Here is a 57671-nt window from a genome sequence, read left to right on the forward strand (position 1 = left end):
GCCGGCTTCCAGCCGAGCTCGCGCTCAAGCTTACGGGCGTCGATCGCATAACGGCGGTCGTGACCGGGACGATCCTTCACATACGTGATCTGGTCGCGGTACGAGGCACCCGCTTTCGGACGCAATTGATCGAGCAGGTCGCACAGCGTGTGCACGACGTCGAGGTTCTTCTTTTCGTTCCAGCCACCGATGTTGTACGTCTCACCCGGCGTACCGCGCGCGAGTACTTCGCGGATCGCGCTGCAATGGTCGCCGACATACAACCAATCGCGCACGTTCTGACCGTCGCCATAAACCGGCAGCGCCTTGCCGCCGAGCGCATTGGCGATCATCAGCGGAATCAGCTTCTCGGGGAACTGGTACGGACCGTAGTTGTTCGAGCAGTTCGTGGTGAGCACCGGCAGGCCATACGTGTGATGGTAGGCGCGCACCAGATGGTCAGAACCAGCCTTGGTTGCCGAATAGGGGCTATTCGGCGCGTACGGCGTGGTTTCGGAGAATTGCGGATCGGTAGCGGAGAGCGAGCCGAACACTTCGTCGGTCGAGACGTGCAGGAAACGGAACGCGACCTTGTCGGCCTCGCCGAGCGTATTCCAGTAGCTACGGGTGGCTTCGAGCAACGTGAAGGTGCCGACCACGTTGGTCTGCACGAAATCAGCCGGACCATGGATCGAACGATCCACGTGGCTTTCAGCTGCAAAGTGCAGCACGGCACGCGGCTTGTGCTCGTCGAAGAGCGCGTCGAGCGCGGCACGATCGCAGATATCGGCTCGCACGAACACATGCCGGGGATTGGCCTGCTGCGACTTTAGCGTACCCAGATTGCCGGCGTAGGTCAGTTTGTCTACATTCAGCACCGCTTCGTCCGACGCATCGAGCCAGTCGAGCACGAAATTGGCGCCGATAAAGCCGGCACCGCCCGTTACCAGGATCATGAAATTCCCTTCTAGATGTTGGCGGCAGATCGGAATCGGTTCACCGATCTACGCACCCCGCGTGGTGGAGTCCGAATTTTGTCGACGCCCGGCTCAGCCCCTCGCACAGCGGGCAGGCGCTCAAACGCCAATCTTATAAAACGCTGATTATAAAGCCGCGCGGGGCAAAAACTAGAACCCTAACAACTTGAAACAGCTTGACAAGTTTGGTTTCCGTTCCCTACCGAGGGGGTAGTTTGACGGCGAGCGCCGCCTCCAGAGGGCAACGGCGCAAGGAGGCTGAACCGGCCGCCCACTTAGGCAGGTAGCCACGTTGTGGCGCCGGGGGAGCGGGTCTATCTCGCAAAATAACAGCAGATGGCCACAGCTACCACCAGTTACGCCAATCAAGCCGCCAACATCCACCGCAGCGTATCCATAAACGGAATCGCCTCAACTCTCGGCGCCAACGAGCGCAACTTAGCCGGCGACCCCGCCAGCATCTTCACGTCACTTTGCCGCACGAACGCCGGATTGACGCGTATATCGAGTTCATGCCCCGTCAAATCGCTCGCCGCCGAGAGAATGTCCCGAAGCGTATAAGGCGTGCCAGTACAGACATTAACCGTCTCCGAGGCAGCAGCCTCCGACTCCAGCAACGCCTGATAAGCACTCGCCACATACCTCACGTCGGAAAAATCCCGCGCCCCATCGATATTGCCCAACTCGATCGCAGATTCCCGCTGCGCGAAATGCTCGACGATCTTCGGCACCAGAAAGTTCGACATCTGTCCCCGGCCCGTGTAATTGAAAGGCCGCACGATCAGGATCGGCAGCCGGTCGAACCACGTCCGCACCATCGTTTCCATCGCCGCCTTGCTCGCGGCATAGTGGTTCACAGGCGTGACCGGAAAACTCTCGTCGATGGCGTCGCTAGTTACGTTGCCGTAAACATTCGCGCTGCTCGCGACCAACAGCTTGCGGGGCGTATGACCGACGGCCGCACAGGCCTCCAGCAGGTTCAGCGTGCCGATCACGTTGACGCGGTAAAAGTCGAGCGGATCGTGATGGCCCACAAAGCTGATCGCGGCCAGATGCACGATGTAATCAGGCCGCGCGGTTTCGATCACGCGCCGGCATGCATCGGGCGACGTAATGTCGAGCCTGAGCCGCGTCGGCGTTTCAGGCTCGTTGCGCCCGGCCACCGTTTCGATCACGGTGTGGCCGCTGCCCAGCAGGTTATCGACCAGATAGCGGCCAGTGAAACCACTCGCCCCGGTGACAAGCGTGCGGATAGGTTGCTTCGCATGAGAAGACGGCATGCTTTCTCCGTTCACGAGAGTCATCCTGTTGTGCTGCAATATCGCGCGCCGCTTTAGTAGCGCCGGTTACTAGCGTTGCCTGACGGCGCAAGGCCCGATATCCGTGCTTCAAACGGGCTATTATGTCACGCTAGCCTGCTGCACCGCCCAACGCGCGGCACGACTCGTGCGTCACCGCGTGTATCAAACCGCTCCGACTCCCGATGACACCCTCCACCGCCCCCTCCGACCGTTCCCAGCCGCACCCGCTACCGCTTGCCTTCGGCGACCTGCAGGGCTGCCGCACGTCGTTCCAGCAGTTGCTGGCCAAGGTCGCGCCGGCCGCCGACACGCCCCTATGGTTCGCGGGCGACCTGATCAACCGCGGGTCCGAATCGCTCGCCACGCTGCGCGACATCATCGCGCTGGGGGATCGGGCGGTGCCGGTGCTGGGCAACCACGATCTGCATCTGCTGTCGGTGTCGGCGGGAATTCGCAAGTCGAAAAAAGGCGACACGATCGACGACATTCTCGCCGCGCCGGATGCCGCCGACCTGCTCGAATGGATCCGCCACCGTCCGCTCGCGCATTTCGACAACGGCATGCTGATGGTGCATGCCGGCATATTGCCGCAATGGGACGCCGCCCTGACCATGGAACTCGCCGAGGAATTGCAAAGGGCGCTGCGCGCACCGGACTGGAAGGAAACGCTGGCGGGACTCTACGGCAACGAGCCGAATCGCTGGACACCCGGCATCAAGGGGATCGAGCGGCTGCGCCTGACGTGCAGCGCGTTGACGCGGATCCGCTTCTGCAACGCCACAGGTGCGATGGATTTCAGCAGCAGCGGCGGCCTGAATTCCGCGCCGCCGGGCAGCATGCCGTGGTTTGACGTGCCGTCGCGCAAGACCGCGGATATCACCGTGGTCTTCGGCCATTGGGCCGCGCTTGGCTTGACCTTGCGCGACAACCTGATCGGCTTGGATTCGGGCTGCGTATGGGGCGAGAAGCTCTCCGCCGTGCGTCTTGCGCAAAATCCCGCTGAACGCACGCTGACGCAGGTCGACTGCGAGACTTGCCGCGAGCCTGGCGGCGGTAATTAAGCTGCCCCGTTAAGCCGAACGGCCTTGATCAACCGGTTCGACCAGCGCCGGCGAGGCATCCGCGGCGTTGTGCGGTGCAATTGGCTCCGCAGCCGCTGCACCGGACCTCACCATGCCGCGCTGCATCTCCCGCAACGCCGCCGCAATCACGCCTTCGGCCTCCGCTGCCAGCGTGCGCCGGTCAGCGCCCGGCGCGAGCGGCGCGCCGACATACACATGCGCGGTCAACGGACCGCCGCGCAGAAGCAGATTCAGTGAATCGGCCAGCGTCAGGTCGTCGATATAAGCAGGCGCGGTGGATTGTCGACCGTGCGTATCTTCATACATGATGCACAGCGGCTGCACCGCCGCCGAGGCCGACACCGCCGCCTGGAACATATTCGCGTGGAACGGCAACAGCGCCAGACCATTCGTCGTCGTGCCCTCCGGAAACACGCACATCAGCTCGCCCGCGCTCAGGCGGTCGGACAGTTCATGCATGATCCGCTTTGCGTCGCTGCGCTTCTCGCGCTGGATAAACACCGTATCCAGTTGCTGCGCAAGCCAGCCGATCACCGGCCACTGCCGGATCTCAGCCTTCGAGACAAACGGCGTCGGCCGCCACGCATTGATCACGTAGATGTCGATCCACGAGATGTGATTGGCGACCACCAGCGCGCCGCGGTCGAGCCGCGCGCTGTCGTTATGTACGACCAGCTGCATGCCGCACAACTGCAGCATTTTCAGCGACCATTCGCGGTTGAGCGTGTGCCGCCCATCGGCATCGGCTTTAGGAAAGCGCGTTGCGACAATCCACATGCCGTGCAACAGATGCGCGATGAGACGGGCCTTGCGTAACGCGAGCTTCATTGTCGGAGCTTTCCGTAACTGGGCAATGCCGCGAATATTAACGCTGTTCGAACGCAACGTGACCGGACACGATGGTCGCCCGCACGCGCGCGGGCAATTCGTAGCCGAGGAACGGCGTGTTGTGTCCCTGGCTCCTCAATGCACGCGGCTCGACGCGCCAATAGGCGTTGCGGTCGAACACACAGAGATCGGCGACGGCGCCCACGGCGACGCGTCCGGCGCCATCCAGTTTCAGCACCTCGGCCGGTGCGGTGGTGATGCGGTTCAGCGCCTTGGCCAACGGCACGCCCGCTTCATCGGCCCATTTCACCGTCAGCGACAGGAACAGCTCGAGGCCCGTCGCGCCCGGCGTGGCTTCGGCGAACGGCAGCAGCTTCTCGTCGTCATCGACCGGCGTATGGTCGGAGCAGATCGCGTCGATCGTACCGTCGACGAGGCCCGCGCGGATCGCTTCGCGATCGCGCTGTTGCCGCAGCGGCGGGTCGAGCCGGAACTGCGCGTCGAAGTAGCCGATGTCGAGGTCGATCAGGTGCACATGGTTCACCGTGACGTCGCATGAAACCGGCAAACCTTCGGCCTTCGCCGCACGCATCAACGCGATGCCCGCCGCCGACGACACATGCGACAGATGCACCCGCGTCCCGGTCACGCGAACCAGTTCGAAGATCGTGTGCAGCGCGATCGTTTCGGCCGACACCGGCACGCCCGACAGCCCGAGCCGCGATGCCAGCGCGCCGCTCGCGGCCACGCCGCCTTTGCCGAGATACGCATCCACCGGACGCAGCCACACGGTATAGCCGTAAGTATTCGCGTACTGCAACGCACGCATGAGCACCTGCGTGTCGACCACCGGCACGTCGGCCTGCGAAAAGCCGATACAGCCCGCTTCCGTCAGCTCGACCATCTCGGTGATGACCTGCCCTTTCAGACCGACGGTCAACGCGCCGAGCGGATACACGTGCGCCTGGTTCAGATTGCGCGCGCGGAACTTGAGCATCTCGACGAGGCCCGGTTCATCGAGCGTCGGATCGGTGTCCGGCGGACACACGAGACTCGTCACACCGCCCGCGAGCGCCGCGGCCATTTCGGATTCGAGCGTGGCCTTGTGTTCGTAGCCCGGCTCGCGCAAACGCGCGGACAGGTCGACCAGACCCGGCACGATCGACAAACCCTTGGCGTCGATCGTCCTCTCCGCGTCGAAATCGGCGGGCGCGTTGCCGATGGCGACGATCTTGCCCGCCGCGATAAAAATGTCCTGCTGCTGTTCGGTGCCCGCTGCCGGGTCGATCAGCGTGCCGCCTTGAATATGAATCTTCATGTGCTGCCTTGTATTTAGCCGTGATTGCCCGCGACGATCCCCATCACCGCCATGCGCACCGCGATCCCGAACGTCACCTGGTTCAGAATCACCGATTGCGGACCATCGGCCACCTGCGAATCGATTTCGACGCCGCGATTCATCGGACCCGGATGCATCACGATCGCGTCGGGTTGGGCGAGCGCAAGACGCTCCGGCGTCAAGCCCCAACTCTTGAAGTACTCCTGCGCCGACGGCAGCAACGCGCCGCTCATCCGCTCGTTTTGCAGACGCAGCATGATGATCACGTCCACGTCCTTCAGCCCCTCGTCCAGGTTGTGGAACACGCGCACGCCCATCTGTTCGAGGCCGCCCGGCAGCAGCGTGCGCGGACCGATCGCGCGCACTTCCGGCACGCCGAGCGTGGTCAGCGCATGAATGTCCGAACGCGCCACCCGCGAATGCAGAATGTCGCCGACGATCGCCACGCGCAGGTTCGTGAAATCCTTCTTGTAGTGGCGGATCGTGTACATGTCGAGCAGACCCTGCGTCGGGTGTGCATGACGCCCGTCGCCGGCATTGATCACATGCACGTGCGGCGCACAATGCTGCGCGATCAGGTACGGCGCGCCGCTCGATGCATGGCGCACGACGAACATATCGGCATGCATCGCCGAGAGGTTGTTGATCGTGTCGAGCAGCGACTCGCCTTTGCTTGTCGAGGACGCATTGATGTTCAGATTCAGCACGTCCGCCGAAAGACGCGTCGCGGCGATCTCGAAGGTGGTGCGAGTGCGCGTCGAGTTCTCGAAGAACAGGTTGAACACCGACTTGCCGCGCAGCAGCGGCACCTTCTTCACTTCGCGATCGGTCACGCTGACAAACTGATCGGCGGTATTGAGAATGTGATTGACGATCGCCTTCGGCAAACCTTCGATCGACAACAGATGTTTGAGCTCGCCGTTTTTCGTGAGCTGCGGATTGCCCTTCAGGAAGCCATAACGGAAGCGCTCGGTGGCGCTATCGGCTGAATCCTTGGGCGCCTGGTTGGCGGTGTTCATGGTGTACCTGCTTCTTGCTCAATGCACCCGGCTGCGTTCAATCGACGCGGGCTTCGGTGTGAAAGGTGAAACGCTGATTGCCCTCTGCGCCGCGCGCTTCGCGGGCCAGCACGAGCGTCGCGTCGGCGGGCACCTGAACCACGCCGCCGACAAACCGCGCCGCCACCGGCAGTTCGCGTCCGCCGCGATCGGCCAGCACCGCCAGTTCGACCGATGCCGGGCGGCCGTAGTCGTACAGCTCGTTCAACGCCGCGCGAATCGTGCGGCCGGTGTACAGCACGTCGTCCACCAGCACGATGCGGCGGTTGTCCACGGAGAACGGCAGCGAGGTCGGACTCGCCTGCGAGTGCAGGCCTTTTTTCGCATAGTCGTCGCGATGCAGCGCGACATTCACCACGCCGAAGCTCGACACATTCAGGTCGCGTGCGAGGCGCTCCGCGAGCCACGCGCCGCCGCTGTAGATACCTGCCAGCACGGCGCCCTCGGCTTCGTCCTGGCCGGCGCCGAGCCTGTCACCATAAACCGCGCGAATCTGGTCGAGCAGAGCGCGATAAAGCGCTTCGGCGTCAATGGAACTCATGATCGTCGGACAGTCCGTCTAGATATTGCTGGAGGATGACGCGGGCGGCTTCGGCGTCGAGCATGTCGGCGCGGCCGTTGCCGGCGCGGATTTCCGCCTTCGCTTCAACCGACGAATAGCGCTCGTCGATCCACGTGACCGGCAGATTGAAGCGGCCGTTCAGCTGATTGCCGAAGCGCTTCGCGAGTTGGGTCATTTCATGCGGCGTGCCGTCCGGGTGCATTGGCAAGCCGACCACCAGCGCGTCCGGCTTCCACTCGGCGATCAGCTTGCCGACCGCCTCGAAGCGATACTCGCGGCTGCGGTTCTGCACGATGACGAGCGGCCGCGCGCTGCGGGTGAGCGAATTGCCCACCGCCACGCCGATCCGTTTTTCACCATAGTCGAACGCAAGCAGCGTCGCTTCACGTCCGGCCGGCAGGCTCATGCGTGACCTGCTTCGCCCGACAGCATGGACAGCGAAATGCCGAGCAGCGCGAGCGCCGCTTCGAGACGCTCTTCCGCGGGCACGTCGAAGACGATTTTCGGGTCGGCTTCGACCGTGAGCCAGCCGTTCTTCGAAATCTCTTCTTCGAGCTGACCCGCGCCCCAGCCGGCGTGGCCGAGCGTAAGCAGGAAGCGCTCCGGACCCGTACCGCTCGCGACGGCTTCGAGCACGTCTTTCGAGGTGGTCATTTCGAGCCCGCCCGGCACCGACATGGACGACGTATAAGCATTGCCGTCTTTCGGATCGTGCAGCACGAAGCCGCGTTCGGTTTGCACCGGACCGCCGAAATAGACGGGTACATGAAGAAGGGGTTCGATCTCGAGTTTGAGATCGATGCGACTGAAGAGCGCTTGCAGGTCGATATCGGTCGGCCGGTTGATCACGAGGCCGAGCGCGCCGCGCTCACTGTGATCGCAAAGGTAGACCACCGTTCCTGAAAACGTGGGATCGGCCATGTTCGGCATGGCGATCAGGAACTGGTTGGTCAGATTGATGCGATCGGTACTCTTGGACATAGTTCGGATTTTAGCAAAGACGATGCAGGATGGCGGACGTTGAGCGCGGGACCGCGATGTGCGCGATGAAGTGCGCCGCGAGCCATCGACGGCGAATCAAGTTCCACTCTATCACGCACGCAGGCCTTGGCCACGGTGCAGGTGAGCGGTGTTTTGCGGCACGCACGCTGCGTGCCTCCGGGTTCCATTCTTGCTCCTCGTTCCCGCCGACTGGGAACGCTTGCCGGCGCGCAGGACCTGCTGTCCGTAAAGCTCAGTTGCCGCCCTGCTCAATCGAGCGCGTCAATGCAGCCAGCGCGGCGCTGCTGGCAGTCGGTGTGACGCCCGCAGCCACTTTGTGCAGCATCGCGCGCAACGCTTCGGCGGTCTGCTCGAGCGTGCTCGCGGCCGGCGCGCCGACAATCACATGCGAGCGCACCGCCGGCGTCGATACACCGGCATGCGCGCGACGGCGCCAGGCAAGCCCCAGCGCATCGGCGACCAGCGCCACGTGGCCGAGGCCCAGCGCGCATGCGGCGGCGCCGAGCCGATAGGCGGCGTCGCCCGCCTGCAGCGCTTCACTCGGATCGGCTTTCTCGGGCTGATCGGCCGCGCGGGCATGCTCCGTCAGCGCGGAAATCGAGGCATCCGCCGTCTGCAGGAAATCTTCATAAGCGTTCGCATTGACCGTCAACACGCCCAGTTCGCGCGTCAGCGCGCTGCGGGTTGCGCTGATCGCCTGCGCCTGCACGGCGCCCGCTTCCCAAAGCATTTCGGATGCCTGGGTGCCCGCGATGTGCCAATCGACCGTTAAGCCGAAGTCATGGAGCACGTCGACCTGATCGGCATCTTCCGCCGAAGCGCCGAACAAGGCGTAATCGCGCCACAACAGCGCCAGCGTCGCGCGCACCAGCGAGCGCGGCGCGCGCTCGATGCCGCGCGTGTGATCGGCCAGCACGAGGTTGCAGCGTGCATAGAAACGCCGCGCATCGGTTTCCGCAGTGGCGCGGCCGCCGACCCGCAAGGCCTTGGCGCAGGCTTGGGCGAGGCGCCAGAAATCGTAGGGGTCCGGGCCGGCGAGCTCCGTGAAAACGGCGTCGAGTTCGTCGAGCGCCGCGTTCGTGAACGCCAGTGCGGCACCGCTGTTATCGGGCTGCGAGCGCAACACGGGCAGCAGCGCGCCCTCGTAGCGCGCCCGCAAATGAGCCAGTTGATCGGCGGACTGGGGGCGCAGCGACACCGGTGGCACCGGGCGCGCGCTCAGCGCGAGATCTTCGAACGCGACAGTGGAACCGGGAGTGTGCTCCGACAGATGCGTACAGAGCGCGCGATAGTGATTAAACAGGGTGGGCGAGCAGGACAGCTCGCGCAGATTGTGGCGCTCCAGCGCCGCGCGGAAATCACGCAAGGCCGCGCCGAACACTGGCCGCGCGCCAGTCGCGTCGGTCGGATCGCCCTCGGCCAACGGCGAGAGGCGCAGCAGCGCGTCCGCGAAGCGCTGCGCGCTCAGCCAGCCGGCCTCGCGCAGTGCGTGGGACGCACGCAGCAGCGCCGCCGCGCTTTCGCGATGCTGCTCGAATGCTAATAGCGCCTCGGCCAGTGCAAGCTCCGCGGGACGGACAGCGCCGCCGCGCGGATTCGGCAATGCATCGAAGGAATCGGGTGCAGCGGTTCGAAGAGTCATGGGCAGGCGACAGGAAGCTGACGGGCCGCCGCTCGGCGCCGCACGAGAGACTGATCGGCTAACGTGCGAACTGGCGACAGGACAATGACAGACTACCGCTGCGACGCGGCACAACCAAGGACGTTCCGCGTCGACGCGTTGGGGCAGACTTCCGGGCGCATCAAGCGCGTTCGACCGGCAACGCCGTATGCAAAACACCGCGCCGCGGGCTCGCGGCACGAAGCTTAACCGGCCACCGCCGGTTGCTCCTCAAACCTCTCAGATCTGGACCATTTCGAAGTCTTCCTTGCGCGCTCCGCATTCCGGACAGGTCCAGTTGATGGGAACGTCCTCCCAGCGGGTGCCCGGCGCAATGCCTTCGTCCGGCAAACCGGCTTCTTCGTCGTAAATCCAGCCGCAAATCAGGCACATCCAGCTTTGATATTCCATTCTTGTGTCGCGTCGTAAAGTCCGTGGAAACGGGAGCCATGATGGTACCGTGTTGCCGCCCCAATGCCTAGCAATCAGAAACGCGCAATCGTAGCGTGCGGCGGCCTTCGGCTATGCCAGCTGCGTCGCTTTGCTCCGCACCTGTGGCGTAGCGTCGCCGCTTGCTTTGCGGTTATCCGCTGGTTGAGTGCTGCTTGCTTGCGGCAAGGCGCCGATGAATGCGAAAAAACGCCCCCGCGACGGTTTAGGCCGCATAATTGAGCCGATTGCGCACTCTCTGCGCCAAAAATCAGCTCCTTTTGTAAATTTTCATGCCCAGCGATACGCCTCCGATCGTCCTCACCTTCGGCCTTTCCGATCCCACCGGCGGCTCCGGCCTGCAAGCCGACCTGTTGACCCTTGCCAGCATGGGCTGCCATGGCGTTTCCGTGCTCACGGGTTATACCGTGCGCGACTCGGCAAGCTGCGACGAAGTCACCGGGCTCGACCCTGAAGTGGTCGCGACCCAGGCTCGGATGCTGCTCGAAGACATGCCGATCGCCGCGTTCAAGGTCGGCGCATGCACACGCGCGGAAGTGGTGAGCGCGATTGCCGAGGTGGTCGCCGATTACGACGACATCCCGCTGATCCTCGCCCCCGACTTCACGCTCGACGACGAACACGTGCTCGCCGCCGACGAACTGCGCGAAGCGATCGCCGACCTGCTCGCGCCGCAGACCACCTTGCTGGTCGCCGATTCGGCCACCCTGCTCGCCCTCGCCCAGCCGGACGGCGACGCCGAAGCTCCGAGCCTGGATGCGGCGATCTCGCACCTGCTGTCGCAAGGCTGCGAATACATTCTGTCGACGGAAACCGGCACGCACCGGCTCGTCAATACGCTGTTCAGCGAAGACGGCCAGCTGCGTCAGGATATGTGGGACCGCGGCAGCCATCGGATCATGGGCATCACCGATACGCTCGGCGCCGCGATTGCCGCCTTGCTGGCCAATGGCCAGGAGCCGGCGGAAGCCGTGCGCGAGGCGCAAGAGTATCTGTATCAGGCCATGCGCAATGCGTTCCGGCCGGGAATGGGCGCGTATTTGCCGGACCGGTTCTTCTGGGCGCGCAGCAGCGACGACGAAACGCCGCCGGCGGCCGGCAAGGACGCAGCGCCGGGTGAAGCACGGCATTGAGATTTGATGCGAGGCGTCTGCCGCATGAGCGGCAGGCGCTCTAGCAAGCAAGCGGGTCGGCTTTAGTTTTAGCTTCAGCCAAACACCGCCCATAAAAAAACCCGCATTTCTGCGGGTTTTTTCTTTTGGGAAGCGCGCCTCGCGGCGCACTTCCCCATGTGTTTCCAACTGAGCCTCTAACAAGAGAGGCCCAACCGAAATTACATGTCCATGCCCATGCCGCCCATGCCGCCGGGCATACCGCCGCCCATCGGAGCGTCTTCCTTCGGCAGTTCGCAAACAGCTGCGTCGGTCGTCAGCAGGAGACCTGCAACCGATGCTGCGTTTTGCAGCGCCGTGCGCGTCACCTTCGTCGGATCCACGACACCTGCGTCAACCAGGTCGACGTACTCGCCGGTTGCTGCGTTGTAGCCGTAGTTGCCCGTGCCGGCTGCAACAGCTGCCACCACGACGCTGGCTTCTTCGCCACCGTTCGTGACGATCTGACGCAGCGGCTCTTCCATCGCGCGCAGCACGATCTTGATGCCTGCGTCCTGATCGGCGTTAGCGCCCTTCAGGCCGGCGATTGCCGTACGTGCACGGATCAGTGCGACGCCGCCGCCAGCAACGATGCCTTCTTCCACAGCTGCGCGCGTTGCGTGCAGTGCGTCTTCGACACGTGCCTTCTTTTCCTTCATTTCGACTTCGGTCGCAGCGCCGACCTTGATCACTGCAACACCGCCAGCCAGCTTGGCCACGCGTTCTTGCAGCTTTTCACGGTCGTAGTCCGACGTTGCTTCTTCGATTTGCGTGCGAACCTGCTTCACACGCGCTTCGATCGTTGCACCTTCGCCAGCGCCGTCGATGATCGTCGTGTTTTCCTTGCCCACTTCGATACGCTTCGCTTGACCCAGTTCGGCCAGCGTTGCCTTTTCGAGCGTCAGGCCGGTTTCTTCAGCGATGACTTGACCGCCGGTCAGGATCGCGATGTCTTCCAGCATGGCCTTACGACGATCGCCGAAGCCCGGAGCCTTGACAGCAACCGTCTTCAGGATGCCGCGGATGTTGTTCACAACCAGCGTAGCCAGTGCTTCGCCTTCGACGTCTTCTGCGATGATCAGCAGCGGACGGCCAGCCTTGGCGACCTGTTCCAGTACCGGCAGCAGATCACGGATGTTCGACACCTTCTTGTCGTGCAGCAGCACGAACGGGTTGTCGAGCACGGCAACTTGCTTGTCCGGGTTGTTGATGAAGTACGGCGACAGGTAGCCGCGGTCGAATTGCATACCTTCAACCACGTCCAGCTCGTCTTGCAGCGACTTGCCGTCTTCAACCGTGATGACGCCTTCCTTGCCGACCTTGTCCATCGCTTCAGCGATGCGGTCACCGATCGACGAATCGCTGTTTGCCGAAATCGCGCCAACCTGAGCGATTTCCTTGTTCGTCGTGCACGGCTTGCTGATCTTGCGCAGTTGTTCGATCGCGGCCGTCACAGCCTTGTCGATACCGCGCTTCAGGTCCATCGGGTTCATGCCCGATGCAACGTACTTCATGCCTTCGCGGACGATCGACTGAGCCAGAACCGTTGCGGTCGTGGTGCCGTCGCCTGCGTTGTCGCTGGTCTTGGAAGCGACTTCCTTGACCATTTGCGCGCCCATGTTCTGGAGCTTGTCTTTCAGTTCGATCTCTTTCGCGACCGAAACACCATCCTTCGTGACCGTCGGGCCGCCGAAGCTGCGTTCCAGGACAACGTTGCGACCCTTCGGGCCCAGCGTGACCTTCACAGCGTTCGCGAGGATGTTCACGCCTTCAACCATCTTGGCACGGGCGGAATCACCGAATACGACGTCTTTAGCTGCCATCTTCTAACTCCTTGAATTCTTGGGATATAACCGGGGAAGTAGCGACGTGCGCTTACTTCTGCACCACGGCCATGATGTCTTCTTCGCGCATCACCAGCAGTTCGTTGCCGTCGACCTTGACGGTCTGGCCTGCGTACTTGCCGAACAGGACGCGGTCGCCCACCTTCACGTCGAGCGCGATTTGTGCACCCTTGTCGTCACGCTTGCCCGGGCCAACTGCCAGAATTTCGCCTTGATCCGGCTTTTCTGCTGCGGCTTCGGGGATCACGATGCCCGACGCAGTCTTGGTTTCTTGATCCAGACGTTTGACGATCACGCGATCATGCAAAGGACGAAGGTTCATACATACTCCTCTCTTGATTGAGACTGAAGAACGCTGAGAAAACCCGGCTGGCTAAGCCAACCGGCGATGTTGTTAGCACTCTCGTGCAGCGAGTGCTAATTATATGGACGGGTGGTGACAAATTCAAGACCGTTCGGAGACTGCGGTGTCGAGATTCGCTCAGTTTGAACTCGCCACCTACATCCGGACGTCGCCCAAGGCGAATTTTTCACATAAAAACAATCACTTAGAATGGAAATTTCTGTTCCGCGTTGTCGCGCGTAGAGAACGATATGCCGCTTTTTTTGGCGGCATCCGCCCGAAAAGTTGGCAATCGACCTTCACGCCAGGGTAAACCTTTAACACGTCACGCCCTCAGTCACGCTTGCGGAATTCAAAAAACATGGTGTGACTCGACTGCCTCTCACAGTGGCAACCGAAGAAATCAGTCGAAAAGCCGCGCACCAACCGCTATCGGGTTTCAGTACAACGACGTGTCTATGATCCGTTATGCGACGCACCGGTCCAGATGCTGGTTGCGATCGGCAAATCAACGAAAAGAGGCCAGAAAAATGGCCTGTTCGCGACGCAAACGCACGCACATGACCGATAGAATTTCCTCCTATACGCACGTTACGCACCGTCACGCGCCCGATACCTGTCGGATCGTTTTCTCACATCGGATTTCCGGTTAATTCAGCATGACACGGCTTGCACGGCACTACGTCCCAGAACAACCGCAGCACGTTATCTTGCAGGGGCTCACAGGGCCCGCATTCCTGGACGAAGGAGACTACCTGTACTTCCTCGCCTGCCTGGCAGACGCGGCGCGCGTCGCCGATCTTGCGGTCCACGCGTGGGTACTCATGCCTGACGCGGTACAGTTCCTCGTCACGCCTTCATACGCGTCGAGCGTGGCCATGGCGATGCAGGCGGTCGGCCGTCGCTATGTCGAGACCTTCAACCGCCGCCATGGACGCCGCGGTACGGTGTGGCGTGGCGGGTACCGGTCGACCGTGATTGAGCCCGACCGGTATTTCCTGCTCGCGAGCCAGTTCATCGATCATGCGCCGGTGCGCAACCGCCTTGTGGTCGAGCCGGGGAACTACCCGTGGTCGAGCTACACGCACCACATCGGGCTGCGTGTCGATAGCTTCATCAAGGATCATCCACTCTACCGGGCGCTCGGCAATACGCCGTTCGAGCGCCAACAGGCTTACCGCGATCTGGGCGCACAGCCCCTCGACGAACGCGAGCTCAATAACCTGACGCAGTCGACGCTCGAGGACTGGGTGCTCGGCAGCGCCGCGTATTGCGAATGGGCGGCGCAGACAGCCAACCGACGTTTGATGCCCCTGCTGCTGCGCGACCGGCCGCCCCGGGTTCGCACGACACGCGCCCTCGCACACGTGGGCTAGTCAAAAGAGCGTCGGGTAGAAAAGTAGTCGAAGTCTCCACGCGCTGGAACGTGTCTCGCGGGCCACTGCGCGAGGCATTCCGCGCATTGGAACAAGCCGGTTTGCTGAAGACTGAGAAAAATCTCGGTGTCACAGTGCGCGCGCTGTCGCGACGCGAGGCCGAAGAGATTTACGAGGTTCGTGCGATGCTGGAGGAAGCGGTCGCCCGCGCACTCGCCAATCGGATGACGCCCGAAACGCTTGCGACGCGCAAAGGCATCATCACGTCGATGAAAGCCGCGAAGAAAGAGCATGACGTCACTGGCTACACGGCAGAAGGGGTGCAGGAGGCCATGAAGCGCTTTACCAATACGAATTACCTGCTCGCTGCCATGGAACCGCCCGCAGATGCGTTTCGGCGGCGGTGAGAGAGACGCCAGAAGCGCCAGGGCTTTCCCTACGCTTTCGTACCGTTGGCCGCCTCCCAACACCGATGTGTCTTGATTCGACTGCAGGATGGCGTTTTCGCGCGCTATACGATGCCTTCCGTCGACAGTACCCGGTGTTACGCTGAAGAAAGCAGCCTTCGCGGCAGTGAGCCGCCGTTAATCGGCAAAATCAGCAGCCACGAGAACATACCGCGAAGCGCGAATGCCGGCGAACGGCTAAACATCGCTGCGGGAGCGACTGCGATGGGAATCAGAACATATACGGCATTGACGCTATGGGTGTTTAGCAGTGCTGCTTTCGCATGGCAGCCGCTCACCTATCCAGTCCGAAGTCAAAGCGCTTATCAGCGCAGCGTCGACACCGCGCTCTGTTACGCCGCGGCCAACAAGCAGACCAAGGTCAATATCGCGCACGAATCGCAGCTTCCGCCGCGCAAACCTGTCGCAACCAAAACGTCGTCGACGGGTGCTCCGTCGCGGCCACCGTTGCCCACCAGCAGTTTTTCAGCGACCCCGCCAGGCACGAGCATGCCCGCGGCTTCAGCCGCCGCTGCCGCAAGCGCGCCCGGCACGAGCACAACAACGACCACGGCGACGACCGCCGCGCCCGCCAGGACGGCGAGTTCGACGCCGGCAACCACGGCCGCCACGCCGGCATCGGCAACCATCGCGGCAGATCACGGCGCTTCGGAAACAGCCGCGGCCAGCGCGGCCCAGACGGCAGCAGCCTCCAGTGTGAAGCTGCCGCCGCTGCCCGCACCCGAACCGCCAATGACACAGTACTGGGCCGCGTATGGCGCGTGCATGCAGGCACGGGGTTACGTCGTCACACAGTGACCCCGCTTGCAAGCCTCGTTGCGGTGCCTTGTTCTTTTTGATTGTGGCGCCGGCATTCGACGCCCGTTTGCGAAACGGCAATGTTTAGCGACATTACTTCCGAACCGCATGATTCCCTCCGATGCAGGCACTGCGGTGCGCCGCTAGCCGGTCGCTTCACGCCGTGTCCTGCGTGCAACGCGCGCCCGGTCGGTTCGCTTGGCACACGTACCGCGCCGACTTCACGCCTGAATGTCCAACTGAGCGACTCTCAGCCGATGCGTACAAACGGGCTCATGGCGCCGAAGATCTGGAGCCCGTCCTCGCGAGCCTTAACGGATCCGTACTATGCCATCCGCGAGCAGCCGGTCGCCGTACCCGTCTCGCAGCGACTGCGCCGGCCGGTGTTGCTTGGGGTGTCGGTGATGATGGTGACATCCGCCGTGTACCTGGGCTTCATACGCAGCAACGACTCGGTCGTCGGCACCCCTATCGCCGTGTCCGGGAAAGTGAAGACCCAGAACGTCACGCCGCCCGTTGCCATCGCTAACCGGCCGACACCTGTCTTAACCGCCCGACGCCTGGCGCCCGTGCGGTCCCCGCCCATCCCGCCGCCCGCTGCGGCGCCCCCTGCTTCGCATCAGGTGGCGACAGCGTCGTCCGACGCGAAGCACAACCCGGCCAGCCAGGTAAGCGGCCCGATAAGCAGCCAGGCAAGCAACCAGCCCGCCAAACCTCGCGTGAATGCCGCGAGGCAGCTCCGCGCCGCCCGCGCCAATCTGCAACGGAACAATCTGTCGGCGACGAAAACGCGGCTCGCGGCGGCCATCGCGGCGCAACCGGATAACCCCGACGCGCTGCGCCTGCGCAAAGCGGTCGCCAGCCGTGAACAGCAGCGGGACGCTCTGCTGAGCGTGGCGCGAGGTTGCGGTTATATCGCCCAATGGTCATGCGTCCAGCACAGCGCCGGGGACGCGCTGGCGGTCGATTCGAGCAGCCAGGAAGCACAGCGGCTGGTGACGTTCGCGATGCGGGAGTCCGAACTGACGAGCGCGTGGCCGTCGGCACCCACGCCCGAGGCCGCGCCCGACCCACACGGTGTCGCCATCAGCCACCATTGAACGTGACGGGCCCGCAGTGCGAGCTTCACGGCCGGCGCGAACTAGCGAGCCGGCACCGCCGGACTGACTTGATGTGCGATTGCCCGATAGCGTGCCGCCGTATCCCTGAGCGTCAAACCGGCAAGCGAGCGTTGCGCCCGTGCCTGCCCGAGCGCCACGACCACGGCATCCGCATAGCATTGCATGTCGTCCGTATCGACCAATTGCACGCAGGGAAATCCGCTCGCGAATGCAAACGACGGAATCTTGCTCGCGACGATCGGGATACCGGAGGCCAAGGCTTCGAGAAACGCCACGCTATGCGCCTCGGAGCGCGACGGCATGACGAACACGCTCGACTCCGACAGCACGCTCGCCACTTCGGAGCGCGGCCCGGCCACCACGACACGGTCCGCGAGCCCCAACTCACGCACGAGGTCGACGACACGGCGGTGGTAATCCCGATCTTCGACCACGCCATACAACACGAGACGCGCGTCTTGCACCCGCTTGAGCACTTCGGCGAACGCGCGCACCGTCAGAAGCTGATTCTTCACCGCCGCGTACCGGCCGATCTGCACGACCTGCGGCGCCTGGCCGCTGCGCCCGGCGTCGGCAGTGAACGCGAAGCGCCCGAGATCGACGCCGTTGGGCACCACGGTTATCGAAGGGTGCTGTCCAATGGACTGCACATAATCCGTCACGCCTTGCTGCGATACGCTGATCACCACCCGGGCACGTCCCGACAGAATGTGCTCGACGCGCCGGAACAGCGGACGCTCGAAGTCGTTGGTGGCCGAATGCATGACATAGACGACCGGCACGCGCAGCGGCAGCGCGCGCGCATAAAACGACGGAATCGTGGCGTGCGCAAAAATCACGTCCGGACGGAAACGCCGCACCGCGAGAAACAGATTCCACAGTTTGCCGCCGACCCGCCGCTGCCGCGACGGAAACAGACACTGCACGCCGTGCCGCCGCAGTTCGTCCTGCAACGGCATGAACTCGGCGTGCGGGGGCATCAGCGAGGCCACGCCCACCACCATGCCCTCGGCACATTGATCGATGGCGAGATCTTTCGCGAGAACCTCCGCACCCGACAAACGCGGCGCCAGAACCAGATGAAACACTCGCATCATGGCGTCCTCGCAGTCAGGGTCCTGAACAGCATCCACGACGCGGCGCAGCCGAGACCCAGGGTCATGGACCAGGCAATGCCCGTTACGCCCCACCAATGAACCGCGGGGGGCGCGCTGATCAGCAATACGACGACCTGAATCAGCGAGGCGTGCACGGTCGCCTTCGCGTCACCCACGGCGCGCAGATAAGCAACCAGCACGGCGATCAACGCACCGATCGCCATATTGATCACCAGAATTCTGAACAGCGGCACCGCCGGCAGCCACGCGGCGCCGAGAATCAACGAGAAAAGCGGCAAGGCGATCAAGCGGAGCACCTCGACGAACCCCGCCAGCCCAATCGCAATCACGAGAAGATAAATCTTGATGAGCCGCGATGCCGCCTGCGGACTTCTGCGATGACGCGCCGCGAAGGTGGGGAAGAGGTATTGCGACATGGCGATCGCGGCGTCGGCGAGCAGCATCTGCGCGAGCCGCGACGACATCTGATATCCACCCAGTTGCGCCGGGCCGAGCAGCTTGCCCACCACGACCTTGTCGAACTGGTTGAGCAGCAGATTGATCACACTGCTCGCCCAGATCCAGCGGCTGAAGCCCACGTAGTGACCGATTCCCGACCATACGGCGCGTATCGGCGGGCGCGGTTTCATCGTCGCCCAGGTCAGGACGCTTTTCAGGCTTTCGCCGACCACGAGACCGATCAGTACCGAGGCCGCGCCCGCCCCGAAGTAGGCGAGCGCCAGCCCGAACGAACAGTCGACAAAGGCGGCCGCCACCTCGACGCCCGCAATATGCTGGAACCGCCGTTCGCGCTGCACGAGGTAGTAAGTGGGCGAGGCGAGACCGCGCAGCAGCGGCAGCAGTGCGGCGAGCTGAATCAGCACGAGCGAGCCGTTCAGATGAAACTGGTTGCTCAGCAATGGCGCGAGCGCGACCAGCAGCAGCGAGATGAGCACGCCGCGCGCTGTCAGCGTCGTCCACACCGCGCCAAGCTGGGAACGCGTCGGTGGATGTTCGCCTTGAATGACCGCTTGGGCGAGACCGGTGTCGGACAGCGCCTCGGCAATCGCCACCGCGAGCAAAGCCACGCTCACGCTGCCGATCGCCGCCGGCCCGAGCATGCGGCCAATCGCCAGAAATTTGACTGCCACTAGTCCACGCACGGCGAACTGCTGCAACAGCACCCATGTCGCCGCACTCGCGCCAAAACTGGCCGCTATAGAGAGGGCCGGAAGCCTGATCGCCCGCAAGCTGTATCTCCGTCGAATCGGAACGCCGTTGAATCGGCACACGCAGCGATTCAACGCATCGCTGCGAACGCCGCCGGCGCATAATTTGTTAGGTCGCACCAGCAAGCTGGCGAAGTTTTATCGAATGCTATGCACGACCTTACCGCGAGAGATTCGGCAACAACCGCCATCAGCTAGGCCAGTTCAGCCGAACCTATTGCGCGGTAGTACGTTTACCCACAGAACAGATCAAATAGATGGCTTCGCGACCGCCCGCGATGCTAACGTTGATCACCTGGCGCCCTTGGGCAGCCGGCGCCACGGCACCTTTTGCACGACACGTTCGACCACGGAAGACGACTGAATCGATGGAACAAGACTACGTCCTGATTGTGGAGCCCAACCTCACCGGCCATCGCTGGCGTTATGTGGAGTGGACCATGCAGGCCTGCACGGAGGCCGGGTATCCGTGCATCCTCGCGACCGAATCCGCCAACGAAGACCACCGGCTTGCGAGGCAGATCGTCGCCGCCAACCGCGCCGACCTGCAGATTGCGTTCGTCGATCCGCGGGAGCGGCCTCGCGGCCTGCTCGGCGAGCCCAACCAGTACTCACGCTTTCACCGCTATTTCAAACGCGTGCATCGAATCGTCGGTCACGCGCAGCCGATCAGGCTGGTGGTCGTGCCCTATGCCGATTACTTCTTGTACGGGTTGCCGTTTCTCGGCTCGCCGTTCGGCAAGACACCGTGGATCGGCATCACGATGCGCTCGACCTTCCATCATCACAAGGTCGGCATCAAATCGCCCGATCGTCCGATCGTCAACGCGGTCAAGGCGCAGCTCTTCAAACGTGCGATCAGGACGACCGGGCTGCGCACGCTGCTGACGATCGACCCGACCCTGCCGGAATGGTCGGCGCGCAACGCCGCGAAGACCGGCGCGGCTGTCGCCTATGTGGCGGACCCGTTTCCCGACGAGCGGGCGGAAAACCCCGTTCTGGCCCGCGAGCGGCTCGGCCTCGACCCCACCCAGCGCTATCTGCTGGTATACGGCGCGATCACCGAACGCAAAGGGATCTACGAACTGGTCCACGCGTTGACGCGTCTGGAGCATGCGCCCACGCTGATCGTCGCCGGCGAGCAGGATGCGGGCACCCGCCATTTCATGCGCAACCATGTGCGCAGCCTGAACCCCGCGCCGCTGATACTCGACTCATTCATTGCGAACGACGTCGAGCGCGACCTGTTTTCCGCCTGCGATGCGGTTTGGCTGGGCTACAAAGGGCACTACGGAATGAGCGGCGTGCTGGTGCAGGCGTACCGGTTCGGAAAACCCGTGATTGCAACGGAAGACGGTCTCATCGGCTGGTTCAGCCGGCGTTGCGAACTGGGGCCGATCCTGAGCGACCTGAGTTCCGCATCGATCGGCCGCGCGATCACCGAGACCATGACCTCGTGGCCGCATGCGCCTCAAGCCGTGCCGTCGGCGCGCGAGGATCTGCTGTCACGGCATACGCTCGGACAATTCAAGCAGACCCTGCTTCAGCAAATGGCCTGATCCGCCAATACGCCTTTCGATACGCCATCAACTCGGCAGAAACCCAGAGAGTCTCCAGGCGCTGTGCCCTGGCCGGCAGCGGCGGCTGGCGCAGGGCCGCCGGCCGCACGGTTACTCAGGACAACTGGCCGCCGGCGACCGGCACTTCTTCGCGCACCGAACTGTTGCGCTTTGCCGGGAACAGCGCGTTGCGCATCAGCAGGAACGGATACTCAATCGCGCGCGTCGTTACGTAACCGATCGCAATCGCGAAAGCGAACTGCGCGGTGAGCGCCACAATCCAGATCACACTCGGTGCAAGACCCATGGCGGTCGCTTTATGAATCAGCATGTCGCCCGGGGCAAGCGCAAGCGAATGCCACAGGTAGATGCCGTACGAATAGAGGCCGATCCACGCAATCCCGCGGTACGCCCACGACGTACGCAGCGAGCCGGAATACTCCAGCACCAGCACGATCAGCGCGGCGAAACCGATCGCCTGAATCGTATAACCAATGCTTTCGTCGAGCGCGATGTGTTTAGTCGCGAAGGCGAGCCATAGGCACAGCAGCACTACACTGCCGATCAGCAGCCACTTGCGCTTCGCAAGCTGCTGATAGACACCTGGTTTCATCCAGTAGATCGCGGACAGAATCACGCCGATCAGCAAACTGTCGAGCCGGTATTGCGTGTAGGCGAAGGCGCCTTCAAGATTGCCGCCCGCCACGGCGAAGCAACGCGCGATGAGGACCACCACGCAGACGCCGCTCAGCAGGCTGATAATCGTCCACGCGCCGAGGCGCCAGCGCGCGAACAGCAACAGCAGCGCCGGCAGGACGAGGTAAAAGTGCTCTTCAACCGCAAGGCTCCAGGTCTGGCTAATCGAGGTGCCGAGATAGTTCTGCAGGTGCGTCAGGTTCTGGACCAGAAACGTACTCCACGGGTGGCGTCCGGCCACTACGTGGAAAGCGATCAGGACGTAATACGCGGGCCAGATGCGAAAAATCCGCCGGATGATAAAGCGCCGTGCGTCGACGTGACCTGTTTCGGCGTACTGTCGAAGCAGCAGGCCGCCAACCAGGAAGCCGCTGAGCGTGAAGAACAGATTCACGCCTTCGCGTCCGAAATTCTTCAGCGGGTACTCAACGATCTGGATCAGGAAGTTGCCGGTATGAACGGCATGAAAGTGAAAGCCCATTACCGCGATAATGGCGATGCCGCGCACGAAATCGAGCTCGATGGCCCGGCCGGCCTTTGCGGGTCCCGCCCCGCCGAATAACTTCATGTTCTTCTCTCCTGTCACCATTCGCGGGCACATGTCCCTTTTGCATCTTGGGTGGCGGCACGCGGACGTGCGCGCCAACATCAAGGCATTGACCGACAACATGGCCAAGTGTGCGCGCGTCTTGCAGGGGCCACCCTTGCCACTGTCGCCAGAATCCAGGCCAACGGCGACGAAACGGGCCGCCGAAAAGTGGCAAGTGGGGATATTCCCGCACAATGACCCGATGCGAGACCGTCCGCTACAGACCGACGGCGGATCGACAGCACGGGGAGGAATCAGCAATGCGCCATCAGTATGCGACGCTCTGGATATGGATTTTTCTGTTACCGCTTGCGCTGGACTATAAAGCGCCCGACGCCAACGTAGGCCACTTCGCGCAGTTCGGCCTGGTCATTCCGGCGATCGCCGCGGGGCTTGCCCTCGTGCTGATCGCGCCACGCTTTCACGACGGCTCGCGGCTACGCTCGGTGGTCACATTCAGCGTGCTGCTGTGCGTGCTCGGCAGCATCGTCGCCCAGTTCGCTCAGGATAACGACACTGGCAACTATCTGCGCGTTCTTTTGCCGTTCATGCTGTTTTTGCTGGGCTACCTCGTGGCCTGCCGCCCGTGGAGCGAATACAGGCTCTCGCAGTTCGAGCGCGCCCTGTTCGTCGCCAACACGATCAGTCTTCTGTTCACGTTCGTCTATGGCATGGCCACAGGCGGCGATCTCGAGGACGTGCGCTACCGCATCATCTCCGCGACGTTACTGGGGCTGCAAGGCGTGCTGCTGCACGAATTCATGGTCGCTAAACGCTTTTCGTTTTTCACCGTCGCAGTGTTCGGCGTCAGCGTGATCGTCGAATTGCTGAGTGTGACGCGCAGTTTGCTGGTCGGCACGGTCTTGCTGTTCCTGATCGCGATGGCGCTGAGTGCACCGTCGATCAAGCAAATCTGGCGCACGGCCGCCCGCAGCCTGACCGCCGGCGTGTTGCTGGCCGGCGTGGCCGGCATCGTGGCCATAAGCTTCCCAGCTGTTTCCGAGCACTGGACCCAGCGCATTTTCGCGTCCGAGGAAACCGTCACCGGCAAGGACCCGACCACGATCACCCGTCTTGCCGAGATGCGCGATCAGTACGACCAGGTGACGGCGTCGCCGGAAACGCTGCTGTTCGGCGAAGGCTACGGGCACTACTACCGCTATTCCCCGGTCTACCTGCCCGACCTTGCCGGCCAGATCAGCGAGAAAGACTTCTACGCGATCCACGAATGGCCCGCGGGCCACAATTTCTGGGTCTACCAGTTCTTCGCGGGCGGCCTGCTGTTCGGCATCGCCATGCCTTTGGTGACCTTGGCCGCGCTGGCGATCTGCTTCTTCTCGTATCGCCACTGGCGCTCGGTGGTTCCCAACGCGCCCATGCTTCCGGTGCTGGGGCGCGCCATCATGCTGTTTGCCGCCCTGCCGGCCACCTCGATCGGCGGCAATCCGCTCGGGCCGCGTTTCTCTGGGCTGATATTCGGCATCGCTCTCGGTTTGATGATCGCCACGCACGCGCGCTTGCAGCGCGCGCTGCCGGCGCGCGCGAAGCGCGTGCCCACGCCACCGCATCCACGTCCGGCCGCCCCCATGCCTGAATTGCCCGGCAGAATCCAGCCCGGCATGGGTCGCGCCGATCTCGCGACAACCCTCGGCATGTCGCGCGCGGCCACCACCGCGTCCGGCTCCGGCCAGTTCGGCGCCCTCGTGTCGCGCACGGCGTCGACGCCAGGCTCCAATCGACCGGATATCGTCCGATGAAAATTCTCCATCTGCTTGCAAGCATCGATCCACGCGCCGGCGGTCCGGTTGAAGGCGTCCGCCGCAGCGGCGTGGCCATGCAGGAGGTCGGACACGAAATCGAAGTCGCCACCTGCGATGCCCCCAGCGACGCGTACCTCGCGGCTTTTCCGTTTCCGGTCCACGCTTTCGGCCCCGTCAACAGCCGCTACAGCTACAGCGCGGGACTCGTGCCGTGGCTCGCCGCCAACGCGAAACGGTTCGACGCGGTCATCGTGCACGGCTTGTGGCAATACCACGGCTTCGCCGCGTGGAAAGCGTTGCGCAGAAGCGAGGTGCCCTACTACGTGTACGCGCATGGCATGCTCGACCCGTGGTTCAAACAGGCGTACCCGCTCAAGCATCTGAAGAAGTGGCTTTACTGGCCGTGGGCCGAATACCGTGTGCTGCGTGACGCACGCGCAGTCATTTTCACGACGGAAGAAGAGCGCACGCGCGCACGCCAGTCGTTCTGGCTGTACCGGGCACGGGAGCGGATCGTGCCGTTCGGCACGACGGTCCCGCTGCTCGAAGCCGAACCCTTGCGCGAAGCGTTCCTGCAGGCCGTACCCGGCTTGGGCGGCAAACGCATCGTGCTGTTTCTCGGCCGCGTCCATGCGAAGAAAGGCTGCGATCTGCTGATCGACGCCTTCGCACGCGTCGCCAGCCGCGATCAGGCGCTACACCTCGTCATTGCCGGCCCCGACGAGACCGGCTGGGTGGCGACGCTGCGCGCTCAGGCTCAGGCGCTTGGTATCGCGCATCGCATCAGCCTGCCGGGCATGCTGCAGGGCGATCTCAAGTGGGGAGCGTTTCATGCGAGCGACGTGTTCATTCTGCCCTCGCATCAGGAGAACTTCGGCGTGGCGGTTGCCGAGGCGCTCGGCTGCGGACTGCCGGCGCTGATCTCCGACAAGGTCAACGTCTGGCGCGAGATCGAAGCAGACGGCGCGGGAATGGTTGCCGCCGACACAATCGACGGTACGGAACAGAATCTCGTGCGCTGGCTCGAACTCGACGACGGCGCGCGCGCGGCCATGCGCACTCAGGCAGCCCGCACTTTCGAGGCGCGCTTCCGGATCGAGACCATGGTGAGCGCATTGACCGCGCTGCTGGAAACGAAAGGCAGCGCCGGCGAAGCGCGTGAAAACACCCTCAGCACGCTGCGCGAAGCAACTCAACCGAGCCGGTGACCGCGCGCCGCCTGGGCGCAGTCACCGGCTGTCTTTATTGCTCCTTCATCAACGGCGCCAGATTCGAGGCTGCGATCGGCAGCGTCTCGACTTGAGACGGCGCCTGCATCGAACTCATGGCATTGTTGGCGGCTTCACCGCGCGTATTGCCGACCATGTCCGGAATATCGAGCTGCCGCACGAGATGACCCGCGAGGCGTAGTGACAGCGCCGCGATCGTGATGGTCGGAAAGTTGGCGCCGACGGTCGGAAACACCGAACTGCCCGCCACGTACAGGTTGCTCATTCCATGCACCTTGCAATCGCGATCGACCACGCCTTCACGTGGCGAATCGTGCATGCGCGTCGTACCCATGTGATGCCACGTGCCCTCGAGCTTAGCCGGCCAGCCCCGGCCTTCGAGCGGCGCGTCGAGTTCGACGTCCGCGACGCCGGCCATCTGCAACTCCTGCGCGAGCAACGCGAATGTTTTATCGAAGGTGCGCTTCACCTGTTCGCCGAGACGCCACTCCACCTTGACGCGAGGCATGCCGAACCGGTCCCGCTTATCGGCCGACAAGGTAACCCGGCTATCAGGATCGGGCACGGCTTCGACGATGGCCTGCAGGGTCACGTCGGTGATTAGCGCCGGCCACTGCAACAGCCTCGTCAAACCGTAACCCACGGTGTGCAGCGGATGCGCGGCCATCGTGGCGATATCGGCCTTCAGGCTGCGGCCCGGCTGGTCTTTTTGCAGCAACGCTTCCTTGCAGCGGATCAGCGCTTCGGAGCCCGCGCTGCCTTCGCCATACCAGCGCGAATAGAGCCATACGCGCGAATTCAGCAACTTCTCGCGCTCCATCAACTCCTGCTTTGGCGCGAACTGTGAAGATATCTTCGTGCCGTGCGCGGACACCGCGGCATTTTGATAGTGATACTTGATGTCATACAGTTTGTTGCGCGCAATGCCCTGACGAAAGCGCACTTTTCCGGACATCATCCGCGGATGATCCATGAAGTATCGCCCCACCAGGTCGTTGGCATTGCCGAGGCCTGCCGCCTGCACGTTGTTCGAGGCAAGCAGGAGGCGCGCGTTCTCGATGCCGCCCGTGGCCAGCACGAAGATTCTGGCGACCACCGTCATCCTGCGCCCACTGATCGTCGACACCTGAAGTCGCGAGACCGACGAGCCCTGCGTGTTGGCGTCGATACTCAGCACGTTCGCGTGCAGAAACACGCGCACCCGCGACGAGCGCGACAACTCTTCGCGATACGCCTTGCCGAAGCGAACCGGCGGGCTGAACTGCGCGACGGTATCGCGCATGTCGCCGGTCGCAAGCGGCAAACGCCGCACGTCATGGCGCCCGATCTCGCGCTCCCAGTAGGCAGGGTCGAAATTCTGCGGGCCGAGCTTCAGCAGATCGTGCGTGCGCGCATAGTACGGCGCCAGCTCATCGAGCCCGAAGGGCCAGCCGCTGTGCGCAATCCAGTCACGCTTTTCGAAGTCCCACGGATCGAGCGGGCGGCACCAGCCGCCCCAGCAGTTGCTGCTGCCGCCAAAGTAGCGGCTGCGCGAGCCGTCCGCGAACGTATAAGGAAGGCCGGCGTTTTCGCCGCGATAAAGGTCGCGGGTTTCGTCGTCAGGCCCGAAGCCCCCGCTTTCGAGCATGCAGGTATCAATGCCCGCCTTCGACAGTTCCCGCGCCAGCGTGATGCCAGCCACGCCTGCGCCGATAATGCAGACCGTCGTTTCAATGACCGCGTTTTGTTCAACAGTACGAGTATCGATGAACATCCCCACTCCCCATCTTATGCGTGCGTCTAGTGAGTGCGTCATTCCGGCCGCTCACCGGCCGGGGCTAAGGAGCAAACCACGCACACGTCGTTACCGAACCTTTCATCGGCGTCACCGCGGGCGGCGATCAACAAACATCGATCGACAATCCCATTGCGACCGCCGACATTCCGGCTATTAACGACCTCGGTCTCCCCAGCGTATAAACGCTGCGGTTCTATCTCTGTGCTTCAGGCCACGGAATCGAAGCGGTTTCTTATGAAACGGCATGGATTGCCGCCGTACACCCCCTCGGGTTCCAGCGAACGATGCACGACGGATAGCGGCGTCACCACGGCTGAACGGCCGATCGTCACACCCATCTGCACCACACACTTTGAAGTGATCCAGACGCCGTCCTCGATGACGATCGGCGCGACGCGCAGATCCATCGTAGTGCTCATATCGTGAGAGCCGGCGCTCAGGAACGTCCCTTGGGAAATGCAGACATTCGAGCCGATGCTGATCAACGCCTGGTTGTAGATCCAGACATCGACACCAAACCAGCAGTGATCGCCGACCTCCAGATTCCACGGCGACTTCACACGCAATGGATGCACGAAGCGGCAACCCGCGCCGATCTTCGCCCCGAACAGCCGTAATAGCGCAACCCGGACCGACGAGAGCGGCAGCAGTTTGTTGTTGATCACACAGGCTTCGACGACAAACCAGATGAGTTCGATCAGGGCACCGCGCTTTGCACGATAGTTTCCCTTTCCCGCCTCGCTCAGATCGATGACGCGGCCTTCCTCGCGAACGCCTGCGACTTCCGGCATGCGCCCGATCTGCGGATCGTCGGCAACGTTGCCCATCAGCTTTCTCCAGTCCACGAGCGGTAGTAAGGATACCCATGCATCGTGCTTACATTATGTTTCGAGTCATTACAGGACTTTGCACCATGGCTGTACAGGGAAGCGTTTTGGCGGCTACACGCGTGCCGGGTGGCGCACGATAGCTTTATCGCGACTGCATCACCTTGGGGCATACAATGATCATCCCGCTTCGACATACAACGACCTCGCTGTTTCTCGCCATTGCCACGTTTGCCGCGCCGGCGCTCGCGCAGAACGCCGCGCCCGCAACCGCCGCACCGGGCCCGGCCGCTACGGCGGCGACCGGCTACGGCACCCCTCGCCCGGCCGCGGCCGCCAACGCGCGCGGCGTGCGCCACAAACACGAAGACCAGTTGCTCGGCGCCCCGCGCCAATACGGCACGCCAGACGCGCAGCAAGGCAATACCGACGACGCCCAGCAGGCGGCCCTGCTCGACGAACAACGCATGACAGTGCTGGGCGGAGGGGCGGGCGGCCAGCCGGCACTCGGGAAGGGGCTGCGCAACAAGGCGCCGGGCGCCGCGAACGGCAAAGTGCAAGCGGCCGGTCAGCCGGGGCGTCCCAACGCGGCCAACGGCTTGATGCCCGCAGGGGCGGCGAAAACCACTTACGCCGATCCGTACGACCCGACCGGCCCCGGCAAGCACTCCGTCTATCGGTCCCCGTGGTGATATCGCATTCATGACATGGCCGCGTGCCGGATCAATCCGGCGCGGCTTCCTCCGCGCGAGACGGTTTGCGCCGCCGCCGGGCCTCAGTGGCCGCCGGCTTCGGCGCACCGGAATACGGCGCCTTTTCTTTTGCACGCTTGCCGCGTGATTCACGAACCAGCGTCGCGAGCCGCTCCTCCAAGGTTCCAATCGTCGACTCCGGCGACAGCGCGCGCTCCGCATAGTTGCGCGCGGCCTTGCCGAGCGCCGTGCAGCGATCGGGATCGCTCGCCAGCAGGGTAATCGCCGCCGCCAACGCCTTGACGTTGTCCGGCGGCACGACCACACCACGCGGCGACACCGCATCGTAGAGAGCCGTGCCGCGCCGCGCCATGGCCACGACGGCACGCCCGCTTGCGAACATACCGGTGAGCTTGGACGGCATCACCAGATCCGCGGCGTCGCCGCGTTGCGGCAGGATGTGGATGTCGGCAAGATTGAGGAGTTCGTTCAGGCGCTCCGCCGGTTGCAGCGGAATGAAAATGCAATTCGTCAATCCCGCACAGCGCTCGAGCAACCTCGCCTTCGCCGCGCCGCTGCCGCAGAAAACGAAGGTGACGTCGGCACGTGCAGCCAGCGAGGCCGCCGCCTCGGCCAGCGTTTCGATGCCCTGTTTCGCACCCATGTTGCCCGAGTAGAGGACCACCTTCTGGTCGTCCGGAATGCCCAGCAAGCGCCGGTATTCGCTCGGGCGCGGGAGCGGAAAAATGGTCGACACATCGACCCAGTTGGGCAGGCACACCACGCGCGACGGCTCCACGCCCTTGGTGGCCGCGCGCGAGCTCATTTGCCGCGTAATCGACGACACCGCATCGAAACGCCTCAGCAACGCGCTTTCGATCCAGCGCGCCGCGCGGGCCGCGAGCGAGCTCTTCAGCAGACCCAGGTCGAATGCAGCGTCGACCTCGTAGTCCTGAATATGCAGCCACGCGCTGGCCTGCGCGAGGCGCGCGATGGTCAGCGTAGCCGGCGCGCACATCAGGGTCGGCGCGATCAGCATGACCGCATCGGGACGCCACAGCGCCTGCCAGGCGAGCAACGGCAACGAACTCGCGGCGAAGCTCGCCAGATGCAGCATCCGCTTCAAGCCGCTGGGACGTGAGGGCACCCATAGCGGCGCACGCCAGATCGTCACGCCGTCGCGCATTTCGCGCTGATAACGCCACGACGCATAGCCCGCTTCGACGCGCCACTCGGGGTAGTAAGGCGGTGCGCACACCACGCGAACCTCGTGGCCACGACGGGCCAGGAGCACGGCCATTTCAGCCGTGTACTTACCTGTTCCCGTCAGTTCAGGTGCGTAGTTGAGGCCGTAGATCAGGATCTTCATTGTGACTGCCAGAACGTGTTGGAGCTTCGCATGCGCGACGGGGCCGCGAGGCGCGTCAGTCGCTCAGCATTAGCGCACAGCCGCGGGCAATATTGGCGGCGGCTGAAGGCGGATCGAACCGGCGAATCACATCCATGCAGCGATGCGCCGTGCCACCGGCGTCGGCGAAAGCCTCGATCGCCTTGAGCATCGTCCGCTGCAACCCGGCGACGTCGCCCGCCGTGAACGCATAACCGCTCACGCCGTCGATCACCAGTTCCGGCACGCAGCCGCAACTCTCGCTGACCACAGCCGGGCAGCCATGCGCGAGCGCCTCGTTGACGACCAGTCCCCACGGCTCGCTGTAGCTCGGCAGCACCATGCAGGTTGCGCCGTAATATTCCTGGGTGAGCGGTTCGTCCTGCAAACTGCCGGCGAAAGTCACCGCACCGCCCAGCTCGAGTTCGGCCACCTTCGCGTGCAGCATGTCCGCCATCGGCCCCGTGCCGACAATCCGCAATCTGGCTGCCGGAATCCGCCGCCGCAATCCGGCGAACGCCTCGATCAGCGTGCCGATACCCTTCTCTTCCGAGAGACGGCCGACGTACAGAAACACCGGCGGATTACCGGCGCGCGCGGCGATCCGCTCGACCAGCGCACGCTCCGGCGAAAACGACCCCGGCAATGCAGCGGCCTGACACGGCACGAAAATTTTGTCGCGCTTGGCCCCGAGCGACAGCAGATAGTCGCGGCTGCGCTCGCCGAAACCGAAGTAGCCGTCGCAGAGGGAGAAGAACACCCGCTTTGGAATCGACGTGAGCAGCTTCTTGGGCCGGTCGCGCGCGGTCGAATCGCAGAACACCGCGCGCCGCTTGCCGGTCACGATGCACGCCGCCAGCATCGCCCAGTATTCCGGACGGTGATAGCCCGGCAGGACGATCAGATCGGACTTGGCCCGCAATACTTCCCAGGTGAGCCGCGCGATCATCTTCATCGTCGGCACATCTTCGTAGCAACCGTCGAACAGCTTATGCATCGGATAGCGATGGTACGAATAGTCGACATCCGAAAAGCCGACGCGGTCGTGCTCGGTATCCGCGATCTGCACCATCGAATAGCGAATCGCCCCGGACGACGAAATGTTATGCAAAGCGGAGAACACGACACCCTTGTGACGCGACCATACGACGTTGTGGAAGATCGTGACTGACGCTGTCATTTTTATGGCACTCCTGGAAAAATCGTCCTTATATGCGTTGCGCGGACTGCCCACGCGAAACGCCCCCCGCGCCCCCCTCAACTCCGGAGCCGCGCTCAACAGCCCTTCAGTGCGCGCCTATGCCTGCATGGCGGCAGCGGGCGTCGACCCGGCATGCAATTCAACGAATTCCCGATACGTGGACGCGATACCCTCCTCCAGACCGATCGTTGCGTGCCAGCCCATTTGCGCGAGCCGCGATACGTCGAGCAGCTTGCGCGGTGTGCCGTCGGGTTTGGACGCGTCGAACACGAGTTCGCCCTCGAAGCCCACCACCTTGCAGATGCACTCGGCCAGTTCGCGAATCGACAGGTCTTCACCCACACCGACGTTGAAGAGACCTTCCGTGACGTTGTGCTCGAGCACGAACAGCGTGGCCGCGGCGAGATCGTCGACGTGCAGAAACTCGCGGCACGGCGTGCCCGATCCCCACACCGTCAAGGTCGCGGAGCCGTTCACCTTCGCTTCGTGCGCCTTGCGCAGCAGCGCCGGCAACACGTGACTGCTGTTCAGGTCGTAGTTGTCGTTCGGGCCATACAGATTGGTCGGCATCAACGAGACGTACTGCGTGTTGTATTCGCGGTTGTACGCTTCGCATAGCTTGAGGCCGGCGATCTTCGCAATCGCGTAAGCGTCGTTGGTCGGCTCGAGCGGCGAGGTCAGCAGATACTCCTCGCGGATCGGCTGCGGACATTGCTTCGGATAAATGCACGACGAGCCGAAGAACACCAGCCGCTCGACCTGAGCGCGATAGGCGGCGTGGATCACGTTGGTTTCGATCACCAGGTTTTCATAGATGAACGCGCCCGGCCTCGACGCATTGGCGAGAATGCCGCCCACGCGCGCGGCCGCCAGCAGCACGACATCGATCTTTTCCTGCTCGAAAAAGCGGTTCACGGCAGCCTGATCCGTGAGATCGAGCTCCGCCCTCGAACGCATGACGACGTTGTGGTAACCCTCGGCAGAAAGCCGCCGGACCAGCGCGGAGCCGACCATGCCACGGTGGCCCGCGACGAAGATGCGTGCTTGTTTGTTCATCGCAGTTACTCGTGATGTTCCAGTGCCGTGAAACCGGCCAGTGTGACAAGCGCGTCACGTCGTGCAATCTGATAGTCCGCCCGCACCATTTCCTTGACGAGCGCGCTGAACGGCGTGGTCGGCTTCCAGCCGAGCTTCGCATGCGCTTTCGAGGGATCGCCCAGCAGCGTCTCGACTTCGGCCGGCCGGAAATAGCGCGGATCGACCCGCACGATCACATCGCCGGGCGACATCTTGATCTCGCGCCCTTCCACTTTATCGACGATACCGATCTCATCCACGCCCGTGCCTTCGAAACGCACGGTGACGCCCAGTTCAGCCGCGGCGTGCCGAACGAAGTCACGCACGCTGTACTGCACGCCGGTGGCGATGACGTAATCCTCCGGCTGCTCCTGTTGCAGCATGCGCCATTGCATCTCCACGTAGTCGCGCGCATGGCCCCAGTCGCGCAGCGCCGACAGATTGCCCAGATAGAGGATCTTCTGCATGCCCACCGCAATGCGCGCCACGGCGCGCGTGATCTTGCGCGTCACGAAGGTCTCGCCGCGCACCGGCGATTCGTGATTGAACAGAATCCCGTTGCAGGCATAGAGCCCATAGGCCTCGCGATAATTGACCGTGGTCCAGTAGGCGAACAGCTTGGCGACCGCGTACGGGCTGCGCGGATAAAACGGCGTGGTCTCCGACTGCGGAGTCTGTTGCACGAGGCCGTACAGCTCCGAGGTCGAGGCCTGATAGAAACGCGTCTTGTGCTGAAGCCCGAGAATCCGGATCGCTTCGAGAATCCGCAGGGCGCCGAGGCCGTCCGCGTTGGCCGTGTACTCCGGTTCCTCGAACGAGACCGCCACGTGGCTCTGCGCCGCGAGGTTGTAGATCTCGTCAGGCTCGACGCGCTGGATCACGCGCAGGAGGCTGGTCGAGTCGGTCAGGTCGGCGTGATGCAGGAAAAGCCGCTGATCCGGGTCGTGTGGGTCGCGATAAAGATGATCGATTCGGTCCGTGTTGAACAAGGATGACCTGCGTTTGATGCCGTGTACGTCGTAATCCTTGGCGAGCAGCAGCTCGGCGAGATACGACCCGTCCTGTCCGGTGATGCCGGTGATCAGCGCGACCTTGCGTTTCATGAAGCTCTCTCCTCGTTAACCTTTGCGATGCCAATGCCAATGCCAATGCCACGTCACAGCCGAGTGGCCGGCTCCGGTCCCGGAGCCGTCCTCTCAACCGGCGATGCTGTCGTATCCGTAATAGCCGCCCTGATAGCCTGAGCCAAGGAATGCGCCTTCTTGCGGTACATCGGTGAGCAGCACGCCTCTGAGCGATACGCCGCCGTTGAGCAGGCGCTTGGCCGTCTCGGCAATTTCGTTCAGCGGGTGGCGTCCGTGGCGCACCACCAGCAGCGTCGTGCCGGCGTATTTGCCGATGACCGTCGAGTCGGTCACCGCGAGCACCGGCGGCGTGTCGACGATCACGATGTCGTAGTGCGATTTCAATTCCTCCAGCATCGTTTCGAAGCGCTTGCTCATCAGCAATTCGGACGGATGCGAGGGCAGCGTGCCTTTGGCGAGCACGTCGAGTCCGGGCAGCACATCGCGCTGGATGATCGCCGTCAGATCGCCGCCGCTCAACACGTCGGAAAGGCCCGGCTGATGGCCGATACCGAAATGCGAATGGACGTCGCCGCGGCGCATGTCGCCGTCGATAATCAGCACCCGCTTGTTCGCCGACGCCACCAGCGCCGCCAGATTCACCGACAGGAACGACTTGCCGGTGTCGGGTCGCGAACCGGTGATCATCACGACGTTGTTCTCCGCATGATCGAGCGACAACTGCAGCGATGTCCGCAGATTGCGCACGCCTTCCACGGCAATGTCTTCAGGCGCCTGCTGCGCAAGCACATGCAGACCGCGCCGGCGCAGCATGACGTTTTCCTGCAAACGCAGCTGGGTCTGGCTGCGCGGCACGATCGCGAACACCGGCACGCCGAGTACCGCTTCGAGTTCGTCCGGACGTTCCACGCCGCCATACATGGCGCGCTTGAAGAAGGTCAGCATGATGCCGATCACGAGGCCGCCGCCGAGCGCGATCAGGATCGCCAGCACGCGCTTCGGACGCACCGGCTCGTCAGGCGTTTCGGCGAAGTCCACCACACGCACGTTGCCGACCTGGCCGGCTTTCGCCACCCGGAGTTGTTGGGCGCTGTTCAGCAGGTTGGTATAGAGATCCGTGTCGACGTGCACGTCGCGCAGAAGACGCAACGCGGTCTGCTCGGTGTCCGGCATCACGGCCACGCTGCGGTTCATGTTGGCCGCCGCACCTTGCAACGCTGCGATCTGTGCATCGAGCGCCGCTACCGCCGGGTGATTCGGCGTGAAACGCTGCGACATCTCCGCGCGTTGCTGCTGTAGATCGAGCAGCTTCGTCTTGTTTTCGACGACCTGCTGGAGCAGCAAGCGGCTTTCTTCACCGAGATCGACCGTGCCGTGCGTGTTCCGGAACTTGTTATAGCGCTGCTCGGCGTCGTCGAGTTCCTTGCGCAAGCCCGGCAGTTGCTGATCGAGGAAGGCCAGCATATGCTCGGCTTCCGTCGAACGGCTCGCGACATCCTGGAGCACGAACTCGCGCGCCATGCTGTTGACGATCGCCGCGGTCAACGCGGGGTCGCCGCCTTCGAGGCTGGCGCGAATCACGCCGGACTGAAGCGTGGTTTCGGCCACCACGAGCGCCTTTTGCAAACGGTCCACGGTGCCGAGCGTCGAGGCGCGCTGTAGTTCGAAACGCGAGCCGGGAGCACCGACCAGCTTATCGACGTGCAGCGCGATCGGGCCGTCCGCGGTATCGGTTGCCACAGTCTCGCCTACATGGCCGGAAAGAATGGCGATACCGTTCTTGTCGCGCAGCACGTACGAACCCTCGTTACCCGCAATCAGCGTGAAGGTCGTGTCGTATAACTCCTTCGAGGTGTCGAAGCGCGACACGCTAATGCTCTCGTCACCCCACGCGTAGCCCGACAGGTTGATGAACGAAGGCAATTTGAAGCCCCATTGCCCGTTCACCAGCCCCGCAATCATCCCGCCGATGACCGGCATGTAGTGCGGCGACGCGGTAATGTCGAGGTGCAGGGTCTTGACCGTTTCCTCGGTGACGAGGCGCGACTTCAGCAACTCGATCTCCGCCGCCGTCGAGGGCTTGGTGTCGAACATGCCAGTGAGCGGCGGCAAGGAATCCTTGTTGTTCGCATTGGCGTTCGCTGTCTTGTCCTCGACGTGGAAGAGCACATCCGCGCGATACGTCGGCGGCGCAAGAAACGCGTACGCGCACCCCAGCGCGAGCGCGATCAGCGTCACCATGACGATCGTGCGCCAGCCCCTCACGATCGTGCGCAGATAGTCCGACAGATGCAGCTCGTCCGGTCCGGACACGTCGGTGTAGCGATTTTCGAAGTTGATTGCCATTTTCTTCACCCAACAAAGCCTCGCGGTACAAGACCGCGAGACATAGTTTTACTTCGCGAGGACTGCGCCCGTCACCGCGGCGTTGATCGCCGGCAACAGCAGGTTCAACACGCGGTTGAAGCGAACCAACCCGCCTTGACCCACATACACGACGTCCTTCGGCTGGAGCTCGAACTGATTGGCGAGCACCATGGATACCGGCGAGGTCGCATCGAGGTGATAGACCTGCGGCGATTCGCCAGTCGAATTGCGGATCACGAAAAGCTGTCTGGCCGCCGCCGTGTTGGAGTCGAAGCTGCCGCTGTCGGAAATGGCCTGCGAAAGCGTCAGCGAACCGTTGCGCATCGGCATGATGGTCGCCGGCTTGTTGACCTCGCCCATCACATACACGCCGCTGTCTTCACGCGAAGCCACGCGCAACATGTCGCCCGGTTGCAGATAGATGTCCGACGGATTGCGGCCACGCTTGATCAGATCGTCCACGTTGATCGGATAGGTGACGCCGTTGCGAATCAATTCCACCCGGCTGCGATCCGCGTTCGCGCTGAAGCCGCCGCCCTGGTTGATCGCACTCGTCAGCGACATCGGAATGTCGTTGATCGATTGCGCCCCAGGCGTACGCACTTCGCCGTCGATGTAAATCTGTGCGGCCCGGAACGAGGCCACCCGCACCGTCACCTCAGGCTTCTGGTACACGTTGCTCAGTTTCTTGTGCAGCTCTTTCTGGATCGTCGCGACGTCCTTGCCCGCCACATGCACCGTGCCCGCGTACGGGAACTGCACGTCGCCGTGTTCGTCGATCAGGAAACCAGGCGCCGCATCCGACGTTTTCGCATTCTGCGCAGGCTGGCCTAGCGCAGCGGCAAGTTCCGGGTGATCCCACACGACGATCTGCAGCACGTCGCCGGGGCCAACCTTGTAAGCCGTCGGTTTGCCGAACAGCGCGAGCATCTGCGGCGAGAGCGCGGCGGACGTCTGCGCCGCGCTCATCTTGCGCAGCAGCGCGAGGTTGATGTCGGTAATCGGTATCTGCTGTTGCTGCGATGCTTCAGTGCTGTAATCACCACCCGTGTCCTGAATCGCGGCTGGCGTAACCATCCGTTGTCCAGGTGCGATCCCGCATCCGGAAAGCAGTGCGGCCATAGCGAAAATCACGAGACTTCCCGTGCGTATTCCAAGCGAGCTCATGGTGTTTCCTCCTTGTGCCAGGGCTCGGTCCTCGGGGGAGGTAGCGCCCAGCGTACTTGTTAACTACTTAGTAAGCGTTTCGATGCACCAGTCCGGCCACAATCGTCGCGCCGATAATCCGCATATCGAGCGCGAACGACCAATGCCCCAGGTAGTACAGGTCATGTTCGACGCGACGTTCCATCTTCTCGATGCGGTCGGTTTCGCCACGAAAGCCGTTGATCTGCGCCCAGCCCGTAATGCCCGGCTTGATCCGATAGCGATTGATGTAGCCGGCGACCACCTTCTGATAGAGGTCGTCGTGCTCGAGTGCATGGGGACGCGGTCCGACAACCGACATGTCGCCACACAACACGTTGAAAAACTGAGGCAATTCGTCGAGGCTCGTGCGGCGCAGAAATGCGCCGACTTTCGTGACGCGCGGATCGTCGCGCGTCGCCTGCCTGAGCGTGCCTTTCTGCTCGGTATGCATGCGCATCGAGCGGAATTTATAGATCGTGAATACGCGGCCGTCCGCGCCTTTACGCCTCTGCCTGAAGAGAACCGGGCCGCGCGACGAGAGCTTCACCGCCATCGCAATGCAGAGCAGGATCGGCGCCAGGGCGATCAACGCCGTGGCCGCAAACAGGCGGTCGAAAATTTCCTTCTTCAGCATCGAACTGGCGGACAGCGGCGAGGCGACGAGGTTGATCGCCGGCACGCCGAGCAGATCGATCACGCCGCTGCCTTCGAAGAGCGCCAGGCTGCGCACGTCCGGCATGAAGCGGATGTTCACGAGGTCGTCGCGGAACTCGCCGACCAGCGAGCAGATCAGCGGCTCCTCCGTGAGCGAGAGCATCAGCCAGAGCTCATGCACGTCGTTGGTCCGGATATAGTCGGCGAGCGCGTCCACGGTGTCGAAGACCGGCACGCGCGAACTGGTGACGGCCGACACGTCCGGGCGCGTGTTGTAGACGGCGGTGGCGCGAAAACCGGTGGTCGGCGCCGAATCGATGCGGCGGATGATCGCGTCGCATTGCGAGCCGCTGCCGACGATCGCGACCTGATGCAGATTCAGGCCGGCACTGCGCGCACGCGCCAGCACCGCATGCGTGATGAGCCGGTAAGCGATCAGCAGACCGCCCGTCACGGCGGTCCAGTAGGAGAACCACAGTCGCGACACGAAGTCGATCCGGTGCAGCGAATACATCAGCACGAGCGCACTGCCCTGCACCATCAGCCATGCGAGCGACACCTGGCCGGCCAGCGCCAGCTTGGAGCGGCCGCGCCATGATTCATAGACGCCGAACGCCGGAAAAATCGCCAGCGCGAAGGCGGCGGAGAACATCACCAGCGCCCAATAGAACCCGGATTGAGCGAGGTATTCAAAGCGAATCTGCGACGCCACCGCCGCACCTACCAGTACCAACGCGACATCGAAAACTCGCGCGAGTAAATCCTGAAACTTGCGCATTTTGCTTACCTCGTTCTTACCGTGCGTTCTTTGCCGTAAATGCGTCCGGCGCGCTGTTAGGAGCAGCGGCCATAGTTGTCGTTGAACCTCACAATGTCGTCTTCGCCTAGATAGGTGCCCGACTGGATTTCAATGATTTCGAGCGGCACTTTCCCCGGGTTTTCGAGCCGGTGACGAGTGCCGAGCGGAATGTAGGTCGATTCGTTTTCGCTCAGCAGGAACTGCTCTTCGCCGCGCGTGACGAGCGCCGTGCCGCGCACCACGACCCAATGTTCGGCCCGATGGTGATGCAGTTGCAGCGAAAGTTTCGCGCCCGGCGTGACGACGATGCGCTTCACCTGGAAGCGCTCGCCATGGTCGATGGAATCGTAGAAGCCCCATGGCCGGTGCACCTTGCGATGCGCATCCGCCTCGGGCGCGTGCTGCGCCTTGATGCGCGCCACCAGTCCCTTGACGTCCTGCACGTGCGAGCGGTCCACCACCAGCACGGCGTCCGCGGTTTCGACCACCACCACATTGGTCGTGCCGACGCAGGCCACGAGCCGCCCTTCCGAATGCGCATAGCTCGAGACCGCGCCTTCGAACGCCACACGGCCGCGCCCGGCGTTGCCGTTGGCGTCTTTTTCCATCGCGGCCCAGACGGCGTCCCATGAACCGAGATCCGACCAGCCCGCGTCGAGCCGCACGACGACGCCGGCCGGGTTCGCACCCACCGTGTGCGGGTCCGCGCCGTCCGTGGCGGCGGTCTGATCCGCGCCGTCTGGACCGCTTGCCGCGTCGCTCACGTCCGTAATCCGTTCCATCACCGCGTAGTCGATCGAGTCCGCGGGCGCACTCAGGAAAGCGTCCAACAGCGGGCGGAAATACGCGCCTTCCGTTTGACCGTTCGCAAAGGCGCGTTCGCAGGCCGCGTGCATCTCAGGCTGTAGACGTTTCAGCGTATCGAGCCATACGCGCGCCCGTACGATGAAGATGCCGCTGTTCCACCAGTACGTGCCGGCCGCGACATACTGTGCAGCGAGTTCTTCCGCGGGCTTCTCGACGAAGCCGTCGATCACATAGCCACCTTCAGGCAGTTCAGCGCCGATGCGGATATAGCCGAAGCCGGTGTCGGGACGCGTGGGCGGCACGCCCAGCGTGGCGATCGAGCCCTGTTCGGCGTATCGCGCGGCGCTTTCGAACGCGCCTTGCAGCGCGGGCACATCCGCAATCGAATGGTCAGCCGGCATCACGATAAGAATGGCGTCGTCGCCGTCCGCGCACGCGAGCGACGCGGCGAGCGTCAGCGCCGGCGCCGTATCGCGCCGCGCAGGCTCGACGATCAGACGCGCGTCGATACCGTTCTCATGAAGCTGCTCGGCAATCACGAACCGGTGCTCTTCGCCGCACACGATGATCGGCGACGCGTCCACGTTCCAGTCGGCGGAAAATCCTTCCATGCGCCGCGCGGTCGCCTGCAGCAGCGAGTCGGAGCCGACCACGTCGATCAGCTGCTTCGGATAGTTTTCACGCGACACCGGCCACAACCGAGTGCCCGAGCCACCGGCAAGAATGACCTGGACGATGCGCGCGCGTGGCGCACCGGCAGTCCCGGCAGTCGCGCCGTCCGGGTTTACCGACGCAGCGCTCACAGCTCCCTTGGTCAACATATTCGCATTCCTTATAATTCTTTGAGATCGCCGAAAAACTTACCGAAGCACTCAGCAAACTACGGCGCCCATACGGCGTGGTGCGCGCGGCAGCCGGTTGGCGGCGCGTGCGCTATCCGCCGACCATGCGGCGGCTTTGAATCCGGAACTCCGTGGGGGAAATTCTCATCCGCTTGCGGAAGACCTTCGCGAGCCGGTCACCGTTACCCATGCCAGTGCGCCGGGCAATCTTGTCCACCGGCAATTCCGACTCGGTCAGCAAGCTGCAGGTCACCGCAAGGCGCTCATGCAACAGGAAACTCGAAGGCGTGATACCCATTTCCATCTTGAAGCGGCGCAGGAAGTTGCGCTCGCTCATGGCGGCAAACTGAGCCGCATCGGCGATCGAAATCGCCTGCTGGCAATTCTCCTGCAGCCAGCGAGCCGCCGCGCGCACTTTGTCGCCGGGACTCAGGCCACCGTCTTCACCCAGCAGCGGTGCGAGGTTCGAGCATGAATCGGCGAGCAGACGCTCGGCAACCGTACGGGCGGCGCCGCCGCCGAGATCGCGCTTGATCATTGCGAGCGCGCTTCTCATCGACTCGAGCCGGTCGCCCGCATCGCCGTTCGGCTCGGCCTGGCGCGACGACGGCGTCGGCTGCTGGCGGAAATCGCCCGCTTCCTTGCTGTCGGGCACATAAGCCGCCTCAAGCAGCGCGCGCCCTTCCGCGATCGGCCGGATCATGCCGGTGTTACGGCGAACGCGCCGCAGCCAGGCAATCAACCGTTCGTCGCCGGCGGCGGCGGGCGCACCCTTCCCCCCGGCGACATACAGCGCGTCGAAGCCGCCGTAATGGCGGGCGTCGAGTCCGTCCGTCCAGACCCGCAGTGCCGATGACGAGGTCACCATGCCACCGTCGGCCGACAGAAAGGAAACGTCATACAACCAGCCGCCGGAGCCGGACGATGCCAGTTCGTTCGCTGCCTGGAACACCTCGGCAACGACGCCGGCGCCCTGCAACGAGCAATCGTTGAACATCAGTATCGCGATGCGACGCATGCCCTTGTTCGGAGCGTGCACCCAGCGCAGCATTGCAGACTCGAGACTCGCGCAGGTCATGGTCATCCTCTCAACTGAAAACAGATCTACTTTTCAACCCTTGAACGCTGCACAGAGGCATGCTCTGTGCAGTGCATCATAGCCACCCGCAATCAAGCATTTTGCCGCCATGACCGAAACCGCAGACATGTTGGCGTTTCGATCTGGGGGCCGGCCAGTGATTTTCGGAACAAATCTACCGCTACTATTTTTTCACTGAATTAAATACCGATTCAGCACATGAATGAATTTACATTCTGCGAATCTTAATGCAAATTAATGCGATTTTTGGTGCGTTGGCCCACACACAATTGCAACTCGAAAGGATTGAGTTACAATTTTATCTGCCCGCTATTCCGCAGATTTGAAGTGACTTTTTTCTGTCACATCGCCAGAATGAGTGGAGCCGTCTTGATCGCGCCAGCGCTGGTTCTTATAGCCGGCGGGAAGGCTTTCTTCTGACAATATATTCGGGGGGCAGAGATGTGTAAAACAGCCTCTAATATAAACACTTTCACGCGGAACGAGATTATTTAATTCGTTGTTATTGGTTCAGGAGAATATAAACAGGACGATTAATGTTTCAAACGTGAAACACAGCAATATGACACCTTTAGCCCACTAGGCAATAGACGGGCCAAGGGGGGGTCGTGTCGGATGAGAGACGGTGCGATTCCGCCAGGGAATTGCGGAAATACACTATGCGGTTTCCGCAACAGATTGAGATCCGAGGCAGCCGAAGGCGGCTCTGGCCTGGTCAACTAGCAGTTCGGCGACGCGTTTTCGCTGAAACTTACGTAGGACGAGACGGGGAACACATGTCGAATGTACGCGAATATCGCGCGCGGGGACCGCTCGCCGGCGCCCTGGCCGCTCAGAGATGCGGGGTGTGCTTCGCTGCCGCGGCGGCGGCATTCATCCTACTAGGCCTTGCAGCCGGACCGTGCAGCGCGGCCGGCGCTTCAGCCAGTCTGGACGCCGCGAGCAACACCGAAATGACGGTCGACGGCAGAAAATGGACGCCCTGTGCGGCGGAATACGGCAACTGCAAGTTCACCGGCACGCGCGACGTGCTGTACGGCACGGTCGAGCAGCACGTCGTCAAGACGTTCTCGAACGGCGCCGAGTGTAATAACGGCGTGTTCGGCGATCCGGCGCCCGGGGCGGAGAAGCGCTGCGCGGTTGCCGTCAGCGCGGCGAGTGCAGGCACGGCGAACAAGACGGCGCCGGCGGCCTCGGCGAACAAAGACGCCTCGCCAGGCGCCGCGGCGGAAGCGGCGCCTGCCCCGCCCACGGCATTGACAGCGCCACCCGGACAGGGCATGCGCTGCGCCTCGCCGTCCTCACAGGTGCGCGCGGCTGCAAATGGCGATCTGCTCGAAGCCGACACACCGAGCGACGGCACGCGCCTGTTCGCAGCGGACCAACCGTTCGCGATCGCTTTTACCACGCGTCCGACGCAAAGCGACACGCTCAACTGGCAGATACGCGACAGCTGGAATGCCGTGCGGGCGAGCGGCCACTTCCCCGTTACAGCGGGCGCCACGCTATCGACCCTCAGTTGCGCATCGACCGTGGCCGGCTACTTCGCGGTCTCCGCTTCGCTGGAACGCGCGCACGGCCAGCTCGAATCACGCGGCACACGTCCTGCAGGCATCGCCACCTTCGGCGTACTGCCCAACATTTCCGCTGCTTTGCCGGCCGTACGCTTTCCGTACGAGGACCTGCATCGATTCGGGGGGCAGGGCACGGCCTATCTTGCACCGGGGCAGCACTGCTGCGACGGCGACGGCTATCGGCCGGTCTATACGGCGCTCGGCCTCTCGTGGGCGAACGACAATCGCAACTGGTATATGGAAGAGCCCAAGAAGGCAGGCACGTTCGATCCCGCGACCAAACAGTTGACCCCCTACTTCCGGCGCGGCGACATCATGCGCCTGATCCAGCTCGACGGCATTCCGCAGTGGGCAAGCCCGACCGGCAAAGAAACGCACAGCTACGCGCCAACCTCGCTTGCGCAGATGAAAGACTACATGGCCAAAGTCGGCGCCGAGTCCAACCGCGCGCGGATGACCTACTTCCCCAAACAGCGCGACAACTACTATCAGGTGACGTGGGAACCCGACGCCGACGGCGGCCTGCCGTGGCGTGACACCGAGGCGAATTTCGTCGCGATGTACAAGGCCGTCTGGGAGGGCATTCATCAGACCGACCCGCATGCCGTGGTGATGGGCGTGACGTACGCCTCGGTGCAGACCAATGTCACGCGGATGCGCCGGCTGGGTCCGCTCGGGATCGGCCGCTATATGGACGGGATGACCATTCACGGTTATTACGACGTCGGCACGACGCCGTCGCATCCGCCCGAGCGGGTGGCCGACCCGGACAATCAAGGCACGGTGGCGGGCGCCCTGCCTGCCTCGATGCGGGCGCTGCGCCATGAGATGCATCAGTATCTGAAGCCGGGTGCGCCGTTGTTCGTGACCGAAACCGGTATCAGCTACGACATTGGCGCCTCGTACGGCAAGAACTACCCGGGCGCGAACGTGTTGTACGCACAAGCTGCGGTCGTGGCGCGCACGCATCTCATCCTGTTGGGCGAAGGCGCGGACATGACCTATGTGTTCTACCTCGCGGATATGCCGGACGCCGCACCCGGCTATGGGATTTTCTTCGAACTGGATCATCCGAACGGCGCCTACGGCCCGGCTCACATCAGCCCCAAGCCCGCTGCGCTCGCGGTGGCGGCCATGACGCGCATCATCGACGGAACCGACACGCTCGGGCCCCTCAAGGGCTTGCCCAAAGGGGTGTACGCATACGCATTCCGCCGGCTCGGCGGCGGCAAGATCGTGACCGCGCTGTGGACGCATGACAACGACACCTGGAACGCCAGGACGGGTTTCAGCGCGAGCCAGAGTGCGGACTATCGTCTGAGGGTCGACACGCCTGGCACATCGGGCCAGGTCACAGCGTTCGACATGATGGGCAACGCGTCGACCGTGCCGTATCGTGATGGTGTGGCGAGCCTCAAGCTGTCGCCGACGCCCATCTATGTGGTCTCCGCCAACGCCGACGTGTTCAGGAACGCAGTCATGACGCCCGAAGGTTACGTGCCGCACTAGATAGATGTATCGCGCTGATGTGCCTGCTGCAGGCGGCGCGAGGCGCTGAGCTTCTGGCGCCCCGCGCTGTCGAGACGAGACGATAGTTCGGCGTGATGTGACAGGGCAGCCTACTTTTTACGCCCGTAAAATCAAACGGGGATTGCTGCACATGCATATCAACACGCTGGAGCCGAGAGATGAACGGCTTTGCATGGACCATGCTGGTGCTGGCCGCGATGGTCGGAGCGTTTCTCTTCGCCACGGTCGGCGCGATTGTGATCGCGCTGCTGTTGGCCAACGTTTCAGCGCGGCTCACGAAGGACGATGAGCACCATCGCGACTACTAGCGCCTTCAGGATCACCTCATCATGACCCGCCCTCAACCGGCGCACGCCACGCAGGAGATGACATGCTGACCGAGATCGATTTTCTGGACGTGGTGCGTCTCACGCCGCTGGTCGCAATCGATCTGATCGTCAGCGACGCCGACGGCCGCGTATTGATCGGCCATCGGCGCAACCGCCCTGCCCGCGGCACATGGTTCGTGCCCGGCGGGCGCATTCATAAAGACGAAACGCTCGACGCCGCGTTCTCACGCATTGCCGAGGCCGAACTGGGCATCGCAACGTTGGCGCGCTCGGCCGCACGCTTTGAGGGCGTTTTCGAACATCACTACAGCGACAACTTCGCCGCCGAGCCGGACGTGTCGACCCATTACATCGTGCTCGCCTACGCGCTGCCGCTTGCCGACACGGAACCGGTCGGCCGGCTCGATCAGCACAGCGAATATCTGTGGCTCGCGCCTGCGGAGCTGCTCGCGCACGCCGACGTTCACGAGAACACCAAGGCTTATTTCCGCTAACGCCAGCCTTGACCGTACTGCCCGCGGCGCAGCGTGACCGCTTGCCGGTGCGCAAAGTGACTTGTACTGTGAGTTGGCCAACGTGAAAGCGCACGCTGGTAACGTATGATCGAGCTCTCCGTCAGGACTCGAATCAATATGCGATCATCGGTAGCCAGGTTCGTTCGCGACTCATCCGTTGCTTTTTTAGCGCTTCTTTTCTTCGTTTTCCTGCCCAGTTCAGCGCACGCGGCCAATTGCGGCGCCGGTACGCTGATCACCGTGGTCGCCCACCTCGATGACGATCTGCTGTTCGTGGACCCTGCCATCAGCGAGCGGCTCGACGCCGGCTGGTGCATTACCACCGTACATCTGATCGGCGGCGCCAACGGTGCGGATTTCGCTTATGTGCAGACGCGCGAGCGGGCTTCGCGGCTCGCGTACGCGCGCATGGCGGGTGTGCCGGACGAGTGGATCGAAGCGAATATTCCGCTTGCCGGCAAGCTCGTGCATCAGATGGTGTTGAAGGCAAAGCCACAGGTCCGCCTGCTCGAACTTCGCCTGCCCGGCGGCGCCGTGCGCGGCGGGCGCGAACCGCTCGGCCTCCTGTGGGAACAGCACGCCACGCTCTCGACCTACCCGATGAACGCCGACGGTTCCGTGCGCGTGCAATACGATCGGGCCTCGCTGTCGGCCACGCTCAAAGTGATACTCGCCGAGGCGACGCAGATCTTCACGCTCAATCCGGACACGGTGCCGTTTCTCGAACATCCCGATCACATCTACGCCGCGCGCATCACGCGCCACGTCGCCCAGACGTTGAACAAAAGCGTGCCGATCGAATACCACATTACCTATCCAACCGGCGACTGGCCCGGCAACCTTCCCGCTACCGAAGTTCAGCGTAAGCGCGACATCGTCGCCAGCTATTTTTCCGTCGACGGCAGCGATTTTTCACACGTATTCGGCGAGTTTCAGTGGGACGGCAATTGGGTTGCGCGCCGCTACGCCTTTGCCGATCGCACCGACCACCGCGTCGCGGATTTTCAGTCGCATCCGGTTCAGCTATTCAATGCCGCGGCGAACCGCTGCCTCACCTCCGCGGGCAGCGGCCAGGCGCCGACGCTTGCCGCGTGCACAGGCTCATCCGCGCAACAATGGCGATGGGATCCGCTGACCGCCTATCCCGGCAACACGCGCAACGCCGCGCTCGTCAGCGTGGCGACCTCGCAATGCATCGCCGAACGCGACGGCTTTCTGACTTCCGAGACCTGCGATCAATGGGACATGGCGCAACGCTGGACGCCGTGGGACTTCGGCCTCGTCTATACGCCGCAGCGCCAGTGCCTCGGCGAAGACGACGGCAAGCTCACCATGCGCGGCTGCACCGCGCTCACCACACGCTACCGTTGGGCCACCACGCAACACACCCAGGCAACCGATCTGCGGCTCGCCACCGTCATGGCTGGCGACATCGCCGGCACGGGCGAGCAGGCCGCGGTCTACGTCCAGCGCCAGCACGACGGGCCCGGCTTCAACGTGTATGCGGCGTCGCTCGCGAAAGCCTCGCGCCCCGCCCTTTGGTACGCCAGCATCGTCCCATTCGATCCTCGCGCCACAGCGCCGAGTTGCGCCGGTGACAAGCTGTGTTTCGACAGCGTGCGCTTCCTGCTCGGCGACTTCGACGGCGACGGCAAGGCGGACTTGATGGTCATCACCGCCCGCCGCGGCGGCACCGCGTTCTGGTTGCTTCGCAGTACAGGCGACCGCTTCGAGGCACCCCGTCTCTGGCTCCAGACCAGCAGTGCATTCAAGCCTGCATTGACGCAGCAATATGTGGCGGCGGATTTCACCGGAACCAGGCGAGCCGGCGTGCTGATCGCACAGAAACGAACCGACAGCGGCCTCGACTTGTGGATGGCGTCGTCCACGGGGTCAGCCGGTACCGCGCCGACACTCATGGCCCAGGCAAAAAGCCTGCGGCAGAACGCGAATCTTCTACCGGTCACGGCGGCAGGATCGCGCGCGTCACTGGTTGCTGTTGAGGACGTGGACGGACGGCTTGCACTCACGCGAATCGCCAACGATGGCGCGCGCATGACGCTCGGTGAGCGCCGTGCATTGCCGGCGCGATTCGTCCCCGACTTCGTCAAACTGACGCTCGGCGCCGTAAAGGGCAAAGACAGCAGCACACTGATTCTGCTGACACCCCATCTCGATAGCGCGAACGAAGACTCGGCCATCGACATGGCCACCCTCGACACAGCAGACGCGGCGAGTGCGCCGATCCAGGCGGCGACATTGCGTGGCATGTCGTGGTCGGATGTCTTTCCGGCTTTCGTGCGTGACAAGCGCGACGCGGCGCTCGTGCTGTACCGGAGAACCGACGCGACGCTGGGCGATTTCTATTTCACCGGCGGCGCGCCCGCGCTCACGCGCTATCCGGTAGGCGACGGTTTCGCTTTGGGCGCCGCCCAGGATCTCGGCGAACTGCCGGGGCTTTTCTCGGAGACGGTTCGAATCGATCGACTGGCGCAGTAGCGCGAGCAATCGCCAAGATGCCGCTCAGGCCGAAACCTGCAGCGGCTGAACGAACTGCCGCGCGATCGTCATGTAGCGATCCGCCGTGTCATGAAGCGTGTACCCCGCCAGTTGCCGGTCCGCACGCGGGGTTTCGAGCGCCCCGAGCAATGCGCGGCCATAGGCCTCCGGATCGGCGGTATCGACGAGATTGACGCCGGCAAATGCGCTCGCAAAACCGAACGACGGAATCCGGCTGGCCACGACAGGAATGCCCGACGCCAGCGCCTCGAGAAATCCGATGCTCTGTGCCTCGAAGCGCGAAGGCATCGCAAAGACACGGGACGAGCGCAGGATCGCGGCGACATCCGAGCGCGGTCCGCATATGGTCACGCGGCTATCCAACTTAAGTTGCTGGACGAGCGACTGTACCGCCTCGTAATAGGCGATGTCCTCGACGACACCGCACAGAAGCAAACGCGCCTCGGGCTCGCGCTGCACAACGCGCTCGAATGCGCGGATCGTGTCCAACTGGCTCTTCCCTTCGATATAGCGGCCTAGCTGAACGATCTGCTTCGCGGGCACTTCGATATCCGGCGCCCATGCTTCGTTGTCCTCCGCGAACATCGACGCATCCACGCCATTCGGGATCACAACCATCGCCGGATGTTTGCCGATCTCCCGCAGGTAGTCGTCGATATTTTGCTGCGACACGCCGATGATCGCTCTCGCCCGCCGCGACAACAGGCGCTCGGCCTGCTTGAGCGCGCCATTCTCGAAATCGTTGACGCCAGAGTGCATCACCCAGGCGATCGGCGTATGCACGGGCAGAAGACGCACATAGAGCGCGGCCAGCGTTGCGTGAGCCACGATGAAGTCGGGCCGGAACTGACGCACTACACGATACAGGTGCAATAGCCTGCCTACCCTGCCGTGGCGGGTCTTCGGAAACAGGCAGGTGACGCCCGCGGCTTGAAGCTCCGCGCGGATATCGACGAAATCGTCCTGCTGCGGAAGCAGCGATGCAATACAGACTTCATGGCCACCGCGCTGATGATGAATGGCGAGACCTTTTACAAGTACTTCTGCCCCGGAAAGTCGCGGTGCATGGATCAACTGAAGAATTCTCACGATTTATCTCTCTGGACAACCGCATTTTGGCGCAGCGGATAGACATGCCGACCGGCAAAGCACCGGCCCCAAAAATATCGGCCTCCCATTATCGTCAATCTGGCGCGCCCCTTTCGCGGAACGCGGCATCGGATTCGTAAAACAGCGACAGTTCCGCCGCGAAGTCACTATCGCGAAGAAACCATACTCCGAAGGCCCAGCACTTTTTCGCCAACTCCAAGGCTTCTTCGGCTATGGAATGAGCGCTAACGCCCACTTCTCCGCGGCTTACACCCATTCGGTTCCTTAGGCATCCGTTACAGATCCTTTCCGCCCCAATTCAATATGGCGGATAAAAACTGGTCTCGCCATACGGATGTTTTAATATGATAAATGTAAATAGTACTGAATTATTATTCATACGTTACCACTCGTTACTTCTTTTAAACATACTAATGCGTATTGTTGCGGTCGATTCTTCCCGTTAGCACCGTACTTACTTACAGAACAGTAAAAAGTTCTTCGCTTAACGCCCTGAATTCGAACGCTGCGACATGAGTCGTGCTGTCCTGCAAGACACGGTCGTTTTCGTCGTACCTTCTCCGGTCGTTCGATTCCGCCAAACCGCATCACGAGCGGCACGATTCTTATGACATGAACCCGGATGTTCGCTCTATCTCCGCACGCGCCTCGCGCGAAGAGACGAGCGAATGTCTCCGACAACGCATTGGTTACAGATTGATGAAATCGCAACTACTCCTACTTTCGACGCTTTTCCTGGCTCTAGCTGGTTGCGGTGGCGGCGGCGGCGGTGATAGCACCAGCAGCAACGCCGCAACCCAGGCCAATGGCACCCCTGGCGCGTCCAGCTCGACTGCGGCGGGAAACAGCGCCACCGGGGGCACCGCCACAGTGAAAGGCGCGGGCAACGCCATCGCGACCCTGAGCTGTACCTCGCCGGCCATCTCGGCAGGCTCTGGCAGCGCCACCCTTTCCGCCGACACACCCAGCACGGACGGCACGCGCATCTTCGCCGCCGGCAGCACTTTTCAGCTCGCCTTCACCACCAACGTGCCGAACGCCGACACGCTGAACTGGGCCGTCACGGATACCGTCGGGAGGGTGGCGGCGAGCGGCAGCACCGCCGTACCGAACGGTTCGAAGACCATCACGCTCAACTGCACCTCGACGCTCGCCGGCTACTTCGCCGCCACGGGCACGCTCGCGCAGAACGGCGGCCAGTTGCCGCAAGCAGGCACACGCCCGGTCGGCATCGCGACCTTCGGCGTAGCGCCGGATCTGTCCGGCGTCATTCCCGCCGTCACCTACGCGCGTCAGGAGCAGCACCGCTTCGGCATGCAAGGCGCGAACGACAACGGCCCGCTGCTCGCCTCGCTCGGCATTTCGTCGACGATCGACGACCGCCAGCTCTCGACGATGGAACCGAATGGACAGAACACGTTCAATCCGTCGGGCAACAATCTCGATCCGTTCTACAAGACCGGCAACGTGATGCGCCTGATCCGTCTCGACGGCATTCCCGCCTGGGCGAGCAGCACCGGCGCGTTCCAGGACGACTCGAGCGTGCCGGCCAATCTTTCGTATTATCAGAACTACATGAGCCGGGTCGGCACGGAATCGAACGCGATTCGCACCGCATATTTCCCGACCCAGTCGGCCAACTATTACCAGGTGACGTGGGAGCCCAACCAGTTCTGGACCGACACCGACGCCAACTTCATCGCGCTGTATCAGTCCGCCTATCAAGGCATTCACTCGACCGACCCGCACGCTGTCGTGATGGGTCCGACCGACGCCTTCCCGAGCCTGACCACCACGCGTCTGAAGCGTCTCGCGCCGCTCGGCTTCGGCCAGTACATCGACGCCGTGGCCACGCATGGCTACTACGACGCGGGTACGTCCCCCGCGCATCCGCCCGAGCGCTACGATAGCGACCCGTCGACTGCCAGCGGTTCGTTGCGTGGCCAGATGCGTGATCTGCGCGCGGAAATGGCCGCCGATTACCGTCCCGGCATGAAGCTGTTCTCGACGGAAGCGGGCATCAGCTACGACCTCGGCACCTCGTACGGCCCGAACTATCCGACCGCGAACGTGCTGTACGCGCAAGCGGCGGTCGCGGCGCGCATGCACATCATCACGCTGGGCGAAGGCGCGGATCAGACCTACGTGTTCTACGGCGCGGACTATCCGGGCGAAGTCGGCTACGGCACGTTCTTCGATCTGAACGACGCGCAAGGCGCATTCGGCGCGACGAACCTCAGTCCGAAACCGGTTGCCATGGCGATCAGCGCGATGACGCACACGCTCGACGGCACCACCACGCTCGGACCGGTGAACGGCACGCCAACCGGCGTCTATGCCTACGCGTTCCAGCAGGTGGGCAACGGCGCTGTGATCACCGCGCTGTGGGCGCATAACAACACTGTGTGGAACGCGAGCGCAGGCTTCAGTTCCACCTACGGCGTGTCGTATAGCCTCACGGTGGATGCACCGGGCACGAGCGGCACCGTGAAGGTCCTCGACATGATGGGCAACGCGACGAGCGCGAACTACAGCAACGGTACGCTGACGCTCAACCTGACCGAATCGCCGGTGTATGTGGTGTCGAACAACGCGTCGGTCGCGAGGGCCAACGCGACGGTGCCGGTGGGATACGTCGGTATGTAAGCTGAATATCGAGGCATTGGTACTGCGGTAAATGTAAAACGTCAGCCGGCTTCAGGGTCGGCTGACGTTTTTTCGAGTATGAGTGCGCGAGTAAGCCATCTCCGAAAACCCGAACAGAAACCCCGAAATCAGCGCACACTATCCTACTGCTCCATCGCGGAGCGTCAAAAGCCTACTGGGGAGTCCATCATGGCAAAAGGTCAAATGCGCAGTAACCGCGAAGTAAAGAAACCGAAGCAGGAGAAAAAACCGCAACCGGCCACTACACCTTCCGGTGCGCCGCCAATCCGCGTAGCACCGAGCGTCTCGGCGACACAAAAGAAGCACTGAAAGAAGCACTAAGAGAGCAAGCCCGCCTCGCAAGGCGGGCATCCACCATCAGCAAAGTTCAGCCTGGCATTACCGGGAAATATCCTCCAGTGCGACATCCCGCGTCTTGGGCCCGAGGGTTCCGATGGCCACCATCACGACCACCATCGCCGCCGAAATAAATACAAACACGCCATTCACGCCGAAGCGGCCCAGGCACCCCGCGATCACAAACGCTGAAAACATCGCCGAAATCCGGCTCCACGAATAAACAAATCCCACTGCCCTCGCCCGAATACTCGTCGGAAACAGTTCCGCCTGATAAGCGTGATAGCTATACGAAATAATATTGCCCGCCAGCACAAGGCAAACGCCCAGACTCACCAGCAACACCGTCTCCCGCGCCTGACTGAACAGCAGCCCGCACACCACGTTCACCGCCGCCATGCAGATGATTACGGTCTTCCGCTCGAAGCGGTCGGCAATCAGCATTCCCAGCAACGGTCCAAGCGGCGCCGCGATCGCTATGATGCTCGCGTACATCAAACTCGACGTGACCGTAATGCCCTGCTTGATCAGCAAGGTCGGAATCCAGTTTGCGAAGCCGTAATAGCCCATCGTCTGGAACACGTGGAAAATGATCAGCATCACGGTGCGCCTTCGGTACGGAGGCACCAGCAGATCGCGAAACGCCGCGCGCGCACGCATCGGTTCGGGCAACGCCGGCTCCGGCAAAGGCCGTCCATATTCGCGTTCGACGCGCGCTTCGAGTCGCTTCATCACCACGTCCGCTTCATCGATGCGGCCTTTCTGTGCGAGCCAGCGCGGGCTCTCCGGCAAACGCAAGCGAATCCACCACACCACGATCGCACCCACCACGCCGGTCAGCACGACCAGACGCCAGCCGTCGAGACCGAAGTAACGATGCGGCACCAGCAAATACGAGAGAAACGCGACGATCGGCACCGCGCAGAAGCCGACCGCCTGCGAGCAGGCCGACGCCCGGCCCCGCACATGCTTCGGCACGAGTTCCGAGATATACGTGCCGATCGTCACGATCTCCACGCCGATGCCGATTCCCGCGATGAAGCGCCAGAGATTGAGCCCGAGCGCCGTGTCCTGAAACGCCATGATGATGTTGGCCGCCGTGTACCACAGCAGCGACCAGGTGAAGATCGCGCGCCGCCCGAAACGGTCGGCGAGAAAGCCGCACGCCGCCGTGCCGATAAATAGACCCGCGAACAGCGCGGCGATGAAACTCGCCACGCCACTGGTGCCGAACAGACCATGCGTGGTCGCGGTGAGAATGCCGCTGCGCACGAGGCCCGGCGCGATGTAGCCGGAAAACATCAGGTCGTACAGTTCGAAGAAGAGGCCGAGGCTGAGCAGCATGACCAGTTGCCAGATCGAACGCGTGGCGGGCAAGCGGTCGAGCCGCGCGGAAATGCGCGCGCCGTCCAGCGCTATTTCATCCGCGCGGGCGCCTGCCGAAACACCGGCCTCCGAAGGCAAACCGCCAAGCGCGCCGGCGTCGCCAACCGCTGTCGCATACACCGCATGATTCGACGATTTCATCGTCTGTCTCCGTGAATTCCGGTCTAACGCCGGGTGAAATTGGATTGACTACGTTCGACGCGTCGAGCGACCGCTGGCAGGGTCGCTATACACAAGCCATTGCGCGCGCCGCCGCATGGGTACGTTGCGCTCAAGTAGCTGCGTGCGGCGCCTGAGTCGCGCCGCCGCCCAGTGCCGCGATCTGCGCTTCGTCGTAGCCCAGCCCGCGCAGTACGTCGGCGGTATGCTCACCGATCTTCGCGATCGGCTGGCGCGGTTGCAGGCGCGCTCCGTCCAGCGAAATCGGCAGCAAGGGCATCGCGGTTTCGCTGCCGTCATCGAGCGTCAAACGCGCAAGGCCACCGCTCTCGTTCAGATGCGGATCGTCGAACAGTTCTTCGGGTTTGGTGATCGAGGCGAACGGAATGTGGTCGCGTTCGAACAGCGGCACGAGCGCGGCGCCTTCGAACTGGCTCAAGGTCTCGCCAAGCGTCTTCAGCAACCACTCGCGCGCCAGCACGCGGTCGTTGTTGGTCGCGAGGCGCGGGTCGGCCAGCAGATCGGCGCGGTCGAGAATCGCGCACAGCGCGCGCCATTGGCCGTCACCGGTCGCGGCGATAAACATCTGCTCGTCGTCGGCGAGCCGGAACACGTCGTAGACGGCCCATGCGCTGATGCGCGCGGGCATCGGCGCAGCGGGCACGCCCGTCGCGGCGAACTGCTGCATGTGTTGCGCGGAAAGTAGCACGCAGTTTTCGAACAGCGCGCTCTGCACTTCCTTGCCGCGCCCGCTCGTATGCCGTTCGTGCAACGCGGCGAGCACGCCGATCGCGCCGAACATGCCGCCCATGATGTCGTTGACCGAACTGCCCGCACGCAACGGACGGCCCACCGGCCCGGTCATGTACGCGAGGCCGGCCATCATCTGGACGACTTCGTCGAGGGCGAGACGGTGCTCGTACGGGCCGCTCAGAAAGCCCTTGTGCGAGACGTAGATCAGCTTGGGATTGCGTTCGCGCAGCGACGCATAATCGAGACCCAGGCTCGCCATGCGGCCCGGCTTGAAGTTCTCGACGAATACGTCGGCGGTATCGACGAGCTTGTGCAGCGCGGCCAGCCCCGCTTCGCTATCGAGGTCGAGCGCGACACTCTTTTTGTTGCGATTGAAGGTGCGGAAAAAGCCCGCGCCGGTGCCGAGCAAACGGCGTGTGCCGTCGCCGCGCGGCGGCTCGACCTTGATGACCTCGGCGCCGAGGTCGCCGAGAATCATGCCGCAAGTCGGTCCCATCACCATATGCGACAACTCGACGACGCGAATGCCTGCAAGCGGCAATGCGCCCTGCGGCTGCGGCTGCGGCTGCGGCTGCGGAGAAGTAGAGGCGGAGGAAAGCGGATTCATTGCGGCACCTGTGATTCGGAAAATTCAAAACGTTGACGAGCGGCCGTGAACTGCTTCGGCAAACCGGCACGCGCCAGATAGCCGTACAGCGGTTCGCCGGGCAACGCGTCGGCGAGCACGTCACGCGACGCGATAAGCCTGGTGAGGTCGATGCCGGTGTCGTAGCCCATGCTGTCGAGCATGAACACGAGGTCTTCGGTGTTCACGTTGCCGGTCGCACCCGGCGCGTGCGGACAGCCGCCAAGGCCGGCGAGCGACGCGTCAAATTCGCGGATGCCATGCTGCAACGCGATCAACGTGTTGGCGAGACCGAGGCCGCGCGTGTCGTGGAAATGCAGCGAGCGCAGCTTGCTGCCCGCTACTTCACGCACCAGTTCGATGATTTCGCCAACCTGGTGCGGCGTCGCTTCGCCGGTGGTATCGCCGAGCGCGATCACATCGGCGCCCGCTTGCAATACGGCGCGCGCAATCGCGGCGACATCGGCGTAGGGGACCGCGCCTTGCAGCGTGCAGCCGAACACCGTCGATAAACCGGCGATCAATTCGACGCGCCGTGCGTTCGCGTCCGCCGCGCTGTCTATCAGTTCGCGCATCGCGGCAAACGCGTCGATCATCTCGGCGGGCGTCCTGCGCACATTGGCGAGACTATGCGCGGCGCTCACTGAAATCGGCGCGACGATCCGATGCACACCGGCTTCGAGCGCGCGTTGCGCGCCCTTCAGGTTCGGCACCAGCGCCGTTACGATCAGATCGTTGTAGGTGAGCGCGTGGGCGATCACTTCGTCGGCGTCGGCCATTTGCGGCAGCAGCTTCGCCGGCACGAACGATGCGACTTCCATGTGCCGCACGCCGGCGGCATAGGCGGCATCGATCCAGCGTCGCTTGAACTCGGTGGGCATCGTGCGAGCGATGCTTTGCAAGCCGTCGCGCATGCCGACTTCGGTCACGACGACGCGCTCCTGGGTGTCACTCATGGTCTTGAATCCCGGTCTTGAATCCTGCGTGGAATGCGGGGAATGAAGCCGCTGAGTGACAGCGTGCCCGCGCGCGGCCGCGCGGCAAAGTCTGCGTTGACGAGGCACTCCATCGCCGCTCGCGATGGCGGCTCAGGCACAATGGACGGGCATGCGCCGCCGCAAAGGGGAAACCCTTAAGGGCTTTTCAGAGGGCGCTTCAGAGGGCGTTTCAACCCGAGCGCAGCAGATGAGCGAGCAAATGCGACGCCGTCAGCGTCAGCGCATGGCGGTCGCGCATGCAGATCACGAAGCGCCGCTCCGCCCATGCTTCCCGCAAGGGCACGGCGACGATGTCATATTCGTCGGCGGCATGTTTGGGCAGCGCTTCGCGCGGCAGGATCGCAACGGCGAGGCCGGCCTGGATAAAACGATAGGCGGCGTCGAAGGTCGAGACGTAGGTTCGATAGTTGAGTTCGCTGCCCTTTTCCACCGCGATGCGTTGCATCAACGCGTTCACCGACGCGTTCGATGCGAGCCCGAGATGATCGAATGCCAGCGTCTGCTCGAAGCTGACTGCGGTCTCCCCGGCCAGCGGATGATCGCGCGGCACGATCAGCGCGAGATGATCCGAGCGATACGGCAGCACGTCGAGACTCCCCATCGGCACCACGTCGCGGCAGATGCCGAGGTCGGCCACCCCCTCTTCCAGACCGCGCACGATCTCAGCGCTGACGCGCTCTTCGACATCGACACGAATCTGCGGATTGGCCTTCAGAAACACCGATAACGCTTCGGGCAAAAACTCGACCATCGACGACACGTTCGCCAGCACCCGCACGTGGCCGCGCGCGCCGGCCGCGTATTCGCTGAGTTCCGCCTGCAAGCGTTCGTGACCGCGCATGATCAGCCGCGCATGCTTGAGCAGCGCCTCGCCGGCGGCGGTCGCTCGCACGCCGCGCTGGCTGCGCGAGAGCAACGCGACGTCGACGAGCGCTTCAAGATCGGCGAGCCGCTTGCTGACCGCGGACGGCGCGATGAACTCGCGTTCAGCCGCGCGCGCAATCGTGCCTTCCTCGCAGACGGCGATGAACAAGCGCAACGTCACCTGATCGATTTGCCACATGAGCGGGCGTGCCCTGGGTGTTTGAAGTGGGAAAATTATGCCCGATGCAGACAGCGGCCGAGTCTATTTCAGGGTATCCACGGCCGGCGTGCGGAATTGTCGGAGCTGATCGCGCGCTGAGTCGCGATGGTTGGCCGTGCGCCGAGTCGCGCAAGGTGATCCGCGCAATGTTGCCTGGGCTTTTCAGTCTGGCTATGCTTGGGGACGCGCCCGGCCGCACGCACGCAGGAAGCGCGGCACGAACGACCACGAAGCAGAACAACCAGCAGGGGTTTCTCATGTCCACCACCAGTCTCTTCGTCACCTCCGCGGGCGTCGGCCTTGCGATTGCCGCGCCGGTCGGGCCGATGGGCATGCTGTGCATCCGCCGCACGCTGACCGGCGGTCCGCGTGCGGGGCTGGCGATCGGCTTCGGCATCGCGAGCGGCGATGCGCTCTATGGTCTGATCGCGGCGCTCGGCCTCGTCGGCATTTCGCAGTTCATGCTCGCCTACGACCGGCCCTTGCATCTGATCGCCGGTCTGTTTCTGCTTTATCTCGGTGTACGTACGCTGCTGCAAAAACCGGCCGCCGACGCCGCGAACGGCAACGGCGATGGCAAGCTCGCGCGGGTGGGCCGCGCCGGCGCGCTGCGCGCGTATGCGAGCTCACTGCTGCTTACGCTGACCAATCCGCAAACCGTCATCATGTTCGCCGCGTTGTTCACGACGCTGGCGCCGCGCGGCGCGTTTTCATCGAGCATCGCGCTGACCACGGTAGGCGGCGTGTTTTGCGGCTCGATCGCGTGGTGGTGTTTCCTCGTGACCG

General features: G+C 63.1%; 46 protein-coding genes and 1 pseudogene (2 of these 47 cut by a window edge). 16 read left to right on the forward strand and 31 right to left on the reverse strand.

The features are described 5' to 3' along the window. Both rfbB and ACAX43_RS10985 read right to left on the reverse strand, forming a co-directional pair. On the reverse strand, positions 1-935 hold the 5' portion of the coding sequence (rfbB, locus tag ACAX43_RS10980; RefSeq protein WP_370708425.1) for a dTDP-glucose 4,6-dehydratase. Its footprint begins 127 nt before the window's first position; only the first 935 of its 1062 coding nucleotides appear in the window; its start codon is at positions 933-935; the stop codon falls past the left edge of the window. A 386-nt stretch (positions 936-1321) separates the two neighbouring features. Continuing rightward, complete coding sequence (locus ACAX43_RS10985) at positions 1322-2236, reverse strand: GDP-mannose 4,6-dehydratase (protein WP_370708426.1); 915 nt, start codon at positions 2234-2236, stop codon at positions 1322-1324. A gap of 203 nt (positions 2237-2439) precedes the next feature. On the opposite strand from ACAX43_RS10985, the gene ACAX43_RS10990 reads away from it, so the two are divergent. After that, entirely contained in the window at positions 2440-3318 is an 879-nt protein-coding gene (locus ACAX43_RS10990; RefSeq protein ID WP_370708427.1) for a symmetrical bis(5'-nucleosyl)-tetraphosphatase, read from the forward strand. A gap of 9 nt (positions 3319-3327) precedes the next feature. Here ACAX43_RS10990 and ACAX43_RS10995 read toward each other — a convergent pair whose 3' ends face one another. The 8 genes from ACAX43_RS10995 to ACAX43_RS11030 form a co-directional block, all read right to left on the reverse strand. Further along, positions 3328-4167: a lysophospholipid acyltransferase family protein gene (locus ACAX43_RS10995; protein ID WP_370708428.1), complete on the reverse strand. Its 840-nt coding sequence runs from the start codon at positions 4165-4167 to the stop codon at positions 3328-3330. A gap of 37 nt (positions 4168-4204) precedes the next feature. After that, positions 4205-5485 (reverse strand): dihydroorotase, encoded by a 1281-nt coding sequence (locus tag ACAX43_RS11000; protein ID WP_370708429.1) that lies wholly within the window; start codon positions 5483-5485, stop codon positions 4205-4207. Positions 5486-5499: 14 nt separating this feature from the next. Further along, positions 5500-6525: an aspartate carbamoyltransferase catalytic subunit gene (locus tag ACAX43_RS11005; RefSeq protein WP_370708430.1), complete on the reverse strand. Its 1026-nt coding sequence runs from the start codon at positions 6523-6525 to the stop codon at positions 5500-5502. A gap of 37 nt (positions 6526-6562) precedes the next feature. Beyond that, entirely contained in the window at positions 6563-7105 is a 543-nt protein-coding gene (gene pyrR, locus ACAX43_RS11010) for a bifunctional pyr operon transcriptional regulator/uracil phosphoribosyltransferase PyrR (RefSeq protein WP_370708431.1), read from the reverse strand. Next, positions 7092-7532, reverse strand: coding sequence for a Holliday junction resolvase RuvX (gene ruvX, locus ACAX43_RS11015; protein ID WP_370708432.1), 441 nt, complete (start codon positions 7530-7532; stop codon positions 7092-7094). The genes pyrR and ruvX overlap by 14 nt, the downstream gene beginning before the upstream one ends. Further along, complete coding sequence (locus ACAX43_RS11020; protein ID WP_370708433.1) at positions 7529-8107, reverse strand: YqgE/AlgH family protein; 579 nt, start codon at positions 8105-8107, stop codon at positions 7529-7531. The genes ruvX and ACAX43_RS11020 overlap by 4 nt, the downstream gene beginning before the upstream one ends. Before the next feature lie 253 nt (positions 8108-8360). Beyond that, positions 8361-9770 (reverse strand): hypothetical protein, encoded by a 1410-nt coding sequence (locus tag ACAX43_RS11025; RefSeq protein WP_370708434.1) that lies wholly within the window; start codon positions 9768-9770, stop codon positions 8361-8363. Positions 9771-10028: 258 nt separating this feature from the next. Continuing rightward, entirely contained in the window at positions 10029-10199 is a 171-nt protein-coding gene (locus tag ACAX43_RS11030) for a rubredoxin (RefSeq protein WP_006047743.1), read from the reverse strand. 311 nt (positions 10200-10510) lie between these two features. Between ACAX43_RS11030 and ACAX43_RS11035 the strand changes: the two genes are divergently transcribed. Then, the gene (locus ACAX43_RS11035) at positions 10511-11371 is read left to right on the forward strand and encodes a hydroxymethylpyrimidine/phosphomethylpyrimidine kinase (protein WP_370708435.1); all 861 of its coding nucleotides are present in this window, start codon (positions 10511-10513) and stop codon (positions 11369-11371) included. 200 nt (positions 11372-11571) lie between these two features. Here ACAX43_RS11035 and groL read toward each other — a convergent pair whose 3' ends face one another. Together groL and groES are read right to left on the reverse strand one after the other, a co-directional pair. Continuing rightward, complete coding sequence (groL, locus tag ACAX43_RS11040; protein ID WP_370708436.1) at positions 11572-13212, reverse strand: chaperonin GroEL; 1641 nt, start codon at positions 13210-13212, stop codon at positions 11572-11574. Positions 13213-13264: 52 nt separating this feature from the next. After that, on the reverse strand, positions 13265-13555 hold the full coding sequence (groES, locus tag ACAX43_RS11045; RefSeq protein WP_007178996.1) for a co-chaperone GroES: 291 nt from the start codon (positions 13553-13555) through the stop codon (positions 13265-13267). A gap of 680 nt (positions 13556-14235) precedes the next feature. Here groES and ACAX43_RS11050 point away from each other — a divergent pair. The 4 genes and pseudogenes from ACAX43_RS11050 to ACAX43_RS11065 all read left to right on the forward strand — a co-directional run bounded on the left by ACAX43_RS11050 (position 14236) and on the right by ACAX43_RS11065 (position 17317). Continuing rightward, positions 14236-14952: a transposase gene (locus ACAX43_RS11050; RefSeq protein WP_370708437.1), complete on the forward strand. Its 717-nt coding sequence runs from the start codon at positions 14236-14238 to the stop codon at positions 14950-14952. A gap of 8 nt (positions 14953-14960) precedes the next feature. Continuing rightward, positions 14961-15278 (forward strand): annotated as a pseudogene (locus ACAX43_RS11055) (FCD domain-containing protein); the annotation flags it as partial. A gap of 345 nt (positions 15279-15623) precedes the next feature. After that, complete coding sequence (locus tag ACAX43_RS11060) at positions 15624-16217, forward strand: hypothetical protein (protein ID WP_370708438.1); 594 nt, start codon at positions 15624-15626, stop codon at positions 16215-16217. Between the two features lie 275 nt (positions 16218-16492). Beyond that, the gene (locus ACAX43_RS11065) at positions 16493-17317 is read left to right on the forward strand and encodes a hypothetical protein (RefSeq protein WP_370708439.1); all 825 of its coding nucleotides are present in this window, start codon (positions 16493-16495) and stop codon (positions 17315-17317) included. 41 nt (positions 17318-17358) lie between these two features. Here the strand turns inward: ACAX43_RS11065 and ACAX43_RS11070 are convergent, their stop codons facing one another. Further along, a complete protein-coding gene (locus tag ACAX43_RS11070; protein WP_370708843.1) occupies positions 17359-18432 on the reverse strand; it encodes a glycosyltransferase in 1074 nt (357 codons plus the stop codon). Then, on the reverse strand, positions 18432-19685 hold the full coding sequence (locus tag ACAX43_RS11075) for an oligosaccharide flippase family protein (RefSeq protein WP_370708440.1): 1254 nt from the start codon (positions 19683-19685) through the stop codon (positions 18432-18434). Before ACAX43_RS11075 ends, ACAX43_RS11070 begins: the two co-directional genes overlap by 1 nt. A gap of 347 nt (positions 19686-20032) precedes the next feature. On the opposite strand from ACAX43_RS11075, the gene ACAX43_RS11080 reads away from it, so the two are divergent. After that, positions 20033-21223 carry a glycosyltransferase gene (locus tag ACAX43_RS11080; RefSeq protein WP_370708441.1) on the forward strand — a complete coding sequence of 397 codons (1191 nt, stop codon included), beginning with the start codon at positions 20033-20035 and terminating at the stop codon, positions 21221-21223. Positions 21224-21338: 115 nt separating this feature from the next. Here ACAX43_RS11080 and ACAX43_RS11085 read toward each other — a convergent pair whose 3' ends face one another. After that, a complete protein-coding gene (locus ACAX43_RS11085; protein ID WP_370708442.1) occupies positions 21339-22487 on the reverse strand; it encodes an acyltransferase family protein in 1149 nt (382 codons plus the stop codon). A 281-nt stretch (positions 22488-22768) separates the two neighbouring features. On the opposite strand from ACAX43_RS11085, the gene ACAX43_RS11090 reads away from it, so the two are divergent. Both ACAX43_RS11090 and ACAX43_RS11095 read left to right on the forward strand, forming a co-directional pair. After that, a complete protein-coding gene (locus ACAX43_RS11090; protein WP_370708443.1) occupies positions 22769-24265 on the forward strand; it encodes a hypothetical protein in 1497 nt (498 codons plus the stop codon). Next, positions 24262-25476: a glycosyltransferase gene (locus ACAX43_RS11095; RefSeq protein ID WP_370708444.1), complete on the forward strand. Its 1215-nt coding sequence runs from the start codon at positions 24262-24264 to the stop codon at positions 25474-25476. The genes ACAX43_RS11090 and ACAX43_RS11095 overlap by 4 nt, the downstream gene beginning before the upstream one ends. A gap of 34 nt (positions 25477-25510) precedes the next feature. On the opposite strand, the gene ACAX43_RS11100 is transcribed toward ACAX43_RS11095, so the two are convergent. Then, positions 25511-27250, reverse strand: a complete 1740-nt coding sequence (locus ACAX43_RS11100; protein WP_370708445.1) for an FAD-dependent oxidoreductase — start codon at positions 27248-27250, stop codon at positions 25511-25513. Positions 27251-27480: 230 nt separating this feature from the next. Then, positions 27481-28101: a putative colanic acid biosynthesis acetyltransferase gene (locus tag ACAX43_RS11105; RefSeq protein ID WP_370708446.1), complete on the reverse strand. Its 621-nt coding sequence runs from the start codon at positions 28099-28101 to the stop codon at positions 27481-27483. A gap of 176 nt (positions 28102-28277) precedes the next feature. On the opposite strand from ACAX43_RS11105, the gene ACAX43_RS11110 reads away from it, so the two are divergent. Then, on the forward strand, positions 28278-28793 hold the full coding sequence (locus tag ACAX43_RS11110; protein ID WP_370708447.1) for a hypothetical protein: 516 nt from the start codon (positions 28278-28280) through the stop codon (positions 28791-28793). A 31-nt stretch (positions 28794-28824) separates the two neighbouring features. On the opposite strand, the gene ACAX43_RS11115 is transcribed toward ACAX43_RS11110, so the two are convergent. The 9 genes from ACAX43_RS11115 to ACAX43_RS11155 form a co-directional block, all read right to left on the reverse strand. Beyond that, positions 28825-30162 (reverse strand): glycosyltransferase WbuB, encoded by a 1338-nt coding sequence (locus ACAX43_RS11115; protein ID WP_370708448.1) that lies wholly within the window; start codon positions 30160-30162, stop codon positions 28825-28827. 55 nt (positions 30163-30217) lie between these two features. Continuing rightward, on the reverse strand, positions 30218-31360 hold the full coding sequence (locus ACAX43_RS11120; RefSeq protein ID WP_370708449.1) for a glycosyltransferase family 4 protein: 1143 nt from the start codon (positions 31358-31360) through the stop codon (positions 30218-30220). A gap of 117 nt (positions 31361-31477) precedes the next feature. Continuing rightward, on the reverse strand, positions 31478-32437 hold the full coding sequence (locus ACAX43_RS11125) for a GDP-L-fucose synthase family protein (protein WP_370708450.1): 960 nt from the start codon (positions 32435-32437) through the stop codon (positions 31478-31480). 5 nt (positions 32438-32442) lie between these two features. After that, the gene (gene gmd / locus ACAX43_RS11130) at positions 32443-33561 is read right to left on the reverse strand and encodes a GDP-mannose 4,6-dehydratase (protein ID WP_370708451.1); all 1119 of its coding nucleotides are present in this window, start codon (positions 33559-33561) and stop codon (positions 32443-32445) included. A gap of 93 nt (positions 33562-33654) precedes the next feature. Further along, positions 33655-35889: a polysaccharide biosynthesis tyrosine autokinase gene (locus ACAX43_RS11135; RefSeq protein WP_370708452.1), complete on the reverse strand. Its 2235-nt coding sequence runs from the start codon at positions 35887-35889 to the stop codon at positions 33655-33657. 48 nt (positions 35890-35937) lie between these two features. Continuing rightward, positions 35938-37077 carry a polysaccharide biosynthesis/export family protein gene (locus ACAX43_RS11140; RefSeq protein ID WP_370708453.1) on the reverse strand — a complete coding sequence of 380 codons (1140 nt, stop codon included), beginning with the start codon at positions 37075-37077 and terminating at the stop codon, positions 35938-35940. A gap of 67 nt (positions 37078-37144) precedes the next feature. Further along, on the reverse strand, positions 37145-38530 hold the full coding sequence (locus ACAX43_RS11145; RefSeq protein WP_370708454.1) for an undecaprenyl-phosphate glucose phosphotransferase: 1386 nt from the start codon (positions 38528-38530) through the stop codon (positions 37145-37147). Positions 38531-38586: 56 nt separating this feature from the next. Next, entirely contained in the window at positions 38587-40179 is a 1593-nt protein-coding gene (locus ACAX43_RS11150) for a sugar phosphate nucleotidyltransferase (RefSeq protein WP_370708455.1), read from the reverse strand. Between the two features lie 112 nt (positions 40180-40291). Continuing rightward, complete coding sequence (locus ACAX43_RS11155) at positions 40292-41278, reverse strand: helix-turn-helix domain-containing protein (RefSeq protein WP_370708456.1); 987 nt, start codon at positions 41276-41278, stop codon at positions 40292-40294. A 797-nt stretch (positions 41279-42075) separates the two neighbouring features. Here ACAX43_RS11155 and ACAX43_RS11160 point away from each other — a divergent pair. The 4 genes from ACAX43_RS11160 (at position 42076) to ACAX43_RS11175 (ending at position 47746) form a co-directional block, all read left to right on the forward strand. After that, positions 42076-44382 (forward strand): hypothetical protein, encoded by a 2307-nt coding sequence (locus ACAX43_RS11160; RefSeq protein WP_370708457.1) that lies wholly within the window; start codon positions 42076-42078, stop codon positions 44380-44382. Positions 44383-44561: 179 nt separating this feature from the next. Then, positions 44562-44711, forward strand: coding sequence for a hypothetical protein (locus ACAX43_RS11165; RefSeq protein ID WP_370708458.1), 150 nt, complete (start codon positions 44562-44564; stop codon positions 44709-44711). A 62-nt stretch (positions 44712-44773) separates the two neighbouring features. Next, the gene (locus ACAX43_RS11170) at positions 44774-45226 is read left to right on the forward strand and encodes a GDP-mannose mannosyl hydrolase (RefSeq protein ID WP_370708459.1); all 453 of its coding nucleotides are present in this window, start codon (positions 44774-44776) and stop codon (positions 45224-45226) included. 138 nt (positions 45227-45364) lie between these two features. Further along, entirely contained in the window at positions 45365-47746 is a 2382-nt protein-coding gene (locus ACAX43_RS11175; RefSeq protein ID WP_370708460.1) for a hypothetical protein, read from the forward strand. Between the two features lie 24 nt (positions 47747-47770). On the opposite strand, the gene ACAX43_RS11180 is transcribed toward ACAX43_RS11175, so the two are convergent. Then, complete coding sequence (locus tag ACAX43_RS11180; RefSeq protein ID WP_370708461.1) at positions 47771-48856, reverse strand: glycosyltransferase family 4 protein; 1086 nt, start codon at positions 48854-48856, stop codon at positions 47771-47773. 720 nt (positions 48857-49576) lie between these two features. Here ACAX43_RS11180 and ACAX43_RS11185 point away from each other — a divergent pair. Next, a complete protein-coding gene (locus ACAX43_RS11185) occupies positions 49577-51523 on the forward strand; it encodes a hypothetical protein (protein ID WP_370708462.1) in 1947 nt (648 codons plus the stop codon). A gap of 399 nt (positions 51524-51922) precedes the next feature. On the opposite strand, the gene ACAX43_RS11190 is transcribed toward ACAX43_RS11185, so the two are convergent. The 4 genes from ACAX43_RS11190 to ACAX43_RS11205 form a co-directional block, all read right to left on the reverse strand. Beyond that, positions 51923-53407 carry an MFS transporter gene (locus tag ACAX43_RS11190; protein ID WP_370708463.1) on the reverse strand — a complete coding sequence of 495 codons (1485 nt, stop codon included), beginning with the start codon at positions 53405-53407 and terminating at the stop codon, positions 51923-51925. A 130-nt stretch (positions 53408-53537) separates the two neighbouring features. After that, positions 53538-54785, reverse strand: coding sequence for a CaiB/BaiF CoA transferase family protein (locus ACAX43_RS11195; protein ID WP_370708464.1), 1248 nt, complete (start codon positions 54783-54785; stop codon positions 53538-53540). Beyond that, complete coding sequence (locus ACAX43_RS11200; protein WP_370708465.1) at positions 54782-55759, reverse strand: hydroxymethylglutaryl-CoA lyase; 978 nt, start codon at positions 55757-55759, stop codon at positions 54782-54784. The genes ACAX43_RS11195 and ACAX43_RS11200 overlap by 4 nt, the downstream gene beginning before the upstream one ends. A gap of 211 nt (positions 55760-55970) precedes the next feature. Then, positions 55971-56864, reverse strand: coding sequence for a LysR substrate-binding domain-containing protein (locus ACAX43_RS11205; protein WP_370708466.1), 894 nt, complete (start codon positions 56862-56864; stop codon positions 55971-55973). A 278-nt stretch (positions 56865-57142) separates the two neighbouring features. Here ACAX43_RS11205 and ACAX43_RS11210 point away from each other — a divergent pair, with 278 nt between their 5' ends. After that, positions 57143-57671, forward strand: the 5' portion of a protein-coding gene (locus ACAX43_RS11210; protein ID WP_370708467.1) for a LysE family translocator. 113 nt of this gene lie beyond the right edge of the window; only the first 529 of its 642 coding nucleotides appear in the window; the start codon lies at positions 57143-57145; its stop codon lies beyond the right edge, outside the window.

Origin of the sequence: Paraburkholderia sp. IW21 (genome assembly GCF_041321145.1) — a bacterium.
GTDB lineage: Bacteria > Pseudomonadota > Gammaproteobacteria > Burkholderiales > Burkholderiaceae > Paraburkholderia.

What these genes read in the sequence shown, in the direction of transcription:
- ACAX43_RS11090 (WP_370708443.1), top strand. Translation starts at nt 22,769, where the DNA reads ATGCGCCATCAGTATGCGACGCTCTGGATATGGATTTTTCTGTTACCG.
- ACAX43_RS11200 (WP_370708465.1), bottom strand. Translation starts at nt 55,759, where the DNA reads ATGAGTGACACCCAGGAGCGCGTCGTCGTGACCGAAGTCGGCATGCGC.
- ACAX43_RS11050 (WP_370708437.1), top strand. Translation starts at nt 14,236, where the DNA reads ATGACACGGCTTGCACGGCACTACGTCCCAGAACAACCGCAGCACGTT.
- ACAX43_RS11165 (WP_370708458.1), top strand. Translation starts at nt 44,562, where the DNA reads ATGAACGGCTTTGCATGGACCATGCTGGTGCTGGCCGCGATGGTCGGA.
- ACAX43_RS11060 (WP_370708438.1), top strand. Translation starts at nt 15,624, where the DNA reads ATGGGAATCAGAACATATACGGCATTGACGCTATGGGTGTTTAGCAGT.
- ACAX43_RS11190 (WP_370708463.1), bottom strand. Translation starts at nt 53,407, where the DNA reads ATGAAATCGTCGAATCATGCGGTGTATGCGACAGCGGTTGGCGACGCC.
- gmd (WP_370708451.1), bottom strand. Translation starts at nt 33,561, where the DNA reads ATGAAACGCAAGGTCGCGCTGATCACCGGCATCACCGGACAGGACGGG.
- ACAX43_RS11085 (WP_370708442.1), bottom strand. Translation starts at nt 22,487, where the DNA reads ATGAAGTTATTCGGCGGGGCGGGACCCGCAAAGGCCGGCCGGGCCATC.
- ACAX43_RS11105 (WP_370708446.1), bottom strand. Translation starts at nt 28,101, where the DNA reads ATGGGCAACGTTGCCGACGATCCGCAGATCGGGCGCATGCCGGAAGTC.
- ACAX43_RS11155 (WP_370708456.1), bottom strand. Translation starts at nt 41,278, where the DNA reads ATGACCTGCGCGAGTCTCGAGTCTGCAATGCTGCGCTGGGTGCACGCT.
- ACAX43_RS11125 (WP_370708450.1), bottom strand. Translation starts at nt 32,437, where the DNA reads ATGAACAAACAAGCACGCATCTTCGTCGCGGGCCACCGTGGCATGGTC.
- ACAX43_RS11205 (WP_370708466.1), bottom strand. Translation starts at nt 56,864, where the DNA reads ATGTGGCAAATCGATCAGGTGACGTTGCGCTTGTTCATCGCCGTCTGC.
- ACAX43_RS11145 (WP_370708454.1), bottom strand. Translation starts at nt 38,530, where the DNA reads ATGCGCAAGTTTCAGGATTTACTCGCGCGAGTTTTCGATGTCGCGTTG.
- ACAX43_RS11195 (WP_370708464.1), bottom strand. Translation starts at nt 54,785, where the DNA reads ATGAATCCGCTTTCCTCCGCCTCTACTTCTCCGCAGCCGCAGCCGCAG.
- ACAX43_RS11020 (WP_370708433.1), bottom strand. Translation starts at nt 8,107, where the DNA reads ATGTCCAAGAGTACCGATCGCATCAATCTGACCAACCAGTTCCTGATC.
- ACAX43_RS11005 (WP_370708430.1), bottom strand. Translation starts at nt 6,525, where the DNA reads ATGAACACCGCCAACCAGGCGCCCAAGGATTCAGCCGATAGCGCCACC.
- ACAX43_RS11175 (WP_370708460.1), top strand. Translation starts at nt 45,365, where the DNA reads ATGCGATCATCGGTAGCCAGGTTCGTTCGCGACTCATCCGTTGCTTTT.
- ACAX43_RS11070 (WP_370708843.1), bottom strand. Translation starts at nt 18,432, where the DNA reads ATGCGAGTGTTTCATCTGGTTCTGGCGCCGCGTTTGTCGGGTGCGGAG.
- ACAX43_RS11120 (WP_370708449.1), bottom strand. Translation starts at nt 31,360, where the DNA reads ATGACAGCGTCAGTCACGATCTTCCACAACGTCGTATGGTCGCGTCAC.
- pyrR (WP_370708431.1), bottom strand. Translation starts at nt 7,105, where the DNA reads ATGAGTTCCATTGACGCCGAAGCGCTTTATCGCGCTCTGCTCGACCAG.
- ACAX43_RS11140 (WP_370708453.1), bottom strand. Translation starts at nt 37,077, where the DNA reads ATGAGCTCGCTTGGAATACGCACGGGAAGTCTCGTGATTTTCGCTATG.
- ACAX43_RS11065 (WP_370708439.1), top strand. Translation starts at nt 16,493, where the DNA reads ATGGCGCCGAAGATCTGGAGCCCGTCCTCGCGAGCCTTAACGGATCCG.
- ACAX43_RS10985 (WP_370708426.1), bottom strand. Translation starts at nt 2,236, where the DNA reads ATGCCGTCTTCTCATGCGAAGCAACCTATCCGCACGCTTGTCACCGGG.
- ACAX43_RS11110 (WP_370708447.1), top strand. Translation starts at nt 28,278, where the DNA reads ATGATCATCCCGCTTCGACATACAACGACCTCGCTGTTTCTCGCCATT.
- ACAX43_RS11080 (WP_370708441.1), top strand. Translation starts at nt 20,033, where the DNA reads ATGGAACAAGACTACGTCCTGATTGTGGAGCCCAACCTCACCGGCCAT.
- ruvX (WP_370708432.1), bottom strand. Translation starts at nt 7,532, where the DNA reads ATGAGCCTGCCGGCCGGACGTGAAGCGACGCTGCTTGCGTTCGACTAT.
- ACAX43_RS11095 (WP_370708444.1), top strand. Translation starts at nt 24,262, where the DNA reads ATGAAAATTCTCCATCTGCTTGCAAGCATCGATCCACGCGCCGGCGGT.
- ACAX43_RS11000 (WP_370708429.1), bottom strand. Translation starts at nt 5,485, where the DNA reads ATGAAGATTCATATTCAAGGCGGCACGCTGATCGACCCGGCAGCGGGC.
- ACAX43_RS11035 (WP_370708435.1), top strand. Translation starts at nt 10,511, where the DNA reads ATGCCCAGCGATACGCCTCCGATCGTCCTCACCTTCGGCCTTTCCGAT.
- ACAX43_RS11115 (WP_370708448.1), bottom strand. Translation starts at nt 30,162, where the DNA reads ATGAAGATCCTGATCTACGGCCTCAACTACGCACCTGAACTGACGGGA.
- groES (WP_007178996.1), bottom strand. Translation starts at nt 13,555, where the DNA reads ATGAACCTTCGTCCTTTGCATGATCGCGTGATCGTCAAACGTCTGGAT.
- ACAX43_RS11185 (WP_370708462.1), top strand. Translation starts at nt 49,577, where the DNA reads ATGAAATCGCAACTACTCCTACTTTCGACGCTTTTCCTGGCTCTAGCT.
- ACAX43_RS11100 (WP_370708445.1), bottom strand. Translation starts at nt 27,250, where the DNA reads ATGTTCATCGATACTCGTACTGTTGAACAAAACGCGGTCATTGAAACG.
- ACAX43_RS11170 (WP_370708459.1), top strand. Translation starts at nt 44,774, where the DNA reads ATGCTGACCGAGATCGATTTTCTGGACGTGGTGCGTCTCACGCCGCTG.
- groL (WP_370708436.1), bottom strand. Translation starts at nt 13,212, where the DNA reads ATGGCAGCTAAAGACGTCGTATTCGGTGATTCCGCCCGTGCCAAGATG.
- ACAX43_RS11025 (WP_370708434.1), bottom strand. Translation starts at nt 9,770, where the DNA reads ATGACTCTTCGAACCGCTGCACCCGATTCCTTCGATGCATTGCCGAAT.
- ACAX43_RS11150 (WP_370708455.1), bottom strand. Translation starts at nt 40,179, where the DNA reads ATGTTGACCAAGGGAGCTGTGAGCGCTGCGTCGGTAAACCCGGACGGC.
- ACAX43_RS10990 (WP_370708427.1), top strand. Translation starts at nt 2,440, where the DNA reads ATGACACCCTCCACCGCCCCCTCCGACCGTTCCCAGCCGCACCCGCTA.
- ACAX43_RS11160 (WP_370708457.1), top strand. Translation starts at nt 42,076, where the DNA reads ATGTCGAATGTACGCGAATATCGCGCGCGGGGACCGCTCGCCGGCGCC.
- ACAX43_RS10995 (WP_370708428.1), bottom strand. Translation starts at nt 4,167, where the DNA reads ATGAAGCTCGCGTTACGCAAGGCCCGTCTCATCGCGCATCTGTTGCAC.
- ACAX43_RS11030 (WP_006047743.1), bottom strand. Translation starts at nt 10,199, where the DNA reads ATGGAATATCAAAGCTGGATGTGCCTGATTTGCGGCTGGATTTACGAC.
- ACAX43_RS11135 (WP_370708452.1), bottom strand. Translation starts at nt 35,889, where the DNA reads ATGGCAATCAACTTCGAAAATCGCTACACCGACGTGTCCGGACCGGAC.